Below are 56,837 nucleotides of genomic sequence, written 5' to 3'. Positions count from 1 at the left end.
GAGTGCAACGACCGGATCGCCGGCGTGATGATGTTGTTGTCTGTGTGTAATGAGGCCGTTGCACACACCTAACATAGGTATCCGAACGAAGTATATACCCGTAGTTTGTAGGATCATAACAACAGAATGGTCCTACAACATCAGTCGACGGATTTCGAGGCGATACGTGGATGAGCATCCCGAATCGTCTCTCGGATGTCGTGACCACGCATTCTCGAGTCGTGATCGTTGCCCTGCTGTTGACGACGGCACTCGTGGGTGCGGGAATGCCGATGGTCGACGACGACTCCTCGCTCGCGCAGTTCGAAGGCGACTCGCCGGAGGCCGAAGCGCTCGAGGATATCGACGATCGATTCGACGCCGAAGGTGACGAAAATACGACTGCAGTACAGCTGATCGCGAGAGGCGATGACGTCCTGACACAGGAGTCACTGCTCGAGTCACTCGAGTTCCAACAGGAGATTCACGCCAACGAGTCGATCAATGCGACGCTCGTCGAGAACGACTCGATCACCGGCGTCGAGAACCTCGTCGCGATTACGGCGATCACCAACGAACAGATTGCCGACCTCGAGGAGCGAGGGGCCGAACTCGAACAGCGGGGTGAAGACCTCGAACAGCGAGGTGCAGAGCTCGAACAGCGTGAGGCCGCCCTCGAGGCCAGAAGCGAGACGCTCGAGGACGGGCTCAACGAGACGGTCGCACTCGAACGCCAGCGCCAGGCCCAGCTGGCAAACGGTGAGACCGAGGCCGCCGCGGGAACTGCGGCCGAAATCAACGGCACGATCGCCCAGACAGCACAGGCAGCCGACCTCGACGACGAGCAGACCGCCGAGTACGAATCGCAAGCGACCCAGGCTCGAGAGATCGAGGCCGATCGTTGGGCGCTCGAGCAACAGTATGACGATCCGGCCAGCGATCCCGAAGTCGCCGACGACTATCAGGAGCTGACCGAGGCGCTCGAGGACGTGTACGCCGGCGCGACGGTCGGCGTCCTCGAAGACGAGTACGCGCAACTCGAGGAGGACGCAGACCGGCTCGAAGCGGACCAGCAGGCGCTCGAAGAAGACTCAGCTCAGCTCGAGGACGATCAGCGAGCACTCGAGGAGAGCGGCGACGAGCGACCGTCGCTTGAGGCACAGATCGAGGCGCTCGAGGACCTCAATGAGGAAGAGTTCGAGGAGGTACTCGTCCAGACGCTGTCCGACGACGGCGACAACGGCGGGGCTGGGTTGGCGTTCATGCCGACGTCCTACGAGCCCGGCACGACCGATGCCGACGCTCGCATGACGCTGGTCTCCCAGCAGATGGCTGGCGATCAGATGGGGATGGGTGGCGGTGGCTCCAGTCCGTCGCTCGACGCCCAACTCGATCTTCGTGACCTCGCCAACCAGAACGAACAGGAGTATCTCGTCTTCGGGTTCGGGATCATCAACGACGAGATCGAACGGTCGATGGGCGACAGTCTCGCGATCGTCGGCCCGCTCGCGCTGTTGTTCGTCGTGATCGCACTGTCGGTCGCCTACCGCGATCCACTCGACATCGCGCTGGGCGTCGTTGGCATCCTCGCCGTGCTCGTCTGGACGTTCGGCTTCATGGGCTGGGCCGGAATCGCCTTCAACCAGATGATGATCGCGGTGCCGGTGTTACTGATCGGGCTCTCGATCGACTACGCGATTCACGTCTTTATGCGCCATCGAGAGCAACGCGAGACCCAACGGGTCTTGGATGAGCGAGCGGGAAGCGACGCGACCCGCGAGCAACGCGAACTGGACGGGATATCGGGTACCGTCCGCGGATCGATGACCATCGCGCTGGCAGGCGTCGGCGTCGCGCTCATCTGGGTGACGGCCACCACTGCAATTGGCTTCCTCGCAAATCTCGTCAGCCCGATCGGTCCCATTCGGGAGTTCGGGATCGTCAGCTCCATCGGGATCATTGCGGCCCTGATCATCTTCGGCGCGCTGATCCCCGCCCTCAAAGTCGAGATCGACTCGGCACTCGAGGCACGCGGCTGGAGCCGACAGAAGCGCGCGTTCGGAACCGGTGGGGGGCGTTTCGCCAGTGCCCTCACGCTCGGGTCGACCGCGGCACGAAAGGCACCGCTCGTTATTCTGGTTGTGGCGCTGTTGCTCACTGCCGGCGGTGTTTACGGCGCGAGCGAGGTCGATACCAGTTTCAACGAGGAGGACTTCCTCGCTGAGAGCCCGCCCGCCTGGACCGAGAACCTCCCGGCTGGGATGGCTCCTGGCGAGTATCAGGCGAAAAATGATCTTGATTTCGTCAACGAAAACTTCCAGCGGGATGACACGCAAGCGCAGATACTCATCGAAGGGGATATTTCCGACGACGACAGCTTACAGCAGATCGCCGACGCACAGGACGAAGCAGCTGCAACCGATTCCGTCTACACGCTCGCGAACGGCGAGGCGGACGTTCGAGGACCGCTGTCGGTAATGGAAGAGACGGCGGCTCAAAACGAGTCGTTCAACGAGTCGTTCCACGCTGCCGATACGGACGGCGACGACGTCCCTGACCAGAACGTCGAAGCGCTGTACGACGACCTGTTCGAGGTCAACGAAGCCGGCGCAAGCACCGTCCTCTACCGGACTGATGACGGTGAGTACGAGTCGGCGCGGTTGATTATCGCTACCCGTGGCGATGTTGGCTTCGACCAGACGACCGACGACATGCGCGCCATTGCGGGCCAACTCGACGCCAGCGGCACCGGCGATCAGCGCAACATCGACGCCGGACCTGGTGAACTGAACGCGATCGCGACTGGCGACCCCATCGTGAGCTACATCGTCGAGCAGGACCTGCTCGAGACGGTGCTTCAGAGCCTGCTGATCACGCTCGTGGCCGTCTTCGTGTTCCTCACAGTCGCCTACCGGCTGACCGGAAACAGCGCGACGCTCGGGGCCGTGACGCTGTTGCCGGTCGCGTTTTCGGTGAGCTGGATCCTTGGAACGATGTATCTCATCGGCATGCCGTTTAACGTGTTGACGGGGATGATCACCAGCCTCACGGTCGGGCTCGGCGTCGCCTACAGCATCCACGTCAGCGCCCGGTATACGCTCGAACTCGAGCGACAGGGCAACGTCTGGTCGGCGATGCAGACGACCGTGACGGGAACCGGGGGTGCGCTGCTCGGCAGTGCCGCGACGACCGTCGGTGGCTTTGGTACCCTCGCCTTTGCCATCCTGCCCGTGCTCCGGCAGTTCGGGATCATCACCGGCCTGACGATCACGTACGCGTTCCTCGCGAGCGTTATCGTCCTCCCGGCGATGTTGGTGTTCTGGACGCGATACTTCGGCCCGGACGTCTCCTTTGCGATGTCGGGGGCGACTACCCAAGCGCCGACGGCGAGCGACGGCGGTATCGAACCGGACACAGCCGACGAGCCACGAGGTGACGACCAGTGACTGCCGACGAAAGCGAGGCCGTCGACGCGTTCGAGCGACTCGGGCTCACTAGCTACGAAGCCAAGGTCTTCATCGCCCTCCACCGACTGGGCTCCGGGACGGCACGCGACGTCGCCAGCGTCACCGACGTTCCCCGCTCGCAGGTCTACAGCGTCGCCGAGAGCCTAGAGGACCGTGGCCTGCTCGAGATCCAGCAGTCGAACCCGATCCGCTATCGGCCGGTGAGCATCGAGGAAGCACAGACCACGCTCGAGGAACGGTTCGAACGCGAACGCGAGCGGGCCTTCGAGTACGTCGACGCGGTCAAACAGGAGTCGGCGACCGAGGAGACTCAGGAGGATATCTGGACCGTTCGCAGTCGCGACCGCGTCGACGACCGCGTCGTCGATCTGCTCTCGCAAGCCGAGGAGACGATCGTCTTCGGGACGCGGCTGCCATCGCTCGTCACGGATTCGATCGAACGGACACTCGAGGAGCAGGCCGCCGCCGGCGTGTCGGTGCTCGTACTCAGCCGCACGGACACAGTCCAAGAGCGACTAGGAGCGCTCGAAGGTGTCGAGACTGCGATCCCACCGACCCACCGTGACGACGACCAGCGGTCGGGCCGGATCGTCATCGTCGACAACAAGAGCCTCCTGTTGAGCGTCGTCGACGGCGACCTCAGCGAGACGGCGATCTGGAGCGCCGACTCGCTGTTTGCGTCCGTGCTGATCCAGTTGATCGAAGCAAGCGACGAGGTACAGCCCGACGCCGACTGACCGAGTCTCCCCCTCGAAACCGCGTCGCCGGCAATCGACTCGCCTTCACTCGAGTCGATATCGAAGCAGTGCCGCAATCCCGCCGAGATTGGCGAGTTGCTGACCGGGTGGGAACTCGCTCGAGAAGACTGTGACCTCGCCGCCTTTCTGTTCGGCCGTCCGAACGATGTCGTCGACGTTGATGGCCCACTCGCCGTCGGGGCCACGTTCTTTCCGGAGTCGGTCGTCAAGGACGAGTAGCCGTTCGATCGCGCCGAACTCGGCGGCCTGCTTGACCTCCTCGGGACCGTAGGCTGCTTTCGCGCCCTCCGCAATCCGTTTCGTGAGTTCGTCGATGTATTCGGCCTCGCTCTCGATGCGAGTCTCCTGTTGGACGTCGGCGACGGCACCGCGTTTGAGCACTTCGTGGACGCCGCGGTCGCCGACTGCTGCGGTGTCGACCATCGTGATCTGCTCGGTGATTTCGGGCTCGTTCTGCTCGAAATACTTGTAGGCGTCCTGTTTCGTAAAGCCCGGCCCGGCGAGGATGATCGCGTCCGCATCCTGCCGTTTGAGGACCGTGCCGAGTTCGGCGAACAGCTCCGAGCGCCCGCGGGAGTACTCGCCTTTGCCGGTCGTCCCGGTGATCGTCGCCCGCTCTTCGGTGCCGTACTGGGCGACTGTGTGGACGTGGGCCTGCCCCTCCTCGACGGTCGCGATCGCGACGTCGGGGTTTTCGGTCGCCTCCTCGGCTTCCTCGAGGCGGGCCTCCTGGTCCGGTTTGAACCGTTTCTCGATGGATAGCTCGTCGCGCTCCTCGACGTTCAGGGTGTGATGAAATCCGAGTTGGTCTTCCCGCGAGCAGGCGACGATCTCGCCGCCGACCCGGAGCCGATTCGCGAACTTGTGGAACTCGATGTCGTCGACGGCGATGGCGACCCACATATGTTCGCGCTCGCCGCCCGTATCACGCATCTGGTCGTCGTTGCGCTGAATCCGCCGGGTCGTATCACCTGCGACGCGGTCGCCGGGCTCTAAGACGTACTGCAAGTGCCAGAGGTCGTCGACGCTTTCGGGAACGACGGTCACCCGTTCGCGCCCGCCCTCGACGTGCTCCCGGTCTTTGATCTGCATGGCCGTGGGTTTGCGTGGTATCGGTAAGTGGGCTGCGATCCCTCGAGCGGCACTCGACTCGAGTCGCCCCAGGCGACGGGGCGTCTCGGTTTCGACCGGGGTTCGTATCGACTCGCACCACAGTCACGTTTGGTATAGTGTAGCATAGTAAGGGGCGCAAGGTATGCACGCTCGAAGCCACTAGAGAGTATGAAACTCGCACACGTCCAACTTCTCGAAGACTTTGGGGCGCGGTCACTCACAGTCCACGCGATCATGGTGGTCACGTTCGCCAACGCGATTCTGGCAGGGCTGTTCGTCGGAGGACAGATCGGGCTCGTCTCCTTCGTCGCCTTGCTCAACTTCACCGCTGGGCTGTGGGTCTCCCATTCGATCCACTCGCTCGGCAACGTCTCCCGTGACGACGAGTACAACGGTATCATCAACGAACTGCTGGACACTGGCACTGACACCGACGAAACCAGTGAGGGACTCGACACCGGGCGCTTCGGTCGCCTACTCGCGTTGATTGCAGCCGTGACGGCGGTGTCACTGTTGACCTCGGCACAGGTTCTGCCCGGGGAACTCCTGTCGGTCGCCATCGTCGCCGTCGGAGCCATCGCGGTCGTGACCGCGATCATCGGCTTCCTGATCGCCCTTGGGGCTTCCTACGACGAATCTCAGCAGCGGTGGGTCGACAAGCAGGAGGCGAACGCGGACTCGACCGACTGAACCGTCTCAGGAGAGAAACAGCGGTTGTGTACAGCTCACCGAACCACCCGGACCGGAAGCTTCAGCGCGAACGTACGTGCTCGACACGTCGCTCAGCGAGAGGGTGGTTCCGGTGTCGATCGGTTCGCCGTCACCGATCCACCGAACCGACGTCGCCGCCGGCGACGCGACGCGGGCGCGATCGTCGTCGACGCTGATCGAGTCGATTGCTGGGGCAATACTGTCTCCGTTGTACTGAACGTAACTTCGGCCGGCCCGCAACGCGTCGATGACGCCTGCTGGCGATTGCTCGTCGAGCAATAGCACGGTTCGAGAGCGATCGAAGCGCTCGGTTTCTGGCGACCGTGGTCTGGCGTGATAATCGTCGTTTGCGAACGCCCAGATCGGTCGTCGAGATCCGAACTCGACGAGCAACTCGTCCCAGATGTCTCGACAGCTGGGATATCGATCCCGCGCGTTGAACGCCTCGACGCCGAGCACGGTGTCGACCCGCTCGAATAACTCCCGGTAGGCTTCGAGGCCTTCGGGCTGGGGATATCGGCCGGGGTGTGGAAGAAACGAGACGCCCCCACGCTCGTCGATTTCGGTGGCAACTTGCAGGAGGGATTGTCCGCGACCGTGTCCCAGATCGGTTCCGAGACTCACGATGTCGTGGCGCTCGTCGATCCCCGCAACGGTTCCGCGCAACTCGGCACCCTGTATCGGAATCATGTCGCCTGCTTCGCCGTGGCGCTCCCACTGTGACCACGGCCAGCTGGTCACGTCGAGATCCTCGAAGAAGGGCTCGCCTTTGTGCTTGGTTCCGTCGACGTAGTACTCGTGTTCGGTCACGGCGAGGGCACTGTAGCCGGCGAACTGGTACTTGTCGATGAGATCGCCGGGCGAGGATCGCTCTCGGTCCCCGCCGTCGGCTATCTCGCCGGGTGGGTCGTGAGTGGCCGACTCCGGATCGATCCAGTTTCGCGGCTCGTGGAGGTGAAACTGGGAGAGACACTGGTCGGTAGTCTCCCAGTCGACGTCAGCGTAGGGATTCATTGCGACGGGCGGTCGGCTAGCTCGTGAGCGGGTATTCCTCATTTTTGTGTGGGTTGTGGGGGTTCGATGAAGGCATCGATGCCGGCCGCGGATCGACACGGCAGTTGCAGTATGGGTCGTCAGTGCGCACGGATGACTCTCGGCGTTCGATCGTTCATGCTTTTTATAACGGTGTAACATCTGTCGCCAGCGTTGACGGCCCGATCCGGCTGGCTGCGCTCATCTCTCTCAGTTCGGACGTCTCTCGAGTGTTGTACGCTGCTACAATCGGCGACTGTTCGTTCCACCGATCAACCACGGCTTTCGCCACATGTTTCACGAACCATCGAGAGTAAATAACGCTGTATATGAGCCACGGGGAGGAGTATATAGACCTCCACTGTGCTCCAGTAGCACCCATGAATGCAATGGTGACTGGTAACATGACTGTCGCGAGGAACGACAGCTGAGTGCTGTACGTCACGACCGGAGCGACCGCGACCCATGTTGAGGTTGTTGATCTGTTACGCCAGCCCGTCTCCCTCCAGTATTTTTGATCGAACGCGATCGTAGGTCGATCGGTCGACCCCTGCTCGTCCGAGTCGGTCGTCGTGGGCGTCACTCCCACCTGTCGGCACCAGGTCGTGGTCATCGATCACCGCCTCAACGGGCGCAACGTCGACGGCCCGGTCGTAGGGATAGGCGAGTTCGACGGCGTCGAGATCCGCGGTCAGCGCCAGTGCATGCTCGGGTTCGGCGTACCGAAGCGGGTGTGCGAGTCCGACCAGCCCACAGGCTTCCGAGAGCACGCGCCGTCCGCGATCGAATTCGGGAACCGTCCGCGGGACGTGGCACGGACAGCCGTCTCCGATGAGTTCGTCTCTGGCCCGTCGGTAATCGTACGGCGCGTCGCTGCGGTCGATCGCGCGGGCAATGTGCGTTCGGTGGATTCCGGGTTCGACGTCGACGGCTAGTTCGACGCCGAGTTCATCCTCGACGCAGGCCACGATCTGTCGCGCGCGCTCGACCCGATTCGCCTGTACCGTCTCGAGCAGTTCCTGCAGGCGTTCCGTTCGCCGGACGCCGTAGCCGAGCAGGTCGACGCGCAGCGCTCCGGTCGTCACGCCCAGTTCGATGCCGTGAACGATCTCGAACCCCTCGAGTGTCGTCAGCGGCCGATCCAGATCGGGGTGAACTCGATCGTGATCGGTGACTGCAACAGCCTCGACGCCGGCCCGTTCAGCGGCTTCGGGGAGCGTCGCCAGCGTCAGCGATCCATCCGAGTTCGTCGTGTGGACGTGGAGGTCTGCGACTACCATCTTTCTCGGTATTTGCTAGACCGTTCGACCGTGCGTGCATCGTCTGTGAGTGACGTGTATTCGGGTACATCGCCCGCCATCGTTTTTCCGGTCGCCGGCGGCGAGAGTCCGAACCCACCCCGTCGCAGTTCGTCGCTGCCCAGTCGGTGACTGCAGGGCCGAACCAACCGCCACGACTGGATTCGACGCTCCATGTCAGGCCTGAGACGCCACCATCGGCCCCAGTTCGGTCGTCACGTCGTCCATGATCTCCTCGATCGTCTGTTCCATATTTTCGTTGGCGATAATCGTCGCTCCGTTCCGTTTTCCCTCCTCGACGATGTATTCCTGAAGCGTCCGAATGTCTTCGATGTTCTCGAGGTACCGTTCGGCGTTCCGGTTGCTCGTGTTCGCTCTGCTCTGAAACCGTCTGGCGTGTTCCGTTTTGTCCGGCACCTCGAGAACGTACTGAAACGTATGACAGTCGTCCCGATCCGCCATCCCCAGATATCCCGGCACAACGTGGACGCCGTCGACAATCGAGTTCACGCCCTCTTCGACGCCTCTGTCGATGACCGGCTTGACCCCTGTGCTCACGACGTTGACCTGCTGGTTGAACCCGTAGATGAGGGGGTCGTCCACCAGGTCGGCTTTCACCGTTTCGTCGGTATTGAAACTGGACCGGTACAGAGAGGGGACCAGTTCCGTCGACACCATATTTCGCATGATCTCGCGGACAGTGTCGGTTTCGATGATCCTGTTGATGTCGAGTCGGTGAGCGAGTTCGACGGCGAGCGTCGACTTGCCGATCCCTGCGGTGCCACCCAGCAGAATAAACAGCGGTTTCTCCAGCCCAGACAGCTGTCTGGTTACCCTGTAAAATTTCTCTGCTCTCTGCAACCCTCTCTCTTGGAGTTTCCGTTGTACCTGCTGTTGGATCTCCCTCGAGTGGACGACCTCGACCCGATCGAGTTCGCGATCGATCTCCCTGACGATCTCGTATCGTTTCTCGAGGGGCAATCCGGTAATCGCCAGCGAGGTGGCGAGAATGCCCTTCGAGAACGGATGTCTGTTCCCGTCTTTGCGTACGTCCGTCATTCCTCCGGTTGACGGTCGGCGAGCGTTCGTTCACACAGCGAGAGCACCCCCGCGTCCAGGCTGTCGACGCTCCCACGGATCGGCGTCGCCTCGTTGTGCATGAACACGATCTCCAGTCCGTTCTCCTTCGCGTATCGCCCGGCGACGTCGATCGAGGCGGCTTTGATCTCGGTGAGCAACACGTCGGCCTCACCCATTCCCTCGTCCAGGTCAGCTCGGAGTTTGGGCCGGTTCGAGAGGTTGGTGCTGAGGCCAACGACGTCGCAGCCGTGTTCCTCCTCGAGAGCTGTTTCGATCGTGGGTGCGACCGACTCCGGCGCGGTCGTGGCGACGAAGACCGATCGCCCGGAGACGTCTTCGCCAGGCTCCGGTCTGAACGTCGTCAACAGATACTCGAGATCCGGGGCGATGCTGGTGATCCCCTCTTCGATTTGTCGGACCTTCTCGTCGCTTGCAAGCGGTTCCTCGCACATCGTCACCACCGCTAGATCCGACGTTTGCACGCGGTACTGGCCGAAATACTGTAAAATGTGTTCGAGCGGCTGGGCCGCCCCGATGAGGACGATCCTCGCATCCGTCTCGACCGGGGGCATCGTCGCACCCGATCCTTCCATGATAACGAAGCCGTCGGCGAGGTCGACCGTCTGCTCGGCACCGGAAACGACGTTCGAGGCGACGGGATTGCCAGCCATGCCGCCACCACACCGCCTGCAGCCGACGGTGGGCACGCCGGCGAGCAGCGCGTCTTCCAGGTAGTCCGACGCGGCGTGTTCCCCGCGTTCCGCCAGTTCGATGAGTGCATCCGCGTCGATCGTCCGTTCGCTCGTGTCGATGACAACCGGGTCGGGCGGCCCACCACGACCCATACAGACCATCGTCGGATCGTATCCCTCCTCGTCCATCGTTCGGGCGATCGAGACGCCCACGGCGGTCTTGCCGATCCGTTTTCCCGTCCCGATAATCGAGAGACTCGGCTGTTCGAGCACGTCGTTCGCCTCGGGACTCTCGAAGACGAAATCCGCGCCGACGTAGTCGACGCCGTGGGTCAGGATCGTCGATGCGATCTCGAATCGGTCCTCGTAGGTCACGACCGGTTCGTCCGACAGGTCGACGACGAACGACGGGTCCTGTTCGAGAATCGCCCGTTCGATCGCCTCGAGAACGTCCCCGTCCGCGGCCTTCCCAGTGTAGATCTGGGCGGCGTCTGTGGTTCCGGTCGTTGCTAACTCCGCCGTCGGATTCTCGATCTTTTCGGTCCCACCCAGAAAGACGAGTCCGGAGACGATCGCGCCGTTCGATTCGAGTGCGTCGAGCGTTGCCGTCGTCACCGGCGGATAATGCTCCCCGTCGACCAGGCAGACGACGTCGTCCCCATCGAATCGATCGAGGGTAGCGTCGGACAGATGAAGAGGAATTCCCGTGTCAGTTGATGTCTCACTCATTGGCTTCAGTACTGTTCTTGCCATCGCTCGTCGACAAAAAACACTAGCCATAGTATAACCCCGTCTAGAGGTGTCTCGGTGGCGTTCCCGGAACAAAAATCGCTTCCTCGAGGACGGTTCGATAACTGCTTCCACGCCGAGTTGCTGGCCCGCTCCGACCAGTCACTCCTCGGCGATCCGGCTGCCGCCCGGCGGCATGAAGTGTTGAATTCGATCGGGACTGGCGATCTTGCGAACGAACGACTCGTCTTCGAACTCCTCACGGAAGCGCCGATAGAGTCGCTTTGCCGTGTCCGCCTGGGCGTAGCGTCCCGGCTCGAGTTCGATCATCGACTCCGCGGTTCCTTCGATTGCCGATGGCGGGCCGCCGATGACGCGGGTGTAGGGCTCACACTGGATGCCGACCGCGACGCCGACCGGCGTATCGCGGTGGTAGGTGCGGTCGCCCCGGATCGCGAAGCCACCTTTCTCGAGGTACTCGCCGCTTTCGGGCGTTTTCGTCACCTGATCGGAGTCGACGGCGTAGACGTCACCCGCATAGCGGCCGTCCTTCCAGACCGACGAGTAGGAGACGGCAAACTGGGCAGCCTCCTCGATACTCGAGTCGGGCAACTCGATGTCCGAGGACGAGGCTTCGCTCGGGTCCGTCGCCTTCAATACGGTGACGGGGCCGCCGTGGGCCTGCGTGTGCAGGACCGTATCGCCGGGCTCGAGATACTTCTTGACGAGGTCCTCGTTCTGGTCGGCGTTGCGACCCCCGATCACGAGATAGCCGTCGCTGGTGTGGAACCAGCGGAAGCGATCGAACCACGGCTCGTTCTCCCGAATGGGGATCGACGGCACCTCGAGCCAGTTTTTCTCCTCGGCTTCCTCATCGTCGGCTTGCTCGTCGTCCTCGTCGTCGGCCTCCCACTCGTCGCGGCGACGCTTTGCGTCCTCGAGATCCTCTCGGGTGTCCTCGATGGCGGCCAGCGCGCCCTTCTTTTTCTCCCCGATGCGCTTTGCCTCGGTGTAGAGCCGGTCGGCGTTTTGCTCGACGCCATCGTGGGCGACGAGGTCGATCCGCTCGCCGTCGATGTCGACCGTCACGATCCCCTCACTGCTGTCAATGTTGGCGACCGCCTCGGCGGCCTCGATGCCGCGCTCGGCCCCCTCCTCGAAGCGCGATTCGATCTCGTCCCAGGGACGGTCCTGTGCGCGGGCCTCCTGAATCGTCGAGAGGATGTCGTCGACGAGACCGTACTCGGCGTACAGCAACTCAGCTTGCTCCCGAAGGTCGTCGGCCTGCTGTTCGAACCCCTCGATCGCGCCCTGCTGTTGGTCAATGATCCGCTCGTATTTGGCGATCTCCTCGCCGAAATCGGGCTTCTGGGTCGTTGGGTCCGGCTCCTCCTCGTCGTCGAGTTCCAGCCGGAAGAAGTAGTCGTCCAGCGCAGTCAAAAACGAGTCGTAGGGCTCGGCCGCCAGTTCAGCGTGTTCCTCGAGTGGGAACGGCGTCGCGTCGACGACGCGGGCGTTCTCGTCGTCGTTCTCGTCGTCATCGTCGCCGTCTTCCCCGTCCTCGAGGTAGAGTCGCGGGTCGAAGTTTCCGTTTCGCAAGTCGAGCGCGAGCCGTTCGACGGCCTCGTAGAGCCGATCGTAGTCGTCCTCGTCGGCGTCATCGATATCCATCCCTTTCTCGACGCCGGCGCGGGTACAGAGCTCCTCGGCGTAGAGCCCGCCGAAGTTGAGTTGGGTCGCGAGCGTTCGGACGACGTCCGTATCCGAATCCTCCATCTCGTGGTCGAACACCTCTCGGGAGACTGTCAGCGGGTTGAGTCGGCTGTCGGGGAACTCATACCGCGAGCCCGGCACGACGGTTCGGGACTTGAGTCGCACCGTCTCGAGACAGTCGATCACTTCGTACTCGCCGTCGGTGACGGCGACGTTTCCCTGCCCGAACAGTTCGACGATGATCCGAGTCGTGCCGTCCTCGCGCTCGAAGACGAACTCGAGGATGCGGTCGAACTCGTACTGCTCGACGCCGGCGAAGTCAGCCCCGGAGAGTCGGTTCCGGAGCATCATCGCGAACTGCGGCGGTCGCCCGGGGGCATCGGGTACCCGCTCGGGGGCGACCGTGTGGGCGCGTTTGACCTCGCCGACCTCGAGGATGAGTTCGATGCGGCCGCGGTCGAAATCTCGCATCTTGAGTCGGACGAGATCGTCGCCGTAGAGATACGCCTTGTCGAGCTTTGCGCCCTCGTAGGCCCCGAGTTCCCCGACGAGGGCAGCGAGGTCGACGCTCGTCAGCTCGCGCTTTGGATCCATACGTACACCTGCCCGGCGCGGTCAAAAAGACGTGTCGCTCCGACGTGGCGTCGGCGGCGACGGCGCTATCTGGTCGAGACCGCGGTCGGAAAGGCTAATCCGCACCCGGTACCTCCATAACGGTATGTACGACGCTGTCGACATCGCTTGCCACCGCGGCCAGCCAACATACGGAGGGGAGTGCCGATGAGTTCGCGTGAGGAGCGCCCGTGGACCGACGTCTCCCGCTTTCAGACGTTCGTCGACCACCTCGAGGACGAGGGGGCGTTCTCCGTTCGCTCCATCGTCGACCAACTCGAGGCCGACATCGACGTCGACGGGATCGTCTACCACGACCGCGGCATCCGCGCCCCCGGCTACGACGCCACGTTCGTCCACGAACCGGCCGGCGCGCGCGGCCGACCCGCCTTTAGCGTCGAAGTCGACACGATCGGCCCCCGAAACACCTGGGCGGTGTTCGACGCCCAACTCGGCTGGGACCTGTACCTGCTCCAGACCGACGATGTGGCGGCGCTCGCGTGGGTCAGCGACGAGGAGTACAAGAGCGAAGAGGGTGACCTCTTCGAGTCGAAACACGACGCCCTCGCCGCCGGCCGGTTTTCCTTCGGCGTCTTCCTCTACTCGGGCAGCGACTGGGACGAGCGACTCGAGCGAATCCAGAGTACGGACGCTCCCGCCTATCTCAAACGCGACGACGGCACGCCGGTGATCCCACAGAGCCAGTCCGAACTCTACGACTACATCGGCTCGACGCCGACGGAGTTCCGGACGACCGGCGGCGGCGCACCCGACTACCTCGGCGTGCTCGAACTCGAGGTCACGATCGACTAAGCAGGCTATCTATCAGGTCGACAGAGCCATTGTTTATATTTATTCGTGATGTATAGTCGCCGGCGGTAGTGATGCAAGTAACAGAGACACAGGACGTTGCGTGTCCGAAATGTGGGACGCACAGTAGTATCCCAGTCCCTGACCGGGACGTGGAACTGAAAGTCAGCCCGTACGTCGCTGCCTTCGGTGAATACACGAAAGTCGAATGCTCAGATGAGCACGTCTTCTGGGTCTACTACTGCTAACGGTCTCCTTTTTGAGCAGTCAGTTCGCATCCCTCTCGGAGGGCGATTTCGGTGGGTGTGTCGCGACCGAACCCGGCCATTATGATCCACCCAGTTCCCACCCCTCGAGCGTGTAGGCCATCTCCCAGAACCGGTACTCGAGTTTTGCGCTCGTGAGAAACGCCTCGCGCATGGCGTCGTGGTCGCCCGGATACTGCTCGCCGCAGTCGTCGACGAACTCCCGACACCACGCGGTGGCCTCGCGGAACTCGTCGCTGGTGTACATTTCAATAAAGGGCGTGTACCGATGCTCTTGCTCGGCGAGGGCAGCCATGTGTTCGGCCACGTCGAGATACCCCTGCATGCAGGGGAACAGCGCGGCCGCGATTTCGGCGATCGTGCCCTCGTAGGCCGTCCGCACGAGGAAGTTCGTGTAGGCGACGCAGGTCGGCGCTTTCTCGACTGACTCGAGTTCGGCGCGCGAAATACCGTAGTCGGCGGCGAACTCCCGGTGGAGGTCCATCTCGTGGTCGAGGACTTCATGAGCGACGCCCAGCAGATGAGTCATCGTCGCCTCGTCGCGGGCCTTCGAGCCTCCGATCGAAAACAGCCGCGCGTAATCGAGCAGATACCGATAATCCTGTGTCACCCAGTGGCGAAACGCAGCCTCGTCGAGCGTTCCCGCCGCGAGTTCGCGAACGAACGGGTGCTCTCGCTGTGCGTCCCAGATATGAGCCCCGTCTTCGAGCAGTCGATCGCTGAACGCCATCTCGTCTCGAGAGTACCGTGAGTGTGGTATTATATCTGTCTACTACAACCAAGTGGTGGCTGGAGCCAATGCGAACCCGTCTCTTTGCGGGGACGATACAAAAGACACACCGTGGGGAACTCGTTCGGTGGGGGACGAACGAGTTGGGGAGTTTACGGTGTGTGTTGAGAGGCAACTCAGTTCCGTTGTCGGGTGGGGAGTGATGACAACGGTGCCGACGATTGTCGGCACATGAAACGTTATCTCTGCCACAGTATAAATTTTCTGCCGTGGAAGATTGTATTAGGGCCCCGCAACCGGAAATTGTTACCCGTTCTCGAGCGCACGCACTCGAGGTGATGGGGACCAGTGCGTGCCAGTTCGGCCGCCGGTGCTACCGGAGTCGTTTGCTGACGTAGGGACCGTCCTGGTGGTAGCCGAGTTTCTCCCGGTAGTACTCCCGCGCGCCGATACCGGAGATGACGCTGACTTTGTCGTAGCCAGCGTCGGCGGCGAGTTCCTCGGCACGATTCATCAGTTGCTTGCCGTAGCCCTGATGCTGGTGTTGGTCGAGTTCGCTGTCGGTTCCAACGGCGACTTCCGATCCGTAGACGTGGAGTTCCCGGACGAGCGCCGCGTTCTCGAGTTCCGGCCGGACCGGGTCGTTCGGGAACCGGAGCCGACAGAAGCCGATCAGGAGGTCCTGGTCGAAGTCCTCGATCGAGATGAAGTGTTCCGTCCCGCCACAGGCGTCGTAGGTCATCACGTCAAGGTCGATCTCCTCGGGTTCGGCGTCGTTCATGCCGGCCTCGCGACAGCGGATACACTCACACTCCCAGCCATGTTCGTCCATCCGTTTGCGAGCGAGCTGTCTGAGATTGGACTTCCAGACGCCGGCGTCGATGAAGTCGGCCGGAATGTCGCGCTGGACCCGCTGGAGTCGGGTGTAGCGCGGGATCATGTCCTTGATCTCGGCGACGAGGTCGGCGGCCTCGTCGTTGTCGAGCGGGTCGTACTCGCCGTTGTGCCACCAGTCGTAGGTCGCCGTCCCGCGGACGATCAGCGTCGGGTAGATCTTCAGATAATCCGGTTTCCACTGCGCTTGCTCGAAGATCCGCCGGAAATCCTCGAGACACATCTCCTTTGACATTCCGGGCTGGCCGGGCATCATGTGGAAGCCGACTTTGAACGCCGAGTCGCGCAGGCGCTGGTTGGCCTCGATGGATTCGGCGACGCCGTGGCCCCGGTGCATCTCCCGGTTGATCCGCTCGTAAGTGGTCTGGACGCCGACCTCGACTTTCGTCCCGCCGAGTTCGAGCATCCGGTCGATCTGTTCGGGGTCACACCAGTCGGGTTTGGTCTCGAAGGTCGTCCCGATGTTCCGAATATCGGCCGTCTCGTTTTCCTCGATGACGTCCTCGACGTACTGCCATTCGTACTCCGATGAGTCCTGTGCGAAGCTTTCGCCTTCGGCCGGTTCGGGCTCTTTTTCGACGTCGTAGTCGTTCATCGCCTCGAGCGCTCGCTTGACGAACCACTCCTGGTAGTCGTGGCTGCGAGCCGTCATCGTCCCGCCCATCAGGATGAGTTCGACCTTGTCGACGGGGTGGCCGATCTCGCGCAGTTGCTCGAGTCGCAGCGTCACCTGCCCGTAGGGATCGTAGTCGTTCTGGACGCCGCGGGCCGCGGCGGGTTCCTCGCCGGTGTAGCTTTGGGAGGAGGAAAACTCCGAGTCGGGGCCGCCGGGACAGTAGAGACACTTCCCGTGGGGACAGCGCTCGGGCGAGGTCATGATCGCAACCGGCGAGACGCCTGAGGCGGTGCGGACGGGTTTGCGCTGGAGGACCGTCTGCAGTTCCTCGCGGTGCTCGTTGGGCGCGTAATCGAGTAGTTCGGAGTTCTTCGGCACCTTCGGCGCCGAGTGCTCCGAACAGGCCTCGAGTTTGGCCGTCTCGACGTCGTCGCGCTCGATCTCGCCCGCGAGAATTCGCTCGACGATCGTCTCACAGACCTGCTCGAACGCGTCGGTTTCGGTGGGATCGGGCGTCTCGGTGCTCACTACACGTGTTTCGTCGCGCGTCGCGAATAAGCGTGTCGGACTCATAACCGCTCGAGACGACGCCGGTCCGGTCGCGTTCAGACTGTGGTGTACTCGGAGAACTCGCCCGACGTCTCGAACGCGTAGATCGTCAACGGCTCGTCACCGCGCGGTCCCATGCCCGGCGAGTATTGGGGCATTCCCGGTGCAGAAATGCCGTCGACGGCCGGCTCGTCCGCGAGCAGTTCCTCGATCGCCTCGAGCGGGACGTGACCCTCTACCAGGTAGTCGCCGACCTCGATGGTGTGACAGCTCATCGCCGCCTCCGGGACGCCGAACTCGCGTTTGACGGCCTCGAGGTTGTCCGTCGATTCCACCTGGACGTCGATTTCGTGGCGCTCGAGGTAGTCGACGTATTCGTGACAGCAGCCACAGGACGGGTCGTGATGCTGGACGACGGATTCGACTGGGAGTGCTCCCGACCACGTCCACTCGTCACCGTTTGACCCACCGGTCTCCGTCTCATCCCCACCGAGACAGCCGCTTGCACCGACGAGCGCGAGTGCTGCACCGACCGAACACAGTCGTCGCCGTGTCATCGTCATGGCCGAACGTACCGTCAGGACGGAAATAGGTGTCCCGGTTGTCACCGATTCCATAGGCTGGACACGTCACGGTCCGCTGTCAGTGTCGGTTTCGACGACTCGGCTGACTCCGTTGGGATGCTCCCGAACGACCTCGACCGGGGGACGGTCGTCTCACATCGCGAATGCCTGCCAAACCGTTAAGCCACCCCTGCTGGTACCCCCATCGGACTGAATGGATCCGGAGCTGCCGATCGTGCTTCTGGCAGTGGGACTTCCGTTTGCAGTTGCGGGTGTGACGCCGCTGCTCTTCCGCGCGCTCGGCGAACGGACGGGCTACGCCGGCTCGGCGGTCGCGCTCATCTGCTTCGGACTGCTCGGCTCCCAGTACGGCAGCGAGGGGACCGTCGAACTCGAGTGGATTCCATCGCTGGCCGTCGCCCTTCGTTTTCACGTCGACGGCTGGGCGCTGCTGTTTGCGTTGCTCGCAAGCGGTATCGGGACGCTCATTTTTCTGTACTCGCCCGCGTACATGCACGACGAGTCGGGGCTCGCCAGATTCTATGCCGCACTGCTCGCCTTCATGGGCTCGATCATCGGCGTCGCGCTGGCGGCCGATCTGATCGCGATCTTCCTCTTTTGGGAACTCACCAGCCTCTGTTCGTTCGTCCTGATCGGCCACTACACGGAAGAAGACGAGTCGCAGTACGCCGCCCGGATGGCCATGCTCGTCACCGTCGGCGGCGGACTCTTCTTGCTCGTCGGCTTCCTGTTGCTCTCGCTGGTCGCCGGCAACGTCGTCGGGCCGGCGTCGGCGTTCGACCTCGCGGCGATGCTCGAGCAACCCGACCAGATGCAGACGGCGCTGCGGGAACGCGGGCTGTTCGTCCCCGTGCTCGGATTGGTCGCCGTCGGCGCGGGTGCGAAATCCGCACAGGTCCCGCTGCACTTCTGGTTGCCAAACGCGATGGCAGCTCCGACGCCCGTTTCGGCGTTTCTCCACTCCGCGACGATGGTGAAAGTCGGCGTCTACTTCGTCGGCCGGATGCGGCCGATGCTCGTCAGCCTCGAGTGGCTCGTCCTGTTTGCCACGATCGGACTCGTGACGATGACCGTCTGTGCACTGCTCGCGGTCGCGGCGACGGATATCAAGGAACTGCTCGCCTACTCGACGGCGAGTCACCTCGGACTCATGATCGCCGGCTTCGGCTTCACGACCGTGCTCGGCGCGGAAACCGGTGTGTTCCACCTGCTGAACCACGCTTTGTTCAAGGCGGCGCTGTTTCTCGTCGCCGGGATCGTCGCCCACGAGACGGGCACGAGACGGATCGCGGACCTCGGCGGGCTTCGACACGACCTGCCGATCACGGCGGTGATCACCGCCGTCGTCGCGCTCAGTATGGCCGGTATTCCGCCGTTTAGCGGCTTCTACTCGAAGGAACTGTTGTTCGAGGCCGCGCTCGAGGCGAGCCACGTCTACGACATCGGCGTGCTGGGCTGGCTCTACCCCGCTGTCGCCGTCTTCGCGAGCGTCTTTACCGTGGTATACTCACTGCGCTTTCTCGCGCTGTTCGTGGGTGACCGTCCCGCCGGATACAGTCACGTCCATCGGCCCTCGCTTACGTTACTCGTTCCGCCGGCACTGCTAGCGCTGCTCACGGCCGTCATCAGCGTTAACCCGGAACTCGCGGTTCGGGCGATCGTGCAGTCAGGCGTCGATGCGACGGCCGTCGACACCCACGAGCTGCACGTCGGCATTCCCACGTCGTACTCCCCCGCGGTGGGCATGAGCGCCGTCGCGATCGCCGGCGGTGTCCTCGCGTACCCAGTCTACGGGACGCTCCACGACGGGATCCGCGCGATTCCGCGGCTGGCTCCGCCCGTCAGCGCGAACTGGTGGTACGACGCCGTCGTCGGCACTCTCACGGGAAGCGGGCGCTGGCTCGCCACGCGCGTTCACAACGGCCTGCTCCGGACGTACGCGACGTGGACGCTCGCGACCACCTGCGCGCTCACGCTCGCTGGCTTCGCCGCGACGAGCACCGTCGTTCCGACCGAGCTCATCGGCCTCGACGCCGACGCCGCGATCGCACTGGTGTTAGCGGTCGCGGTCGTCGCCGGACTCGCCGTGGTCCTCGCGTCGACGCACGTCGCCGGCGTCCTCACGCTCTCGATTCTTGGGTTCATGATCGCGATCTTTTACATCCTTGCGAGCGCGCCCGATCTCGCACTGACCCAGCTCGTCGTCGAGACGCTCGTGTTGGTGATCTTCCTGCTCGTCATCGAGGAAATCCCCGAGTACTACGAGGTCGGCCTCGGGAAGGTCGCTCGAGACGGCGTCCTCTCGCTTGCCGTCGGCGCGACCGCGTTCGTCACGGTCCTCGTCACGACCGACGCCCGCCCCGAGGGAACGACCGAAATCGCTCGTTACTACACCGAGCGCGCGGTTCCCGAGGGCGGCGGCACGAACGTCGTCAACGTAATTCTCGTGGACTTTCGCGGCTTCGACACGCTCGGCGAACTCGTCGTCGTCGCGCTGGCCGCAATTTCGATCCTGACGCTCATTATCATGCGCAGCGGCGGGGCTGGAGGTGACGAGGAATGACACGACTCGAGCCTCGAGGTGAACGCCGATGACCACCGTCATCATGCGCACGACCGCTCGAGCGGTCGTCCCAATCATCTTCGTCGTCGCGGCCTCGCTGTTCGTCGAGGGCCACAACCTCCCCGGCGGCGGGTTCATCGCTGGCGTGCTCACGACCACCGCCTTCGCGATCATCTACCTCACGTTCGGGCTGGATTTCCTGGAACGGGCCGTCCTCGGGCGCGACGTTGACCCCGGCAAGGAGCCGGCCCGGGACCGCATCGTCGTCGCCTACCATCGCCTGTTCGCGTTCGGGCTGACGGTCGCCGTCGGCAGCGGGCTCGTCCCGCTGCTGTTCGGTCGGCCCTTCCTGACGCAGACGTTCGTCGAGTTCGAGGGCGTGCCGATCTACCACCACCTCGAGGTGGCGAGCGCGCTCGCGTTCGATCTCGGCGTCTACTGCGTGGTCGTCGGTGGACTCCTGACGATCCTCTCGGTGGTTGGTGCCGAATGACAGCGCTCGTTCTCGCGCTTATCGTCGGCGCACTGTTCGCGCTCGGGACATTTCTGTTGCTCCGACGCGACCTGATCCGGGTCGTCTGGGGACTGGCCATCATCAGCCAGGCGGCGAACGTCTACCTGCTGGCGATGGGTGGCATCGCTGCGGGGACGTTCGATTCGGTCCCCGTATTGGCCGGACACGATGCAGGTGCGCCGGAGACGGCCGATCCAGTGGTGCAGGCACTCGTCCTGACCGCAATCGTCATCGGCTTCGGGATGACTGCGTTCGCGCTCGTGCTCTCCTATCGGGTGTACGAAGAACACGACACGCTCGACGTCTCCGAACTGGGTGATCACGAGGGATGAGCTCGAGAACGACGACGAATCGGCGGCGAGGTGAGCATCGATGATACCGATGGCTGCGGTGCCCATCGGGACGGACGCCCAACTCGTGATCGCGCCGATGCTGATCGTCCTCGCGACAGCCGTCGCGACCCTGCTTCTGGGCCAGCGACCGCGGGCTCGAGCCGCCGTGAGCGTTGCAGGTGCCGTCGCCTACGCTATCGCCGTCGCGGCGATCGACTGGTACATCGTCCTCGCGCCCGATGCGCCGGGGATCGCGACCTACCAGGTCGGCGACTGGCCGGCACCGTTCGGCATCACGCTCGTCGCCGACGGGCTGTCGGCGTTTCTGTTGACCATGGTGGCGACGATCGGGATCGCGTCGTTCGTCTTCTCGATGCGTGTGTTGCCCGAACTCGACCGGCGCAGCTACTACTTCCCGCTGTTTCACTTCCTCATGCTCGGCGTGACCGGCGCGTTTCTCACTGGCGACCTGTTCAACCTGTTCGTCTGGTTCGAGGTGATGTTGATGGCGAGTTACATCTTCGTCGCCTACGACGGCGGCCCCCAGCACACTCGCGCCGCCTTCTGGTACGTCGCGCTCAACCTGCTCGCGAGTGCCGTCTTCCTGCTCGGCGTCGGCGGCATCTACGCGACGACAGGCACGCTCAACATGGCCGACCTCGCCCAGCGCCTCGCCGAGCCGGCGGCGTACGGGATCGACCCCGGACCGGTTGTCGGCCTCCTCGCCTTGCTGCTCTCGGTGTTTGCGATCAAAGCCGGCCTCGTCCCCTTCCAGTTCTGGATTCCGACAGCCTACCGGGCGGCACCGCCACAGGTCACCGCCCTGCTCGCCGGCGCAACCAAGAAAGTCGGCATCTACGCGATCATCCGCCTCTCGTTTACTGTCTTCGCCGGCGCGCAACTCGGCGTCGCTCTCGAAATCCCCGGCGTCGGCGTCGTGGTCTCGGGCGACTCCCCGCTCGCGTTCATGGGCGCGGCGCTGTTCGTCATGGCGGCCGCCAGCATCCTCGTCGGCGGACTCGGTGCCGTCGGACGCGACTCGCTGGAAGGCGTCTTCGCGTACTCGAGTATCGGACAGGTCGGCTTCATCGCGATCCCGGTCGCCATCGCGGCGACGACGGCGAGCCCCGACCTGCGACACCTCGGAATCCTCGCCGCGTTGATCTACGCGCTGAACCACACCCTCGCGAAGGGGTTGCTCTTCCTCTCGGTCGGCGCGGTCCGAACGGCGACCGGGACGAGTCGACTCGCCGATCTTGGCGGGCTGGCGAGGCGGTCGCCGCCGCTCGCGATCGCGTTTTTCGTTGCCGCGCTCTCGCTCGTCGGTATCCCGCCGCTATCGGGCTTTTTCGGCAAGTTCCTCGTGTTCGACGCCGCGGCTCGAGCCGAGACGGTTCCGGTACTCGTGCTCTTGCTCGTCGGCTCGCTGTTGACGATCGCGTACGCGACGCGGACGTGGAACCGGAGCTTCTGGGGGGTGCAGTCGCCCGCCGTCGAGGACGCGACCCCCGACTCGGTGCAGGTCGCCGTGCTCCTCGGACTTGCGGCAGCGATCCTCGCGGTCGGCGTCGGGTTCGAGCCGGTCTACCGGTTCGCCGACGCTGCGGCGACGGCCGCGCTTGATTCCGAGGCCTACGTCGACGCCGTTTCGCCGACGGATATCGAGTCACTCGACTCGAGTGGAGGTGGCCATTCATGACTGTGCGAACGTGGCCGCTGACCGGCGTCGGCTTCGCCGTCCTGTGGCTCTTCGTCCGCGGCGTTTCCCTCACGCCATCGGCGCTGGCCGGCCAGTTCCTGTTCGGTCTCGCCGTCGGCCTCCCCGTCGCGTTCGTCTTCCGGCGGCTGTACGTCAAGCGAACCGACGTCGGACGGTGGCTGCACGCGGCCCCCTATGCCGGCCTGTATCTCACCACATTCGTCGCGGAACTCCTCCGTGCGAACATCGACGTCGCCTATCGGGTCCTCTCGCCGGGGATGCCGATCGAACCGGAGGTCGTTCTGGTCCCGCTTCGCGTCGAAACCGACGTCGGGATCACCGTCATCGCCAACAGCATCACGATCACGCCGGGCACGGTCGCCCTCGACTACGAGGCGGAGGCGAACGCGCTGTACGTCCACGCCGTCAACGGGCGCGATCCGCAGGCGATCGTCGACCCGATCAGAAACTGGGAGGACTACGCCCTCGAGATGTTCAACGAACCCGCCTCACCAGACGACCCGGTCCCGAGGGTCGTCGTCTCCGGCGGCACGCGAGACACAGAGAACGGAGGTGACGACGATGGCAGTGAGTGAAGATCCCGCGATTCTCGAGTGGACGGTTCGCGCCGCGTTGATTCTCGTCAGCGGCCTCTGCGTGCTCTGTAGCTACCGCGTGATCCGCGGCCCGACGGATCCGGATCGGGTCGTTGCGCTGGATGCGATCGCCACGAACGTCGTCGCGATCGCCGTCCTCTTTGCCCTCCAGACTGGTCGCGGCCTCTTTATTACCGTAAGCCTCGTGCTCGCGATTATCGGCTTCGTCGCGACGGTCGCCGTCGCGAAGTTCGTCATCGAGGGGGAGGTGATCTAATGATCCGGACCGCACTCGTCATCGCACTGATCGTCGTCGGCGTCTTCTTCCTGACCGTCGGGACGATCGGGCTGCTCCGCCTGCCCAACGTCTACAACCGGATGCACGCAACGAGCAAGCCCACGACCCTCGGCACGGCGGCGATCTTCCTCGCCGGCTTCGCCTACTTCGGGCCAGGCAACGAAGGCCTGACCTCGCTCATCGGCATCGCCTTCCTCTTCCTGACCGTGCCGACCGGCGCGCACATGATCGCCCGTTCGGCCGAACGGATCGGCATCCCGTTCCTCGAGGGCGTCACCTGGCCCGACGCGTCGGCGGTGATCGACGAACGGTCCGAATCGGGCGATGATCGGTCGGACAACGACTAAGGAGTGACTGCACGCTCCCGAGAGCCGGGGAGCGCCTTCGGTTCGCACTGACGCCGAACCCGCGGTCGTCGGGACCTGCCGAAAACCGTCTCACGGCGACCGAACGGACCACTCTTCCGTGTGGTGCTCACGACTCGTACGCTGGTTCCGGATCTCGTCCGTCTCGCTCCCGATTTCGTTCGTCACGCCCCTCGCGTCGCCACTGTTCGGCGTCCTCGAGCGTCTCCGTCTCGAGCAATCGCTCGAGTTTGTGTTCGAACTGCTCGTCAGTCAACTCGCCCGCGGCGTATCGGTCGCGAAGCGTCTCGAGGGCGTCTCGCGCGTCGGTAGAGTCATCGCCGGCCGCGCCCTCGTCCTCGGCGTCCGACTCCGTCCTCGAGTCGGTCGCCCAGTCGTCCCACCACTCCCGCCGGTCGGCCTCGTCGCCGAACAGCAGGGCGACCAGCGGGACGACGGCGATGTAGCCGACGAGCAATGCCGCAAGCCACCACGACTGGCCGGTAAACATCGCCCCGAGCCAGAACGCCGTCACGAGCAGTGACGCGATGCCGGTCGCGTTCTCGCGCACCCGTGTCCACGGTCCGTCGCTCTCGCGCTGGCGTCCGTTCGACTCGAGTGATCTCATACGTATTCTGTTCGGCCCAAACCAAATATAGGTTGAGCTGTCCGTGATTCGACAGGCCACAGCGATCGCTCGTGACCGGTGTAGACAGCGGAAAAGAGCGCGTGTTACGCGAGCGTCTCGCCGAGTGCCTCGAGTGCGGCCGCACGAACGGCGTCGCGTTCGCCGGGCAGGAACTCGATGTGCCCGTCCTGACCGCCAACGACGCCGACACCGGCGTTCGGTGCTGCGTCAGCGATCGTGTTACCCAGTTCGCGGACGTCGATGGACTCCGTCGCGCGGACGTGGAGTTCGTCGTCGCCGAGACCGAGGGTCACGAACGGCCCCTCATCGCGCTGGCTTCGGTGCAGTGCGTCTAGCAACAGCGGCGTCGTCGGGAAGTTGTACCGGTGGACGAACGCGTCGGTGTCCAGGACGGCGACGGTTACACCGTCGGCGTCTTCGGTCTCCAAGTTCTCGCGTGCCGTCTCGAGTTCGGTCTCGAGTTTCGCGCGGAACTGCTCGGAGACGTGGGCTGCGAGGCCGCCGTCTCGGGACGTCACTGCCTCGCTCCCGTCGAACAACAGGTCGATGATGAGTTCGCGTTTGTCCTTGTACGACTGGTAGTAGGCCTCGAGGGCGACGGCTTCGCGGCGCTCGGAGACGGCCGTCTCGTCGTAGCCCGCTTCGGTCGCGAGGTCCGTGTAGTTCTCGGGGGTGTCCTCCCAGTAGCTGACTGCGGGGAGGTGCTCGAGGTCGGCGCGGACATCGTCGTTGACGTGGGCGGCGACGTTCGCCGCGAGTGCCGTCGAAGTCAGATCCGAGACGTCGACGCCGCCGAGCGACGGGGCGACGGCGACCGAGACTGCGTCGGCAACCTCGTCGTCGGCGCGGCTGTCGTCGATGACGACCGTCTCGGCGTCGTACAGCGAGAGCAGGTCGTAGCTGTCGACGGACTCGTCGGTCGAACCGGCGTCGACGAGAACGATCAGCGGGAGCTGCTCGCCGTGGCGGTCACGTGCTTCGAGCATCGAGGTGACGTCGTTGGTGGCATCGTCCATATCGTAGACGCGGCCGTCCAGGGGACGCCGTTCGAAGTAGTGGTACTCCGCATCCTCGCGGGTGTGTTTCTCGCGGATCAGCGGAAGCACGGCGCGTTCGATAGCCGCACCAGCGACGTAGCCGTCGGCAGTCGCGCTGTGGCGGACAACAACGGGTCGTGCCTCCATGACGGCACGACGGATCGCGGTCGCCGCGTCGCCGATCCCGTCTTCGACAGCCGCCACGGCGTCGTGATCGGCCAGCAGGTCGACGTCGGCCGGTCGGGCCTCGCTCTCGATCGCGCTCTCGAGTCGATCCTGGACGGTTTCGCGGGCCTCGTTGTCGAGGATCTCGAGCGTCTCGGTTTCGACCTGCAACTCGCCGTGGTGGCGTTCGACCTCGCCCTCGAGACGGACGACGTCCTCGATATCGACGTCGGGGTAGGCACGAACGCCGGCCTCCTCGAACGCCGCGCATTCGACGGCGGCAGTCTCGTCGCGAAGTTCGAAAACGGTTGGGCCGCTGGTCTGGCGAACGCCCGTGATCTCGCCCTCGAGACGGACGACGCTGCCGACCTGCGTGTCGATCGTGTCGATCGTCGTTCGGTTCAGTGCCGGTTCGGACTCGGGTTCGGCGTCGGTCGCCGGCGTCGACGCAGCGGCGCTTTCGGTTGCGACGGAGCCGCTTCCGGAAGCGACGGTTTCCGACGCACTCGGTGCGCTTGCGCCGTCGTCGGCTGTGGACTCGTCGGCGGTTGTCTGTAGGTCGCCGGCGGCGACGTCGTCCTGAGCGTCGTCGTCAGTCGTCTCGTCAGCAGCCTCGTCGGCTGTGTCGTCGTCGCCGAACTCCTCGGGGCGTTTTTCGGTGTCGCCCGTATCGATTAGTTTCCCGCGGAACTCGCGTTCGCGCTGGCGGATCGACCAGCCGAGGTCGACGTTGTCATTATCTCGGACGTCGAGAACCTGGACGAAGACATCGTCCCCGGGCTCCCAGTCGAGACTCTCGAGTCGTTGGTCGAGTTCGCTTCGATGCAACAGGCCGGTGACGTGGTCGCCGATGTCGACGAAAACGCCGAAGTCGGCGTAGCCGTCGACGGTGCCCCGGTAGTAGCGACCGGGGGTGAGCTGCGAGGGAGCGTTGCCGTGAAACTCGAATACGGCATCCTCTTCGTGACTCTCGCAGATCTCGCCGTCAACGGGTGTGCCACAGATGATACAGTTACCCATCTACTCGAACCAAGCAGTTTCGCCCTAAAACTGTTGTCGAAATGCGTCCGCCGGACAAACAGTCTACGAAAGCGGTCAGACTTATTCGAAAACCGGAGAGTCGTCCTCGAGCGCATCGATCTCGCTGGCGATCTTCCGGACGTCCTCGGGAAACAGCGACACCTGAATTTCGTTGCCGTCTTCGTCCTCGAAGACGAGTTTAACGCGCTTGTCGCCGAACTCGCGGGCCTCGGCGGATTCGACGTCGAACATTTTGACCGTCGCCGACTTGTTTGTCGGCCCGACGTTCTTGATCGATCCCTCGGTTAACTCTACCATGAACTCCTCGAGCGTCAGTGTGAGCATACCTGCAGTACGCCCCCCGGATAAAAAACGGCGTGCATCGGCACCGACTGCTAGGCGTCCGTCTCAGTCGTGGAACTCAACGATCCTCGAACGATCCCAGACGTTTACCCTGTCGAACCCGCGCTCGGATCGAGTCTGATGATGCGGTCGTCATCCGCACCCGGGAACGCACCGCGTGCACGCCCGTCCCGGTTCGACGTGAGCAGGTACAGCGAGCCATCGGGACCGGGCTCGACGTGGCGAAGCCGGCCGTACTCGCCCTCGAGCAGGGTGTGAACCGTTGTGCTGAATCGATCGTCGAGCCACGGAGCCTCGTCGCGAACGGCGGTCTCGTCGTCCGGCTCCGCCCCGTCCTCGAGTCCTTCGCCAGCGGGGAGAAGCGTCAGAACGTACAGCGCGTTCGATCGGAGCCCGCAGACGAGCACGCGATTCGCCCACGGCGCGATCGAGTCATCGGTATAAAAGGCGACCCCAGAGGGGGCCCATGTCGTCTCGGGACCGGTGTTGACGATCGGCGGGGTGGCATCGTCGTACTCGTCGTAGCTGCCGTACTCCGGGTCGTCCGGGCCACCGCGGACGAGATCCCAGCCGTAGTTGCCACCCGGCCGGAGGATCGACACCTCGTCTCGAGACGTCGGCCCGTGTTCAGCTAGTACCGGCGTTCCCTGCGGGGTGAAGGCGATGCCTTGCGGGTTGCGGTGACCCAGCGTGTAGATTCGCCCATCGCTGTCGCTCCCCCAGTCGGGGTTGTCGGGTGCTGGCTCGCCGTCGGGTGTGAGCCGAAGGACGGCACCACCACGAGCGCCGGGGTCCTGCGTGAGCGCGGGGTCCTCGGCGTCGCCCGTCAGTACCCAGAGATACCCCTCGGGGCCGAACGTGATCCGGCCGCCGTTGTGTGTCGTCGCCCCCGGAATCCCCTCGAGGAGGGGCTCGAGTGTCCCCGACTCAAGGTCGTAGCTGACGACCCGGTTCCCGACCGCGCCATCATCGGTCGTGTAGTAGACGAACAGTTCGGCCCGGTCCGGGTACTCCGGATGGGCCGCGATTCCCAAGGTGCCGCCCTCGCCGGGTGCCGACCGATCCGGCAAGGTGTCGGCCTCAAGGATCACCTCGCCGTCGTCGGGAGACAGGTCGGATTCCGTCGCCAGTGCGGTCGCGTCGAACCGCCGGACACCGCCATCGCGTTCGGTGAGGAAAGCGTTGTCCGCGGCGAAGACGAGATCCCACGGAATCTCGAGGCCGGTGACTGCTGTCGTCGGGGTCACGTCGTCCTCGGAGGGGACGCCCTCGGCCGGTCGCCACTCGGGTTCGGACCAGTCGTCGTCGGGTGTTGTTTCGGGAACGGTGAGCTCGTCGACCGCTGAGTTCGAGCCCAGCAGACAGCCAGCCAGTGCCACTGAGTAGCCGGTCGCCGCGAGGACACGCCGCCGTGTTAGTGCGCCCATAGCCCATCGAACGGGACCACGACGGGAGTGTCCACCGGTGGTCGCGCTCTCGAGTCCGTTCGGACGACGGTCAACAAAAAACGAAGCGGCGGGTCAGTCTGCCGTCGTCGTCGACGAGCGCTGCTCGGCTCGTGTCGACCGCCAGAAGCCCTGAATATATGCGCCAACGAACATCCCGAGGATTCCCCAGAGAATGGCGTAGTTGCCGATGCCGAGGCTGGCGTAGGCCGCGCCGGGACAGATCCCCGACAGGCCCCAGCCGACGCCGAAGATGCCGCCGCCGATGACGACGTTCTTATCGAGCGTTTTCAGCCGTCGAACGTAGGTGTCCCCCGTCAGTGGAGCCGTCGTGCGGATCTGTTTGATACCGAAAAAGGTGATGCCGGTCACGATCGCTGCCCCGAACATCACGAACAGCAGCCCGAAATCTTCGAACTGCAGGAAGCTCAGGACGACCTCCGGCTGGGCCATCTGGCTAAAGCCGAGTCCGAACCCGAAGAGCAGCCCGCCGACGAAGATCAGGGGCATGAACAATGGATGTTGCTCGTGGTCGGCGGCCATACTACGGGCTCACCCCCAGTGCCTGTACCAGCTGTGCCACACCGATCGCGACGAACAGGAACGTCGCGACGCCGACGAACGACGTCCCCGAGACGGAACCGACACCACAGACGCCGTGGCCCGACGTACAGCCCTTGCCGACGCGGGTCCCGATTCCGACGAGGACGCCGCCGATCAGGAGTCGCCACCACTGCACGTCCGTCGTCCAGATCCCGTCCTGAAAGGCCAGCGCGTAGACGGCTGCACCGGCGACGATCCCCAGCGTGAACACGACACGCCAGTCACGCGAGGGCCGATACTGCTGGAACCGCGAGAGACTCGAGCCATACGAGAGCGTCGACTCGAGGAAGGTGCTCGCGCCGGCGGCGATACCGGTCCCGAGGTAGATCACGGCGGCCCCGAGACCGACAAATAGGCCGCCGATGGCGTAGTGGCTGATCCCGTTGGGGAACAGCTCTGCCAGCATGGCGACAAGAAGCGTTGCAATCATACGCAGCCGAAGGAGACGGGAGCGTATCAACGCTCCCCACGCGGGGAAACTTGTGTCTATCTACGACGGCAGCTCATCGGCTCCGCTCCGACTGCCAGCGTCAGACGGTCCGCTGTCAGTCAGTTCTGGGCGACCGCGAATCCGCGTGCGGTCACTCGGGAACCAGCAACAGCAACCCGTCTCAGTCCGCGGCCGGCGGCGTCGTCAAGATATCGAGTTTGTCGGCGGCGTAGCCAAAGACGTCACGGTACCCGTTCGGGGACATGAGAACCGGATAGAACGGCTCGTCGGCGACCTGCATGTTGCCGTCGGCAGCGGCGAACGGGTCACCGGCGTCGACCTCAGTGAAGTTATCGACAAAGACCTCGTAGGTGTTGGCCTGTGCTTTGCTGATGACGTCGGTGAGCTGGTAGACCGGCAGGTCGCGAGCCACGGTATCGCCGGGCAACGCACCGACGGCCGTCAGGAACGATCGTGTCAATCGGTCCGCGTTCTGGGCGGCTGTCTCCGACCCCTGCAGTCCACACTCGACTTCGATCGTGTCGATCTCCGAGAAGAGTCGTCCCTCCGCAAAGTTGCTCGTTTCGACCATCGCCGCCACCGGCAGCTGTGGCACCAGCTTCCGTGCGGTCTCGCTGACACCGTTGACGATCGCGAACGGATCGGCATGGCTCTGGGTCGAGTGCATCGAGAACGTGAGACAGTCCTCGAGTTCCTCGACGAGTCGGTGAGCGAGTTGCGCTTCGTGGGTTGTTGCGTCCGGGTGACCGGGGAACGTTCGATTCAGATCCTCGTCGACGAACCGCACGCGTCGCTCGAGGGCCGCCTCGTTGGCGACGATCAGCTTGACGGGCCGTTCGACGGTCGGGCGTTCGTCGAGCAACCGCTCGACGGCCCGGACGCCACAGGGTTCGTCTCCGTGGATCCCTGCAACGACTGCGAGTTCCGGCGTTCCCGACCCGAGCTGTGCAACTCTCATTATCACATGGTTGGGCTCTGAGACCAAAGGCGATTCGGTCTCTCACGAGTGCCGATAGGCGGGTACGGTATGCTGTGGGATTCGTGGGTGTGCGGGGAGCTGAGAGCACTGGGGAACCTGTAACCGGTTCGAACGGTCACTCCTCGAGTGATTCTGCGTACTCGAAATCGACCGCTCGAGCGGTCGGCCGCTCGCCGTCGAGCGACAGGGTCCAGTCGTCGAGCCGACTCGGATCCTCGATGGCGTTTGTCAGCGTGGTCCGGACCTCGAGGACGTCGACACCGTAGTAATCTCGGGGGATGCCCCTGAGATACTGCAGTGCCGTTTTGAAGAGGCTTCGCATCCCATCGTCGTTCTCGAAATCGTGGTGTTTGTAAGCACCAGCGGCAACCTGAACCATTCCGTGCGCGAAGGCGCTCTCGGTCGTGCCCCGGCCGTAGTTGTACCATTCTGCCTCGAAACAGTCGTGGGACTCGTGGAACGCACCGGCGTTGTAGAGACGGACGCCGTGGACCACTGCCCGCCGAAGGGTCCCGTGTTCCCAGCGGTCGTCGTCGGCGAGCCAGCCCGTCGGCGTCGCGGATCCGGCCGGTGGTGAGACGGTCGGATCACGCGTGTGCTCGTCCATGCTCGGCGTTGGACGAGCCGACGGGTAAGCACACCGCCACTGCGAGGCCAACGCGACCTGCTGGTGCGAGCCAAACCGTGTAGGACAAGCCGTCCGAACGAGACCACATGGAGACACGATGGGCGACTATCGACGGTGTGCACCTCGAGTTGCCCACCGACTGTACCGTCGACGAGCTTCGAATGGCCTTCCGCAAGCCATGCGATGCAGTGTTGATCGCGGTCACGGGAGATCTCGTCTCGGTCGTCCACGATGAGGAACGCCCGCTTGCGGAGCTGGTCGCCGGCTGTGCGGACACGTACTATTTCAGCCGGCCCGACGAACCCGCTCGAAACGAGGTTCTGGCCACGCCGGAACTCGAGTCGGCACTCGAGGAACCGACGACCGACGAGACCACCTTCCAGCGACCTGGGATCGATCACTGAGACAGCCTGCTGTCACGGTGTCCCGACGAACCCGCAGAGCGGGTCGCGGCTGCGCCGGCACTGACTGACAGAAGTACGTCTGCACCCCGTGGTCAACAGGAGAACTGAGACGTGCCGACAGTAACAGAAGACAGGACTCGTGTACAGAACACATCCGTGCTCGAGTCGCTCTCGCCGGCGGAGCAGTTCACCGTCGACGACGTTCGAGAGGATGTAGCCGATTCCGATTACAGCGTTCGCCTCGCTGATCCGTAAACAGGTAGGCGTGCGTACGAAGACCGCTCGTTCGGTCGAATTACGTAACTAACTCTGGTTACAGGCACACCCAAAATTATATCTCTTTCGCACCGAACGTGGTATCTATGACGATACAACGACGAACGTTCATCGCTGCGATCGGCAGTAGTGCCGCAGTTGGACTCGCTGGGTGTGCAGTTCTCAGTAGTGACGATGACAACGACGATAATGGAGCGGGGATTCGCGGCGACACGCTGACACTCACCACGACGACGAGTACCTACGATACGGGGCTGCTTGACGAACTCAACGCGCCGTTCGAAGACCGGTACGGCGTGACCGTCGACGCCGTTGCACAGGGAACCGGCGCTGCACTCGAGACCGCACGGAACGGCGACTCGGATGTGGTGATGGTCCACGCCAGATCACTCGAGGACGAGTTCATGGAGAACGGCTACGGTGTCAACCGACGTGATCTCATGTTTAACGATTTCGTCGTCGTCGGCGGATCGGACGACCCTGCGTCGATCGACGGGAGCGACCAGGTCACGGCTGCAGTGACCGCCATTGCCGATTCGGAGTCGATGTTCGTCTCTCGCGGTGATAGCTCGGGAACGCATACGAAAGAACTCGAGATCTGGGAGGAAGCGGGACTCGATCCCACCGATTTCGGGGAGTGGTATATGGAAGCGGGACAGGGAATGGGCGAGGTACTGGCCCAGGCCGACCAGCAGGGCGCGTACACGCTCGCCGACCGTGGGACGTTCCTATCCATGCAAAGCGACCTCGACCTCGAGATTCACGTCGAGGGGCCGATCGAAGATGGACCGGAACGACTCATGAATCCGTACGGCATCATCGCCGTCAACCCCGCAGTCCACGAACACGTCAACTACGACCTCGCGATGGCATACATCGGTTATGTTACGGGAGCCGATGGCCAGAAGCGGATCGAGGAGTACACCGCTGACGGCGAACAACTGTTCTTCCCGGAAGCACTCTCGGAAGAGCCGAACTTCGAGCAGTACGTCCCCCAATCGTAACAACTGATCGGGATTCTCGTCGCCAGCCGGGTGTCGCTATCCAGCTCTGTGCAGGTTCCGTGGCTCGGTCTCCGTGCCCCACATCGATGCATAGCGACGAGAATCCCGATGAGACGGACTGCTGTCAGTCGTCCGCCGGTGTCGTCGACGCCCTGCTCGCCGTCGGATTCGGCCGTTGGGAGCCGACTCGAGGTCGGCGAGCGTCTCGAGTCCACCACCCGGCTGCCGATCGCGATCGACGTCCCGAGGTCACTCTCGAGTGCGCTCGAGCGCGGTCGATCCAGCAAGCTATTTCAGCATTCGAGGGTGGGTTCTCCATATGGATCCGGCGCTTGGCCCGCCCGACGCGATGGCCGAGAAACGCGACGAGCTGACGCCGATGATGGCGCAGTATCACGATCTCTGTGCGCGCTACGACGACGCAATCGTGCTCTTTCAGGTGGGGGACTTCTACGAGACGTTCTGTGGAGCCGCCGAACGGACCGCACGGCTGCTCGAGATCGCCCTGACCAGCCGCGAGGACTCCACCGGCGAGTACCCGATGGCCGGGATTCCGATCGACAACGCCGAGTCGTACATCGAAACGCTGCTCGAGGCGGGGTATCGGGTCGCCGTGGCGGATCAGGTCGAAGAGCCCGGCGAGTCACCGGGGGTCGTCGAACGGGCCGTTACGCGCGTCATCACGCCCGGGACGCTCACCGAGGACGAACTGCTCGCCAGCGACGACAACACGTTCGTCGCGGCGCTGGCTCGTGGGCGCGACACTGACGAACTCGCACTCGCCTTGCTCGACGTCTCGACAGGCGACTTTCTCGCGACGAGTTCGGACTCGAGCGAGGCCATCGCAGACGAAATCAGCCGATTCGACCCCGCGGAGGCCGTCGTCGGTCCCGACGCACCCGATGCCGTTTTCGACCAGCACTGTATGGTGACGCCGTTCGAGGCGGCCGCGTTCGACCGCGAGCGCGCTGGGGACACCGTCTTACGATACTTCCGCAACCCCGACGCCTTGCTCGCGAGCGACGCCGAGGTTCGGGCCTGTGGGGCCGTGCTCTCGTATGCGGAGTACGTCCGCGGTGGCGACCATGAGGGCGAACGCGACACGACGCTCGACGACGAGACCGTCGAGTCCGACGGCGAGACGGCCGCCGACGACGCGGACCGCCGCCTCGAGTACATTACCCATCTCACTCGCTACGATCCCCGCGAGTACCTCCTGCTCGATGCCGTCGCCCTGCGCAGCCTCGAGTTGTTCGAACCGCGCGCCGTCGGCGGCACCGAGGACGCGACGCTCGTCGGCGTCATAGACGAAACGGCGTGTGCGCTGGGCGGGCGCACACTCAGAGACTGGGTTCGCCGACCCCTGCTCGAGCCCCGCCGAATCGAGGCGCGACTGGACGCCGTCGAGGAGTTGACCGCGGCGGTCCAGCGCCGGGAGACACTCCACGACCTGTTGCGGAACGTCTACGATGTAGAGCGACTGATCGGCCGGATCTCCCGCGAGCGGGCGAACGCAAGAGACCTGCGCTCGCTGCGGGAGACGCTGGCCGTCGTGCCCGACATCCGGGACCAACTCGCCGACGCCGACTGCGACCGACTCCAGGAACTGCACGCGGATCTCGATCCGCTCGTCGATGTGCGTGAGCTGATCGACGACGCCATCGTTACCGAGCCGCCGATCGAGATCACAGAGGGCGACATCATCGCCGAGGGGTACGACGACGACTTAGACGAGTTGCGCGGGATCGCCCGCGAGGGCAAACAGTGGATCGACGACTTAGAAGACGGCGAGCGCGAGCGCACCGGCATCGACTCGCTGAAAGTCGGCTACAACTCAGTCCACGGCTACTATATCGAGGTGACGAACCCGAACCTCGACGCCGTCCCCGAGAACTACGAGCGCCGCCAGACGCTGAAAAACTCCGAACGGTTCGTCACCCCGGCGCTCAAAGACCGCGAGGATCGGATCGTCGGGGCCGAAGAACGAGCCGACGAGCGGGAGTACGAGCTCTTCTGTGCAGTTCGCCGAACGATCGCCGAAGAGGTCGAACGAGTTCAGGCACTCGCCGACGCGCTCGCGACGCTCGACGCGCTGGTCTCGCTTGCGACCGTCGCCGCACAGTACGACTACTGTCGCCCTGAGATCCTCGCAAACGATGACCAGCACGGCCTCGAGATAGATATCGAGGGTGGTCGCCACCCCGTCGTCGAGCGGACCCAGGAGTCGTTCGTCCCCAACGACGCACACCTGACCGACGACCAGCGGCTGGCGGTGATCACAGGGCCGAATATGTCCGGTAAATCGACGTACATGCGCCAGGTAGCCCAGATCCTCTTGCTGGCACAGGTCGGCAGCTTCGTCCCCGCGAAAGCTGCGAGACTGACGCCCGTCGACCGAATCTTCACCCGCGTCGGCGCGAGCGACGACATCGCCGGCGGTCGGTCGACGTTCATGGTCGAGATGGACGAACTCGCGACGATCCTGCGCGAAGCCGACGAGCACTCGCTGGTTCTGTTAGACGAAGTGGGCCGCGGCACGTCGACCGCGGACGGCCTCGCCATCGCGCAGGCGATCACCGAGCACATCCACGACGCGGTCGGCGCGACGACGCTGTTTGCGACCCACCACCACCCGCTGACCGAACTCACGGCCGATCTCGAGGCCGCGTTCACGCTCCACTTCGAAGTCGAGCAAGCCGATGGCGAGGTCGTCTTTCACCACGAGATCGCGCCCGGCGCGGCGACGGGCTCCTACGGCGTCGAGGTCGCAACCGCTGCGGGCGTGCCCGAAGCCGTCGTCGAACGGTCGCGTGAACTCGTCTCAGCGGCCGCAGAGCCAACGGACGATACCGGTGAACCGACAGTCACGGACACCGACTCGAGTGCACCGACGCAGGCGACGGCCGATGGCGGCGCGGTTCCGCCCGCTGTCGCCGCCGAACTCAGCGAGCTCGAGCTCGCCCATCTCACACCAGTCGAGGCGCTGACGGAACTCGATCGGCTGCAACGGTTGCTCGAGGAGTGAGGCGGCCGGACAGATGAGGCCAGTTCCGGGACCGATCTGACTGGAAGTTTCTTTTCCGTTCGCGTGGGACGACCGACCACACCGGCGTCGACGCCGGTCACGAGTCGACGCTGGGGGGGAGTCGAACCATGTCAGACCTGACGCTCACGAGCACGGCGTTCGACGACGGTGAACGGATTCCCGACCAGTACGGCTACACCGAAGCAAACGTCAACCCGCCGCTATCGATCGACGGCGTTCCCGACGGCACCGAGTCATTGGCGCTCGTCGTCGAGGATCCCGACGCGATCGAGCCGGCGGGGAAGGTGTGGGATCACTGGGTCGTCTGGAACATCCCGCCGGATCAGCGGATTCCCGAAGACTGGCACCCCGACGACGCCGACGAAGGAACCAATGACTACGGCAGTCCCGGCTACGGCGGCCCGAACCCGCCGGATCGCGACCACACCTACGAGTTCACGCTCTACGCGCTGGACACGACGCTCGAGCTCGGGGCTGAGACGGACGCCGATGCCCTCGAGTCGGCCATCGAGGGCCACGTCCTCGCGGAGACACAGCTCACGGGGACGTACCCAGCCTGATACGGCCTGCTGTAACGATGTACCGGTGCGACCGCAGGGCAGTCGCGGTTGCACCGGAAATGACTGACAGGAATCCGTATGAGACTGCGGTCGTCTCACCGCAGCCAGCGCCGCCCTACTCGCTCGTTGGCTCGAGGGAAACGAACTCGAGGCCGTGATCGACCAGCAAGCGGTCGGCGCGGTCGGTCACGGACGGGGCGACCAGAATTCCGCGGACCTCGGCGTCGGCGTGCAGGTCGCGCTCTAAGGCGTCGACGTACCGCCGGAGTTGGCCGACTGCATCCGGGCCGACGCGGCGGCGCTTGAGTTCGACGACGACGGTTCGGCCGGCCGCGTCCTCGCCGTAGATGTCGACGGCACCGGCGGCCGTCTCGCGTTCGGTCGCAAGCGGCGTGAAGCCGGTCTCGAGCAGCGCTGGCTCCTCGAGGATTCGCTGGCGGAGGTCCTCCTCTGTTCCCGACAGCGCGATGTCGTTCTCATCGGTTCCCGAAAACGCCGAGACCTGCACCACGTTCTGGAAGCGAACGCACAGTCGCTCGTCGGGCGTCGATCGAACGCTCTCGATGACGAGCACGCTCTCGCCCTCTGCCCCGTCTTCGTCGCCGGCGGGATCACAACTGACGGCGTGTGTACAGCCCGGTGGCTGCCAGTTGACCGGCTGTTGGCCCTCGTCGGTGTGGACCAGCGCCGCCCCGTCGGGTTTGAGCATGACGTGGCGATCGCCCGCCTCGAGCGTGCTCGAGGCACGGCCCTCGTAGTCGACGGTACAGCGGCCGAAGACGGTCACGAGTGCCTCGCGGTCGATCCCGTCGGCGATCGCCTCGCGGGCGGCGTCGACGGCGGGTTGCTCGAGGGTGACGACCCGGGCGGACGACGGTGTCGGTGTGCCGGAACTCACTGTCACAGCGTAGCTGTCGGGCGAACAAAAACAGTCCGGACCGCTGTTCTCGTGCTCGAATCAGCACCTGCCCAACCCATGGGCTGTCGTCTGCAGTTGTAGACGGACGTGCCCTTCTCAGGAGCTCTCGTCGCCGACGAGACGCGAGGGAACGGCCCGCCAGACCAGATCGCGGTCGTAGCGGTCGGTCCGGAACAGGCCGAGACAGAACAGCCCGGAAACGCCAGCAGCCAGCCAGTTGCCGTACAGGACGTTTATCACGCCCCACAGCAGGACGAAGCTTACCAGATCGTCGAGGATGAACTCGCAGGTTCGGACGCGCTCGAGCAGCGACTCGCGGTCGAAGGCGAGGTCGACGAGGACGACGGCGACGGTGCCCGAGATGAGCCAGCCGACGTAGTTCGACACCGGAACGCCGTAGTAGCCGCCAGCGGGGACGAACTCCCAGAATCCGATCGCGACGGCGGCCGGATCGAGGACGAGATCGATCGCGACGACGGCGGTGATCGCACTGAGGAGTCTGATAACGTGGTTGTCGCTCCACTCGTCGAGGACCAACAGCGTGAGCAGGTAGGCGTTGAGCACCAGCGGAATGAAAAACAACGGCAAGGCCAGTGGGACCTCGCCGAACAGCATCGGCCCCAGTTGGATCGTGTACTCGAAGGCACCGTAGGGCCAATTCGTCCGCACCCCGACGACCTCGATCGCGTAGGTGTATGCCGTCAAGAGGCCCAGACAGCCGAGTGCCCACCAGCCAATTCGGGGAAGCAAGCCAACGACCAACGGCGAGCGCATCACCATCGTGCCAAAGAGGATCAATAGCGGGTTGTACGCAAGCGGCGATGGCAGGAGTCCTTCGGCGCTTGCAACCAGTGTCACCGCGCCGATGAACGGAAAGACGACGGCGATCGTAAAGCGATTCTCGAGAATGAGCGCCTCGAGGCGTCGCTGGACGGTCGTCCGCGTCGTGTCGGCCGCTACCGCGCTGTGGTTATCCATGCAGGACCCTCCAGAGGCCGCCCATCGTCAACGCCGCACCGACGACCGTGTTGATCGCCGGGAACCACCAGTAGGCTCGATCGACGGCGACGCTCGAGGCGACGATCACCCCGACGAGGGCGGGGTAGACGAGCATGAGCGCGCCGAGACGGGGATCGAGCGCACCGAACGCGAGCGCGCTGGCGAGCCAGACGAGGCCACAGTAGACGTAGGTCCGCCGTTCGCCGAGGACGGTCGCAGTCGTTTCGATCCCCGTTTCGCGGTCTGGTTCGATGTCGGGGATCGCCGAAAAGGTGTGCATCCCCATCGCCCATAGCCAGCCGCCGAGGACAGCCAGTAGGGGGGGCTGGCTTCCCGCGACGGCGGCGTACGCTGCGGCCCCCGGCATGATGTAGAGCCCGTTCGAGACCGAATCGAGCACCGGCGTGGTCTTGAACCGGACCGGTGGGGCGCTGTAGGCCGCCCCGAGGACGAGAAAGCCCGCGAGCCAGGGCCATGCCGACGTCGGGACGAACGGAAACAGCCCCAGCGGTAGCAGCGCACAGAGCGCTACGGCAATGGGAACGACCCGCTGCCCGCGATAGCGGGCCTCCTTCGTCTCCTTTTTTGGGTTCGCGGCGTCGATCTGGCGGTCGTAGATGTCGTTGATCCCGTAGAGGAAGACGTTCCCCGGGACGAGGAAGTAGGCGAACAGGACAATCACGGCTGGTGCGAACAGCTCGCTGGTGGTGTCGGCAGCGTACACGGTCCCCACGAGTACCGGCCCCGCCAAATAAAGCCAGAATCGGGGCCGCGACAGCGTCAGCAGGTACGACAGCTGTCTGGTGAGCCCGCCGTCGCTCGAGGCTGTCGATCCCGTACTCATAACAGCTTCCCGATCACTGTCCTGCTGGCTGGCCGTAATCTTCGAGGACGGTTTCGGCAGTCAACTCGCCACTGATCAGACACATCGGCATGCCGATGCCGGGTGTCGTGTCGCCACCGACGAAGTAGAGGCCATCGACCTCTTTGGAGCGGTGTGGCGGCCGGAACAGCGCCGTCTGCCGAAGCGTGTGGGCCAGTCCGAGCGCCGTGCCGTCGTAGCTGTTGTACCGGCTGGCGAAGTCCTCGATACAGAACTGTTCTTCGAAGACGATTCGGTCGCGGAGGTCGGTCCCGGTGTTGGTGGCGATATCCACGAGAATCTGATCGCGGTACTCCTGGCGGATCTCGGGGGTGTCCTCGAGGCCCGGAGCGATCGGCACGAGGACGAACAGGGCGCTGTGGCCGTCGGGGGCGACGGTGTCGTCGGTCTCGGAGGGGACACAGCAGTAGTAGGCGGGCTCGTCGGGCCAGGCGGGATCGTCGAAGATCTGCTCGAAGTGGTCCTCCCAGTTGGTCGGGAGGACGAGCGTGTGGTGGGCCAACTCGTCGACGTCGCCTTCGACGCCGAGATAGAGCAAGAACGCGGACGGCGCGTACGTGCGCGACTCCCAGTAGTCGGCGTCGTGACCCCGCGATTCGGGCGGCAGAAGCTCCTGTTCGGTGTGGGCGTAGTCGCCGTTGCTGACGACCAGATCCGGCCGCAGCGGGCCCTGTGGCGTGTCGACGAGAAACGCGCCTTCGCGGCCTTTGATCGCCGTCGCCGGCCGGTTGGTGTCGTACGTGACACCCAGCTCGCGTCCGAGGTCGACGAGCGCATCGATGACTGCCCCGATCCCACCCTCGGGGTACCAGACGCCGAGGTTGAAATCGACGTGGCTCATCAGATTGTACAGCGCCGGCGTGTTCGTCGGCGAGCCGCCGAGAAACACCAGCGTGTACTGCATGATCTGCTGGAGCTTCGGGTGCTCGAAGTAGTTCTCGACGTGACCCTGCATCGACCCCAGCAAGGACAGACCACGGGCCTGTCTGGCTACGTCCAGCGTGAGGTAATCACGCAACTGCGTGCGGTCCTCGTAGACGAAGTGTTTCATACCGACCTCGTAGTTCTCGCGGGATTTGTCGAGGTAGCGCTCTAAGGCCTCACCCGCGCCGTCTTCGTAGTTTTCGAAGACGCGTTTGGTTCGCTCGAGGTCGGGCGTAATATCGACTGCATCATCATCCTTGAAGAAGATCCGGTAATGTGGGTCGAGATGGGTCAGTTCGTAGTAGTCCGACGGCGTTCGGTCGAAGTCGGCGAAAAACCGCTCGAAGACGTCGGGCATCAGATACCACGACGGTCCCATATCGAACCGGAAGCCGTCTTCCTCGAGGCGGCTCGCTCGGCCGCCGAGCTGTTCGTTTTTTTCGATGACGTGTACGTCGGCACCTGCATCGGCGAGATAGCAGGCCGTCGAGAGGCCGCCAACACCAGCCCCGATCACGACGACGGACTCATCAGCCAGCGATTGCATATTTGTACATGAATGGTGGCTCGCTCATAAACGTGGCTCATACCCACGTAGGGTTCCGCCATCGTACGGCACTCGTCGGATTGGAAACCGGTAACATGGTCGATCCCAACGGCCCGTTTCCTCGCGCTCAAAGCCAAATGCTTAGTTCGTCTATTGGCTCGATAAACGCATGAGTGACTCTGATACTTCCGAACGTGGTGACGGAAGGGTTTCGTCTCACGGTCCGACGGACCCACCGGACCACTCCGAGACAGAGACGGCAACGGGGACGTCGACGGAGACGGCAACGGGGACGTCGACGGAGACGGTCCGTGATGCGGTCGAACGATCCAGACACGGTGCGCCCGCAGTCGGATCGGTCGTTCGTGATCGATTCTCGTCCGACGAGGTCTTCCAGCGAATCATCGCAGATGCCGACGAAGAGATCACGTCGGGCAACCGTGAGCTCTTTTTCAGCGGGCTCGCCGCCGGCTTCGCGATCACGATCACGTTTTTGTTGTACGCCTCGATGTACGCCTCGACGGACGGCCATCCGATACTAAGTTCGCTGCTGTATCCGCTCGGGTTCATCTACATCATCATCGGCGGCTACCAACTGTACACCGAGAACACGCTCCCGCCAGTAGCGCTCACCCTCGAGCGCCTCGCCAGCCTGCCGGCACTGCTTCGCCACTGGTTGATCGTCCTCACCGGCAACTTCGCCGGCGGTGCGCTGGGCGCAGTTGCGCTCACGTGGGGTGGCGTATTCTCACCAGAGGCGGCCATCGCGGCGACGAACATCGCACATCACGGCGTCGAGACGGCGTGGTGGGACCTGTTCTTCAAGGCCGTCTTCGCCGGACTGATTGTCGCCGGCGTCGTCTGGGTCACGTTCGCCTCACGTGATACGATCTCCCGGCTCGCCGTCGTCTATCTCGCCTTCCTGGCGATCCCGCTCGGGAATCTCTTTCACGTGGTTGTCTCCTTCACCGAACTGCTCTACCTGGTCTTTGCCGGCGAATACGGCTTCGTCGCCGGGATGGGCGGGTTCGTGTTGCCGGTGTTGCTCGGGAACACGCTCGGTGGCATCTTGCTCGTCACCGTCGTCAACTACTACCAGACGAGCGAACAACGACTCGAGTCCGCCCGGTTTGAAGGCATCGAGCGTCGCCTCTCCGTTCGAGAGTGGACCTTCGGGAGTCTCGTCGGGCGATCTTACGTGCCGTTGATCGATACCGCCGAAACCGCGGTCTCCGCCGGTCCCGCCGCGGACGACGAGACGTACCAGATCGTGGTTCCGATCGCGAACCCGCGCACCGAATCGCGACTCGTCGACCTCGCCACGACGCTTGCGAGCATGCACGAGTCCGCAACCGTCCACGTCGTCCACATCGTCCAGACGCCCGATCGACCGGGCGCGGCTGGAAGCGATAAACAGCGTGCCCGAATCGTCGCCGAATCGGAGGAACTGCTCGAGGACATCGACGCCTCCGTCGCCTACGACAACGTCGAATACGAGACATCGACGATCGTTACCCACCGCTCGTTCGAGGAGATATTCGATACTGCACAACGCCAGCACGCCGACCTCGTAATGATGGGCTGGGGCGGTAACAAGCTCTGGGATGCCGCACGCGCCGAACGTCCGCTCAGCGAGTTGACCAGCCAGCTTCCCTGTGATTTCCTCGTGTTCAAAGACCGTGGACTGGACACCTCGCGGATCCTCCTGCCGACGGCCGGCGGCCCGGATTCGGATCTGAGCGCGGAGGTTGCGAAGACGCTCAGCACGACCGTCGGTGCCGAGGTCTCCCTGTTGCATATCGTCGACGGCCCGGACGCACGCGAGGAGGGCGAACAGTTCCTTGCGGAGTGGGCCGCCGACCACAACCTCCACGATGCCGAGCTCATCGTCGACGACTCCGGCGACGTCGAGGGCGCGATCTGTCGCGAAGCCGCCGAGAACACGATGATGCTGATCGGCGCGACGGAACGGGGGCTCCTCTCGCGGCTCGTGACCGGTTCGTTGCACTTAGACGTCGTCAACGACGTTGACTGTTCGGTGTTGCTCGCCGAGCGCCCGACCGAGCGCAGCATCTTCAAGCGGTTGTTCGGCCGCTAGTGACAGTTTCATCCGGCTGACCAACCTGAGTGCCCCCATGAGGGGGATAGTTTTCTGTGGGACGCACACGTACCGCTTCTATGGACGTATCGACAGTCATTGTCACCGGTGGCACTCGTGGAATCGGACGCGCCGTTGCCGACGCCTTCGCTGAAACCGGCGCGACAGTCGTCGTTGGCGCTCGAGACGGCGATGCAGTTACGGCGACCGCCGAGTCACTCGAGGCTGCGGGGGGCGTTGCAGCCGGCGTTCGGGCCGACGTCCGCGACGAACTGGATCTCGAGCGACTGGTCGAAACCGCGTCTCGAGCCGGCGAGACTGGTGGTATCGACGTCGTCATCCCCGCGGCAGGTGTGTATCACGGTGAGCCGGGGACGACACCGACTGACGGTGACTCCTATGCGGCATTTGATGATCACTGGCAGATCAACGGACGCGGCGTGTTCGCGACGATTCGCGAGGCACTCCCGCATCTGAACGACGGCGCTCGCGTGCTCGTGCCGACGGGATCGATCGCCCGCGAAACGAAACCGGGCTATGGCTCGTATGCGATCTCGAAGGCGACTGCAGAGGCTGTCGCTCGAGGGTTCGCGGCCGATACCAACTACACCGTCGGCTGTCTGGATCCGGGACAGATTGCCACGGAGCTATCTGGTGGGGTGGGTCGCGATCCCGAGTCGATCGCGGAGATGTTCGTCTGGGCGGCGACGGAAGCCGACCCCGAGACGATCGACGGAGCAGTCGTTGGGTTACGGGAATGGAAACAAGCAACACGCTGAGAAGCCGTGCACTCGGCTGCTGGCCGGAGTATCGAAAGCGCCGTCGCTCGTCTGTCGGCGGTCGTCTGCAGTAAAATCTCGTTTAGTAGCCGTTGCCGAGGTTCAATCGATGTGGCCTTCACGACGCAGTTGATCTGCGTCCTGGCTGGTGTAGCGCCACTCGATCGTGGCCTTCTCGTCTTGCCAGTCCCAGGGCTCGGCGACGACGATGTCGTCTTGCTCGATCCAGGTGCGGTATTTCATACGACCTGGGATGCGGCCGAGCCGTTCCTCGCCGTCCTCACAGCGGAGTTGCACGTGGTTCCCACCAAGGTGTTCGGTTACGACGGCGAATACTTCATCGCTGTTGGGCATACGGAGGTTCCGACGCCCGGATTCTTCTGTCACAGTCTCACTACGCGGGGCAGACGTTTAAAACATTGGAGAGCAGTGGTAACAACTAACTCAGTACTGAACGTCTACGACCGTGATTGGTCAGTCGAGAATCACTGTCGTCGATCGAGCGCCTACAGTTCGCGATCCGAATCCGGGTTCTCGAGGTCCCACAACACCTCTGGCAGGAACGCCTCGAGGTTGTCGATAACGCTCCGCTCGCTGACGTTCAGCCCCTCGCAGTGGTCGTGGGCCGAGTCCCGAATGTCGACGTGGAGGTCGCCGTCCTCGAGCCAGACGCCGAGTGGAAAGACCGAGCATCTAGTGGGTTTCCAATCCTCCTCGAGATGTAACGAACAGAGGCCGTCCTCGCGCAGAAACGCACAGGCACAGCCGTCCTCGGCGACGTGGTCCTCGCGGTCTTTTTCCTCGCGGGTGACGAACTTCTCGCCGCGAAACTCGGTCGTCGTCTCGGCGAGGTTCGCCCGCTGGGCGAGCTCGAGGAGATCCTGATCGTACAGCAACACGCCGTGCTGGCAACACCAGGTGCAGTCGTCGACACACTCGAAGGTAAGCTCGGGGTCGAACTCGACGACGACCTCGCGGTCGGGATAGACTTCGACGCGCGGGGGAGCCTCGGTACTCACGTCAGCCAGGAAGGGGCGCGGGCAGAAGTGCTTTTCTTCCTGCGATGGCGAGGGACTGATCTCGGTGCGTTCGCACGGAAGGGCTACGTCGTCGAGCGTCCCGAAGCGCAACCATCGTACCGAGCGTTCGATATGTCGGGCAGCGGAGATAGGTCGTGTGCCGATCCTTCCGAAAGTGTCGACGGGCTCGCCGATGTGAGCATCAGTGAGCACGTCAACTGTCGATGTACAACCCGTCTGTGAAGTACCGCGGGGGCAAGTGGTTCGAGACGCTCTGCGTCTCGCCATCTCGAGAGACGAAGTCTCTCGAACGATCCCAGGGTACTCTCGCTATATTTCTGTAGGGGACGCCGACGTGAGACTTCCTATCGAATTCCACGTTCGACTGGTGCTTTCGGACGAACCTGCACCAACGCTACCGGCTATCCAGATGGGGCAAAACTGGGGGCTCGACGGTCATGTGTGCCGTAGCCGACCGAAATGTATGCCCAGGACTCGGTGCCGCGGAAAAACCGCCGATCTCCCAGACGTTCAGCAAAGTCATAATATCCCTAATAACTTAATAATACTTATGTTTGTATGATCTTATTTACCGTACATGGTGAACGAAGTAGCTGATCCCGACGGTCACGGTGGTCACTCGAGTAGCGCGTTGTTCGACGTTCTCTCCAACCCGCAGCGACGGACTGTACTGTTTCACCTTCGCCAGCAAAGGGCCGCAACGCTCGAGGAACTCGTCGACGTCATCGCAGAACTCGACGACTCCGACGGACTCGATCCCGAACACGTACGGACGGCGTTGCTGCACGCCCACGTTCCCAAACTGGTCGACAACTGTCTCGTTACGTACGATCCAGAAGCGAAGATCGTCGAATCGGACGGTATTCACAACGACATCGGCGAGTGGCTCGACCTCGCAGTTCGTCACCAGATCCGATTCGACCGCGCGCTCGAAGGCCGTGAAGAGGCCGACCGACACCCGGACGTTCGAGTGTTACTCGTCGACGACGAGCCCGGACTCGCCGAAACCGTCGGGACCTATGTCGAACGTGAGAACGACGACGTGACGGTCACCACTGCGACGAGCACCGCCGAGGCAGTAACCACACTCGAGGGAGAGTCGTTCGACTGCATCGTAAGCGACTACGAGATGCCGGGTATCAGCGGCCTCGACTTCCTGAAAGTCGTCCGCGAGGAAGACGCGTCTATTCCGTTTATCGTCTTCACCGCCAGAGGGAGCGAGACGATCGCTAGCCGGGCCATCGCGACCGGCGTGACCGACTACGTCCAGAAAGGACCGGATACGGACCAGTTCGACGAGTTGGTCGGTCGGATCCGTACGGCTGTCGACCGAGACTGAACGCGTTGGACACGTCATCCACATCCGTCGCCGAAAACGTCTCGTCGAACGACGCCGACCCAATCAGTGCGAACGTCGAACGAGGCCACCGTTCGAGCCGTTTCACGAACCGAACGAGACGAGAATTCGAGCTCCGTGGGTGCACGGAATCTGACCGAATCAGCCCGAATGGCTCACGAAACCAGAGTTGCTGTGCAGTTCACACGGCCGACGTTTGCAGCATCCAACCGATGACTGATACACGACCGAACTACGAACGATTGATCGAACGTATCTCGGACCCACACTGCGCGGTAGACGCCGAGTGGCAGATCACGTACTGGAACGAGCGGATGGCAGCCTGGACCGAAACGCCAGCAGCGAAAGCCGAAGGCGACCTGCTCTGGGACGTTCTGCCTGCGTTTCGCGGATCAGCACTCGAGTCACACTGCCATGACGCCGTGGCAACCCAGGAGTCACGCTCGATCGAAACCCTGCTCCGTGAACCGTTCGAGTCCCGGGTCGACGTCCATCTCTATCCCGGCGAGGACGGCCTCTCGATTATCGTCCGTGAAGGTGACGAGCATACGGGTCAGCAGTCCGACGTCGAACTCGCGGAAACCGTATTCGAGAACACCCAAGACGCGCTCTTTCTTGTCGACGTCGACGAAGCAGCCGACGAGTTTCGACTCGAGCGAGTCAATCCGGTGTACGAAACCCACACGGGGCTGACGAACGACGAACTCCGTGGCCGTCGACTTCAGGAGGTTTTCACTCCTGAAGAGGGTAAACGCATTCTCGAGAACTACCGGCAGTGCGTCGCCAGGAACGAGCCACTCGAGTACGAGGAGGTGCTTTCGGTTCCCGACGAACGATCCTACTGGGAGACGCGAATCAGTCCCGTCGTCGTCGACGGGGCTATCGTCAAACTCGTCGGTGCGACGCGCAACATCACCGAGCAAAAAGAGCGCGAACGCCAGTACGACGCGATTTTCAACCAGACCTACCAGTTTACCGGGCTGCTAGATCCAGACGGGACGTTGCTGAAGGCGAACGACACCGCGCTGGAGTTCGGTGGGTTCGGCCGCGAGGACGTGATCGGGCGTCCAGTCTGGGAATCCGAGTGGTGGCAGATCGACGCCGAAACCCAGGACCGCCTGCAAGACGCGATCGAAGTGGCGGCCACCGGTGAGTTCGTCCGCTACGACGAAACGGTACAGGGAGCCGACGAGACGGTCGTCATCGACTTCTCGCTTCGACCGATCACCGACGAGCGTGGGGAAGTAGTCCTGATCGTTGCGGAAGGGAGAGATATCACGGCTCTCAAGCGACGAACGCGGGAACTCGAGCAGAAACGAGAGTTTCTCCGACACATCCAGTCGGTTGCGGACATCGGCGGCTGGGAAGTCGACTTCCGGACGGAGACGATGCGATGGACCGACGAGGTCTATTGCATTCACGAACTGCCCCCGGAGTACGAGCCGACCATCGAGGACGGAATCGACTTCTATCACCCTCGAGACAGAGCGACGATCACGGCTGCCTTCGAGCGGCTGTGGACCACGGGCGACGACTACGATCTGGAGTTGCGGATCGTCACGCACACAGACGAGACGCGCTGGGTTCGAACGGTGGGAACGCCGTGGTACGACGACGATGGCAACCTGACCGGTGCTCGCGGCGCGTTCCAGGACATCACCGAACGGAAAGAGCGAGAACGGGAACTCCAGCGGACCAACGCGCGCCTCGAGGAGTTTACCTCCATCGTCAGTCACGACCTCCGGAATCCGTTGACGGTCGCACAGGCCGCGCTCGAACTCGGGCGCGAGAGTTGTTCGTCGGCGGACTTCGATCGGATCGAGGCCGCCCACGAGCGAATGAACGCGCTCGTCACCGACCTGCTGACGCTCGCACGCGAGGGCCGGCAAGTCGACGAGACACGCCCGGTCGCGCTCGGGCCGCTGGTCGAGTCTGTCTGCGAAACGGTACCAGCGGACTGGGAGACGCTGGCGGTCGACCTCGAGACCTACCGCGTCGAGGCCGACGAGTCGCGTCTGCGCCAGTTGATCGAGAACCTCCTCTCGAACGCCGTAACCCACGGCGGCGAGGGCGTGACGATTCGGATCGGTCCCCTCGAGGACGACGACGGGTTCTATCTGGAAGACGACGGCCCGGGTATCCCACCGACGCAGCGCCAGGAAATATTCGATCGAGGGTACTCGACGACGGGCGAGGGGACCGGCTTCGGCCTCGCCATCGTCAGGAGCATTGCCGATGCTCACGGCTGGACCGTCGAGGCGACCGAAAGCGCCGACGGGGGTGCACGGTTCGAGATAAATACCGAACCGCCCACGCCGCTGTGAGTGGCTGTAGATCGTCTCGTACGGGCCGCTGTAAGCCATCGAGGATGCAACCGTCCCGAAGCGGTTGCGCCGGGACATCGTTACAGCAACCCGTCTCAGTCGCTCGAGCCGACCACCGTGTTCCGGAGTGTGCCGACGCCCTCGTAGGTGATTTCGACGGTGTCACCGGGTTCGACCAATCCGGGGTTGGCGGGACTGCCGAAGGCGATCACGTCGCCGGGGCGGAACGTGAATCGCCGGGAGAGGTAGGCGATAATCTCCTCAGGGCCGAACAGCATGAGTTCCGTGTTCGCTTCCTGGCGGCGCTCGCCGGCGACGTCGGTGTGCATGTCGATCCCCGACGGGTCGACGGCGGTCTCGATCCACGGCCCGAGCGGCCCGGAGCCGTCGAACGCCTTGCGCGCGGTGCGACCCTGCTGGTCGAGCGCGTCGACGTCGTTCATGATGGTGTAGCCCCGGACGACGTCCGACACCTCGTCTTCGGTGAGGTTGTTGCAGGGTTCGTCGATGACGGCCGCGAGTTCGCCCGCGTAGGTGAGTTCCTCGGTGAACTCGGGGTAGGGGATCGGCTCCCGGTGGCCGAGCAGCGACGCCGGCGGTTTGATGAAGAAGTCGGGTTCCTCGGGGCGTTCGTACTCCATCTGATCGAGCGTCGCCGCGTAGTTGCGCCCGACGCAGTACAGCGCCGAGGGCTCACAGGGTGGCAACAGCGTGCCATCGACGCCGACCTCATAGACGCCGTCGTCGCCGTGAACGATGCCGTCCTCGTACCGTCCTGCAACCGGCCCATCGTCCGTCTCGATTCGCGCGAGTTTCATCATCGGCGGTCTCGGTTCCGACGGATTAGGCGTACCGGTTTGCTTGCGAACCGGTTCGGGTCGAATCGACGTGTTACCGTTTTGACGCTGCTCGTGGGAGCCACTCGCGCATGTCCGAATACGACACCGACGTACTGGTTTCGGCGGACTGGGTCGAAGACCACCTAGACGAGTTTCAGGCGGACGATCCCGACTATCGGCTCGTGGAAGTCAACAGCCCCGAATCGCCAGATGAAGGCGACTTCCCGTCGCGCTACGAGGAAGGTCACGCGCCGGGTGCAATCGGCCTCCAGTGGGATGAGGACCTCTCCGATCAGGACCAGCGGGACGTTCTGAAAAAGGACGACTTCGAGACGGTCGTCGGCGAGCACGGCATCAGCGAGGACTCGACGGTCGTCTTCTACGGCGACGGCTGGATTCCCAACTGGTTCGCGCTGTTTGCCTACTGGGAGTTCACGTACTACGGCCACGAGGACGCGAGAGTTCTCGACGGCGGCAAGGACTACTGGGTCAACGAGGAGTACCCGCTGACCGAGGACGAACCCGACTTCCCGGAACAGGAGTACACTGCGAAGGGCCCGTTCGAGAGCATCCGCGCCTACAAAGACGACGTCGACATGGCCCGCGAGGCCGGCATCCCGATGGTCGACGTCCGCTCCCCCGAGGAGTTTACCGGCGAGATCATCGCCCCCGAAGGCATGCAGGAAACCGCCCAACGCGGGGGCCACATCCCCGGCGCATCGAACGTCCCGGTCAAGACCAACCTGCGCGACGACGGCCGGTTCAAAGGACCCGACGAACTCGAGGCCCTCTACGCCGACGTCGGCATCGACGGCGACGAGTCGGTCGTCACCTACTGTCGCGTCGGCGAGCGGTCGGCGATCGCGTGGTTCGCCCTCCACGAACTGCTCGAGTACGAGGACGTCCACAACTACGACGGCTCCTGGACCGAGTGGGGGAATCTTATCCGCGCTCCGCTCCAAAAAGGCGACGGCGAGTAACAACGAGCCGTCGAAACGCGATCGGTGACCGCCGAGAGCGACGAGCGTGACGGACGACAGCGACACTGCTGACCGATCGTGGCCCCTCGGCGTGTCTCACTGGAGGAGGCGTTCGATGGTCCGGTATCGAATGTCTGCCCATGCGTCCGCGGAGAGGTCGAACCGGTCGAACAGCGTGACCTGTGGCGTCTCCTGTCCCGAATGGAGGTAGTCCGTCCCGAAGAGGAGCTGTTCGTGGTGGGCCTCGAGAAAGCCCTGTGCGTACGCCTCGTCACGCGTGAGGGCGTTCCAGCCCGAAAGACCAGAAATGTCGCCGTAGATATTGTCGTATGCGTCGAGCAGTTCGGGGACCCGTCCACCGGGCTCGATCGACCTTGACGGATACTCGCCACGGTCGTCCCAGCTGACATCTGCGGAGATGTGAGCCCACCACGCGTGGGCGTGAGCGATGAAATTGACTGCCGGATAGGAGGCCAGTACATCTTCGAGTCGCGGGAGTCCGACCTCGTCCAGCATTGCTTTCTCGTCAGTGTGAAAGAGAACCGGCAGCCCGTGGTCGGCACACAGTTCGTACAGCGTCTCGAGTCGTGAATCGTCGATCGGCAGGCCGGCTTTCAGTTCACCGAAGCCACGGGCGCCCCGCTCGACGTAGCGCTCGAGCAGGTCCGTGACGGCTCCGAAGTCGTCCTCGTAGACCAGCGTCCGTGGATCGACCGTACAGAAAGGAATCAGTCGGTCCGGATACGCCGCAACCTGCTCTAAGACCCACCAGCTCGGTGCCTGAACGGGGTAGCTCTCGGGTGAGTCGAGCGCCAGAACGACGGCGCGGTCGATACCGTGCGTGTCCATCCACGACACCAGATCGTCGACGTCCAGTGGGTCCCTGTCGAGCGTCTCGTCAGGGATCAGATGCGTGTGGACGTCAATCAGCGGCTGGTCGGCGACCGCGTCCTGTACCGATTCGGCTTGAGGGCGCGGCTCCGTCTCACGAGTAGTCCCGACTCCCGCAGCCGTCCCCGTCCCGACGAGGCCGACGGAGCCGGTGAGACCGATCCCGACGCGCTCGAGCACTCGTCGTCGCGTCGTCTCCGGGTGCCGTCGACGAATCGCTCGCGTTCGCGACATGCCGTGTGCTCCCACGAGTCCGATGATAACGGTACGGGGGACCGGTCACGATCGTGATCGGTTCGCCTGTGTTCGAGTGCCGAAGACGGCCCGATTCGAGGTACCGTCGCTACTGAGAGCCACCGCGTTCGAACCTCCCCTCACTCCTCTATGATGAGATACGTCCGTCCACTGCGGTGCTCGAGTGAGACGACATCGGTATCGACGTTCGACTGGACGAACTCGTCGATGCCAGCCGTGTGGACCTCGGTGACGTCGATTCGGCGTCGTCGGGGCTCGGCCTCGAGTGTGGCTGGTCGCTCGTCTCCGTCCGTCAGTTCGCTGCGGTCGTCAGTACGGTCGACGATCAGTGCCATACTGTTCAGTGAGTGGGACAGTACGTGAATGCGATCCAGCCGGAGTGAAAGTGAAAGTACAGGACTGCGTTGCCGTCCCGCGCGCTGGCCGGTGTCCAAGCGACTGCCTCGAGGAGCCGACTCACCCGATCTGTTTGAGTTCGACCAGATGCGGCCCGTCGTCGGTGTCGATCGTGGTCGCCTCGAGGATTGCCTCGCGCGCACGAGTCTGCCACTCCTCGACGGCGTCGGCGTGGCGTTTGCGAATCTCCTCGCTCTCCGCTGGTGTGGCGTCCTCGAGTGCCGCCTCGAGGCGGGGGTAGTCATCGAGTACGTCGCCCTCGATAACGGACTCCGGCGGGACGTGGACGGCCCCGGTCAGTTCGGTATCGTCGCGCTGATAGACGTGGAGTCGGGCGCGCATCCGGCCGTGAAACGGTGGCGTCACCCGGAGGACGGCCTCACCCGGATTCTCCTGTGTGTAGGCGTAGGCGCTGGCGGCGTCGCCCGGCGAGAGCGCGAGCGAGCGGATCGTCGTCGGGTCGTCGTCCTCAGCCATTGCTCGACCGTTGGACTCGAGATGGGTTAACGTTTCGAGGCAAGGTTGGCGATCTGTCGTCGCGGTCACAGGGTGGGTCCCACTCAGTCCTCGAGTGCAGGCCGAAAGACGTCCGCCCGGACGTCGGTCGAGACGCCGTAAGGGGCGTCGGAAACGGTGTCGGGGAGCGTCGAATCGCAGCCCTCGTAGTGTGCCTGGAGGGTCGCACGCAGCGCCTCGCGAACACAGGCTCGAGTCGCCGCGCCGATGTCGGTGCCACTGCCCGAAAAGGCAATCTGCTCGCCCGTCGGGTCGTGGCCGGCGATGATCGCGTCCGTCGTCGTGCCCGGATAGCCGGTTTCGGCGAGCAGCGTCGCGGCTTTCGCCTCCGCGGCGACGGCGACGAGGTTCGCCAGCGCACCGGGGGCGAGCGCGCGTGTCGTACCGACGATGAGGTTGACCGTCCCGTGGCCCGGTCGCCGGTCGTCGCTATCCGCTTCGGACCGGCTGGCGTCTTTAGATGGCTCCATCGGCAACGCGGCCGGGTTCGAGATCCCGGCCGTCGCGTAGGCCGTCACGGAGCCACACCGAGCGCCGCGAGCGTCGCGCTGTTTGGCCCCGGTGAGCAGCGCCGGGCCACCGTCGACTCGAGTCTGGTCGTGACCGTCTCGGTCGGAGCCAGCGGCGAAGCCGGCCCGTTCGAGCCGTTCTGCAATGTACGCGTCGAGATCCGTCCGCTCCCAGCCGTCCGGAACCGTGACGTTGTAAGCCGCGTCTGCCATCCGTCGCCCGCCGTTCCACCCCGTCGAAAGCCACTCGGTTCCGGATCGGGAGACGCGGAGAACCCCCGCCCGTCGAACCGCGTCGTAGGCTGGCTCGAGTCCGGTCATTCGCTGGCTTCGTCCCCGTCCAGTCCGGTTTGCTCGTCGCCCTCGAGCACGCCGAGTGCCGCGAGCAGTCGATCGTTCGCCTCGCGGTCCTTGACGGCGACGCGGATGTGTGACTCGAGGCCGCGAAACGTCGTCGCGTCGCGGATGGCGACGCCGTCCGCGCGGGCCGAGGCGATCACGTCGTCGACGGCGCGGTCGCCGACGTCACAGAGCAGGTAGGGAGCTGCGGAGGGACCGACGTCGAAGCGTCGCTCGAGTGCCTCGCGCATCCGAGTACGTTCACGGGCGACCCCCTCGCGCGTCTCACGGACGAACGCGTCCTGACGCAGGCAGTGGGCACCGACGCTGGCAGCGGGCGTGCCCAGCGACCACGCGCGCCGGGCCGTCTCGAGGGCGTCGAGCCGGTCGCCGCTCGCGACGGCAAAGCCGGCCCGCAGCCCCGGCAGCCCGAACAGCTTGGTGAGCGAGCGGGCGACGATCACGTGCTCGGCCTCGAGGCCGGCCGCCGACGGACGGTCGGTGAAGCCGAGAAACGCCTCGTCGACCAGCAGCGTCGTCCCGTGCTCGCCACAGCGGGCCGCAAACGCCGCCAGTTCGTCCGGGTCGGCCACGTCGCCGGTCGGGTTGTTCGGCGTACAGACGATCGCCAGCGCAGCTGACTCGAGGACGTCGCCCTCGGTCTCGAGGATCTCGTCGTGGGGGACGAACTGCGGCGACGCACCCTGTAGCTGGACCTCGCGGGCGTACTCGCCGAAACTGGGGTACGGAACTAGCGCGTCGTCGCCGGGCTCGAGCGTGATTGCCATCGCCAGCCGAATCGCGGCCAACCCGCCGGGCGTCGGGATCACTCGCTCTGGCGTACAGCCGACGAACTCGGCCGCAGCGGCCCGGAAATCGGAGTAGCTGTCGTCGGGGTAGCGACGCGACCCCTCGAGCGCGCGGTCGTACACCGCCGCGACGCCGTCGGGCGTGTATGGGTTGGTGTTCGCCGAAAAATCGAGGATGTCGGGGTCGGTGTCGCCACCATGGGGGACGCGCTCGCCCGCGCGGATCGACTCAGGGTTCATGCTCGGCCTCTGGCTCCGAGTCGGCCGTGTCGTCCCCGCCGTCGTCCGCCGTGCCGTCGATTCCGAGACGGGCACACACCGTCTCGAAGCGATCCAGAACCGCGTCGAATCGGTCGTCGGGGACGAGTGCGAGCGCACCGCCCATCGCGACGCCTTCCTTCGCTTCGCCGGCACAGTAGCGGTTCATCGAGACGTGATCGCGAGCGTCGAAGCCGGGATCGGTGACGGTCAGCTCACAGTCCAGTCGCGAACAGGTCTCGCCGAGTCGGTCGCCCTGTTCGTCCGCGACGAAGGACGTGGTCGCGATCGACAGCGGCGCGTCGACGTCGGCGTGGCGAAGGAGCGCCGCGACGGCGACCATCTGGGTCCCGCCGGCGAGCGTGACGTTGATTCCTGCCTCGAGCGCACCGGAGGCGATTCCCGTGACGGTCGCCTGCACCGGGTCGCCGACGGCCCGGATCGCCTCGACCGGCTCGCCCTCGAAGCTGCCGGGCGCAGCATCGCTCGCCTCGAGTGCCGCGTCGACGACCTCACGTTTGCGCTCGATTGGGTTCTCCGGCAGTGACGAGGAGACGCCGGCCGGCTCGCCGAGGGCGGTGAGCACGCCGAGTGCAGTCGTCGTCCCGCCGGGGACCGTCTCACCGATCATGAGTTCGTCGTCGGGCAGACTCGAGCCGTACGTGTGTGCGCGGTCGAAGATCGCTGCGGCGTCGGGGACGGCCGTCGACTCGCGGATGTCGTCGCCGGGTTCGACGCCGAGATCGACAGTGGGCGCGGCCGTCGGCTGGGCGAGACCGGCGTCGACGACTGAGAGGTCGAAGTCGACCACTTCTCGGACGGCTCGCGTCACCGCGGCCGGCGTCGGACAGCCGTTCGGGCTGACCGGCGTCACCGGGGCGACCGTCGGCTCGCCGTATGCGAGGATCTCGACGTCTGCGGAGGGCGTGTGTTCCATCAGATCTGGGGCGGCTCCGGCGGCGCTGATGCCGTCGATCAGCCCCGTCTCGGTCGTGCCGGCAGGGAGGATCACGCGCATCGTTAGCGTCCCTCCGAAGTCAGTCGGCCGGTTGCAATACGGGCGTCTTCGCGTCGGTTCACGTTGATTGCGAGTCGTGGATCGTAGCTTACGTGTGTCATGGATTCAGGTTCGTTCGCATTGCCGACAATGTTGACCCCGGTCGGCGCGAGGTGATCATCCGACTCGAGCGTCGAGTCGATACTGACGCCGAGCCGGCGCTTCAGTGCCACGGGCACGCAGACGGTCCGTGAGGCGTCGCTCTCGCCGTGGGCCGCGAGCACCCGGTCGATCGTGGCTCCCGACAGCAGCGGGAGATCGGCCGCGACGGTCAGAATCGGCGGCTCGATTTCGGGGCGCTCGAGCAACGCCATGAGGTCTGCCACGTAGCCGTCGCCGTTGGTTTCGACCGTCCTCACGCCGTCGGCGCGCTCGAGATGGGCCTGTGTTGCCGGCGCGTTCGGCGAGACGGCGGCGTAACGGGTGTCGACGCGACTTTCTTCGAGAGCCGAGAGCACGCGATCGACCATCGCAACGCCGTCGATCGGATGCAACGGCTTCTCGTGGGGGCTCTCGAGGCGGCTGCCTTCGCCGCCACACATCACAATAGCGTCCATGCGATCACCCCCGCGTGGACGCCGGCGATGCGGCCGATCTCGTTCGCCGCGCCGAAGATGTCGCCGTTGAGCCCGCCGAGGTGTCGGCTCGCCCAGTACCAGGGGAGGCCGATGCCGGCGACGGCCCCGGCGAGTGCGACCGCGCTGGCCGGGTGTGGCCACGTCAACGCGACCGCGGGAAGGGCGACGACGGCCGGAACGACGAACTCGGCGGGCCTCGAGGCGGTGGTGAACTGCTGGCCCATTCCCTCGTAACTCGCATGGCCGAAACAGCACAGTGCGGCCAGGCCGAGTTTCGTTCCGACTTCGGCGGCGACGGCGATTGCGACCGCCACGAGCACGGGCAGGCCGGCCAGTGCGAGGCCGGCCAGCGCGAGCGAGACGACGACGACCGAGACGGCAAGCAGCGCGCCGACGCCGGTCGTCGTGTCCTTGAGAACCTCGCGGCGGCGTTCGACGTCGCCGTGGACGACGAGCGCGTCGCCCAGATCCGCCACGCCGTCGAGATGGTGAATCCCGACGACGGCGTAGGTCGCGAGCAGGTAGCCGACGGCGACGGTCGCCGCCGGGAGCACGTCGGCTGCGAGCAGCGGCACCGCAGCCAGCGCCCCGGCGACGTAGCCGACGACTGGAAACACCGCCGGCCGCGAGCGAAACGCGTCCCAGTCGCCGTCCCGGTAGCCGACGGGAAGCCGGGTGAAAAAACCGAGCGCGCCACGCACCGCGGCGAGGTGGCGTCGGATCACAGCGCCATCACCTCGAGCGAGCCCGCGAGCGCGACGGCGAGAAGCGCCGCGACGACGGCGGCCCGTCCGACGACGACAACGGCGCGTTCCCCGTCGGCAACCGTCGGCAGGTCGGCACTGGTGTTGAGGTCGTAGACGCCCGGCTTCGTGAGCCGAACTGAGAGCACGCAGGCGAGCGTCGCCATGGGCCACCCCGAGTTGGGCGA

The 56,837-nt window shown here is 64.2% G+C and carries 55 protein-coding genes (1 of these 55 only partly in view); 22 read left to right on the top strand and 33 right to left on the bottom strand.

What is annotated here, in order from left to right:
* Positions 1–170 precede the first annotated feature (170 nt).
* Both BW940_RS12510 and BW940_RS12505 read left to right on the top strand, forming a co-directional pair.
* On the top strand, positions 171–3,425 hold the full coding sequence (locus tag BW940_RS12510; protein ID WP_076609548.1) for an MMPL family transporter: 3,255 nt from the start codon (positions 171–173) through the stop codon (positions 3,423–3,425).
* Positions 3,422–4,183 carry a TrmB family transcriptional regulator gene (locus tag BW940_RS12505; protein ID WP_076609547.1) on the top strand — a complete coding sequence of 254 codons (762 nt, stop codon included), beginning with the start codon at positions 3,422–3,424 and terminating at the stop codon, positions 4,181–4,183. The genes BW940_RS12510 and BW940_RS12505 overlap by 4 nt, the downstream gene beginning before the upstream one ends.
* Positions 4,184–4,228: 45 nt before the next feature.
* On the opposite strand, the gene BW940_RS12500 is transcribed toward BW940_RS12505, so the two are convergent.
* Positions 4,229–5,296 carry an mRNA surveillance protein pelota gene (locus BW940_RS12500; RefSeq protein WP_076609546.1) on the bottom strand — a complete coding sequence of 356 codons (1,068 nt, stop codon included), beginning with the start codon at positions 5,294–5,296 and terminating at the stop codon, positions 4,229–4,231.
* 189 nt (positions 5,297–5,485) lie between these two features.
* Between BW940_RS12500 and BW940_RS12495 the strand changes: the two genes are divergently transcribed.
* Positions 5,486–6,007 (top strand): hypothetical protein, encoded by a 522-nt coding sequence (locus tag BW940_RS12495; RefSeq protein WP_076609545.1) that lies wholly within the window; start codon positions 5,486–5,488, stop codon positions 6,005–6,007.
* A 6-nt stretch (positions 6,008–6,013) separates the two neighbouring features.
* On the opposite strand, the gene BW940_RS12490 is transcribed toward BW940_RS12495, so the two are convergent.
* The 5 genes from BW940_RS12490 to rqcH form a co-directional block, all read right to left on the bottom strand.
* The gene (locus BW940_RS12490; RefSeq protein WP_076609544.1) at positions 6,014–7,042 is read right to left on the bottom strand and encodes a CehA/McbA family metallohydrolase domain-containing protein; all 1,029 of its coding nucleotides are present in this window, start codon (positions 7,040–7,042) and stop codon (positions 6,014–6,016) included.
* Positions 7,043–7,545: 503 nt separating this feature from the next.
* Entirely contained in the window at positions 7,546–8,340 is a 795-nt protein-coding gene (locus tag BW940_RS12485) for a PHP domain-containing protein (RefSeq protein WP_076609543.1), read from the bottom strand.
* A 195-nt stretch (positions 8,341–8,535) separates the two neighbouring features.
* Positions 8,536–9,417: an AAA family ATPase gene (locus BW940_RS12480; protein ID WP_076609542.1), complete on the bottom strand. Its 882-nt coding sequence runs from the start codon at positions 9,415–9,417 to the stop codon at positions 8,536–8,538.
* Positions 9,414–10,859 (bottom strand): cyclic 2,3-diphosphoglycerate synthetase, encoded by a 1,446-nt coding sequence (locus BW940_RS12475; RefSeq protein ID WP_235847802.1) that lies wholly within the window; start codon positions 10,857–10,859, stop codon positions 9,414–9,416. Before BW940_RS12475 ends, BW940_RS12480 begins: the two co-directional genes overlap by 4 nt.
* Positions 10,860–11,021: 162 nt before the next feature.
* Entirely contained in the window at positions 11,022–13,166 is a 2,145-nt protein-coding gene (gene rqcH, locus BW940_RS12470; protein ID WP_076609541.1) for a ribosome rescue protein RqcH, read from the bottom strand.
* Between the two features lie 186 nt (positions 13,167–13,352).
* Here rqcH and BW940_RS12465 point away from each other — a divergent pair, with 186 nt between their 5' ends.
* Positions 13,353–13,997, top strand: coding sequence for a hypothetical protein (locus BW940_RS12465; protein ID WP_076609540.1), 645 nt, complete (start codon positions 13,353–13,355; stop codon positions 13,995–13,997).
* Positions 13,998–14,068: 71 nt separating this feature from the next.
* Positions 14,069–14,242 (top strand): hypothetical protein, encoded by a 174-nt coding sequence (locus tag BW940_RS21825; protein ID WP_173834888.1) that lies wholly within the window; start codon positions 14,069–14,071, stop codon positions 14,240–14,242.
* Positions 14,243–14,321: 79 nt separating this feature from the next.
* Here the strand turns inward: BW940_RS21825 and tenA are convergent, their stop codons facing one another.
* The 3 genes from tenA to BW940_RS12450 all read right to left on the bottom strand — a co-directional run bounded on the left by tenA (position 14,322) and on the right by BW940_RS12450 (position 17,612).
* Positions 14,322–14,990: a thiaminase II gene (gene tenA, locus BW940_RS12460; protein WP_076609539.1), complete on the bottom strand. Its 669-nt coding sequence runs from the start codon at positions 14,988–14,990 to the stop codon at positions 14,322–14,324.
* Positions 14,991–15,363: 373 nt separating this feature from the next.
* On the bottom strand, positions 15,364–17,028 hold the full coding sequence (locus tag BW940_RS12455; RefSeq protein ID WP_076609574.1) for a tRNA uridine(34) 5-carboxymethylaminomethyl modification radical SAM/GNAT enzyme Elp3: 1,665 nt from the start codon (positions 17,026–17,028) through the stop codon (positions 15,364–15,366).
* Between the two features lie 77 nt (positions 17,029–17,105).
* The gene (locus BW940_RS12450; RefSeq protein WP_076609538.1) at positions 17,106–17,612 is read right to left on the bottom strand and encodes a DUF411 domain-containing protein; all 507 of its coding nucleotides are present in this window, start codon (positions 17,610–17,612) and stop codon (positions 17,106–17,108) included.
* A 214-nt stretch (positions 17,613–17,826) separates the two neighbouring features.
* Between BW940_RS12450 and mbhE the strand changes: the two genes are divergently transcribed.
* Genes mbhE through mnhG form a run of 7 tightly spaced genes read left to right on the top strand, consistent with a single transcriptional unit; the run spans position 17,827 to position 23,982 of the window.
* Positions 17,827–20,196, top strand: a complete 2,370-nt coding sequence (gene mbhE, locus BW940_RS12445; protein ID WP_076609537.1) for a hydrogen gas-evolving membrane-bound hydrogenase subunit E — start codon at positions 17,827–17,829, stop codon at positions 20,194–20,196.
* A gap of 28 nt (positions 20,197–20,224) precedes the next feature.
* A complete protein-coding gene (locus tag BW940_RS12440; protein ID WP_076609536.1) occupies positions 20,225–20,689 on the top strand; it encodes an MnhB domain-containing protein in 465 nt (154 codons plus the stop codon).
* Complete coding sequence (locus BW940_RS12435; protein WP_076609535.1) at positions 20,686–21,042, top strand: sodium:proton antiporter; 357 nt, start codon at positions 20,686–20,688, stop codon at positions 21,040–21,042. Before BW940_RS12440 ends, BW940_RS12435 begins: the two co-directional genes overlap by 4 nt.
* A 49-nt stretch (positions 21,043–21,091) precedes the next feature.
* Positions 21,092–22,741 carry a complex I subunit 5 family protein gene (locus BW940_RS12430; RefSeq protein WP_076609534.1) on the top strand — a complete coding sequence of 550 codons (1,650 nt, stop codon included), beginning with the start codon at positions 21,092–21,094 and terminating at the stop codon, positions 22,739–22,741.
* A complete protein-coding gene (locus BW940_RS12425; RefSeq protein WP_076609533.1) occupies positions 22,738–23,337 on the top strand; it encodes a Na+/H+ antiporter subunit E in 600 nt (199 codons plus the stop codon). Before BW940_RS12430 ends, BW940_RS12425 begins: the two co-directional genes overlap by 4 nt.
* The gene (locus BW940_RS12420) at positions 23,324–23,614 is read left to right on the top strand and encodes a monovalent cation/H+ antiporter complex subunit F (protein WP_076609532.1); all 291 of its coding nucleotides are present in this window, start codon (positions 23,324–23,326) and stop codon (positions 23,612–23,614) included. Before BW940_RS12425 ends, BW940_RS12420 begins: the two co-directional genes overlap by 14 nt.
* Entirely contained in the window at positions 23,614–23,982 is a 369-nt protein-coding gene (mnhG, locus tag BW940_RS12415) for a monovalent cation/H(+) antiporter subunit G (RefSeq protein ID WP_076609531.1), read from the top strand. The genes BW940_RS12420 and mnhG overlap by 1 nt, the downstream gene beginning before the upstream one ends.
* 127 nt (positions 23,983–24,109) lie before the next feature.
* On the opposite strand, the gene BW940_RS12410 is transcribed toward mnhG, so the two are convergent.
* The 8 genes from BW940_RS12410 to BW940_RS12375 all read right to left on the bottom strand — a co-directional run bounded on the left by BW940_RS12410 (position 24,110) and on the right by BW940_RS12375 (position 31,298).
* Positions 24,110–24,607 (bottom strand): SHOCT domain-containing protein, encoded by a 498-nt coding sequence (locus BW940_RS12410; protein WP_076609530.1) that lies wholly within the window; start codon positions 24,605–24,607, stop codon positions 24,110–24,112.
* Positions 24,608–24,711: 104 nt separating this feature from the next.
* Positions 24,712–26,850, bottom strand: a complete 2,139-nt coding sequence (locus tag BW940_RS12405) for a DHH family phosphoesterase (RefSeq protein WP_076609529.1) — start codon at positions 26,848–26,850, stop codon at positions 24,712–24,714.
* An 81-nt stretch (positions 26,851–26,931) separates the two neighbouring features.
* Positions 26,932–27,195: a hypothetical protein gene (locus BW940_RS12400; RefSeq protein ID WP_076609528.1), complete on the bottom strand. Its 264-nt coding sequence runs from the start codon at positions 27,193–27,195 to the stop codon at positions 26,932–26,934.
* 104 nt (positions 27,196–27,299) lie between these two features.
* The gene (locus BW940_RS12395; RefSeq protein ID WP_076609527.1) at positions 27,300–28,640 is read right to left on the bottom strand and encodes a PQQ-dependent sugar dehydrogenase; all 1,341 of its coding nucleotides are present in this window, start codon (positions 28,638–28,640) and stop codon (positions 27,300–27,302) included.
* A 93-nt stretch (positions 28,641–28,733) separates the two neighbouring features.
* Entirely contained in the window at positions 28,734–29,201 is a 468-nt protein-coding gene (locus BW940_RS12390; protein WP_076609526.1) for a DUF6691 family protein, read from the bottom strand.
* A gap of 1 nt (position 29,202) precedes the next feature.
* Positions 29,203–29,691 (bottom strand): YeeE/YedE family protein, encoded by a 489-nt coding sequence (locus tag BW940_RS12385; protein ID WP_076609525.1) that lies wholly within the window; start codon positions 29,689–29,691, stop codon positions 29,203–29,205.
* Positions 29,692–29,872: 181 nt separating this feature from the next.
* Positions 29,873–30,670 (bottom strand): M14 family metallopeptidase, encoded by a 798-nt coding sequence (locus BW940_RS12380; protein ID WP_076609524.1) that lies wholly within the window; start codon positions 30,668–30,670, stop codon positions 29,873–29,875.
* Between the two features lie 136 nt (positions 30,671–30,806).
* A complete protein-coding gene (locus BW940_RS12375; RefSeq protein ID WP_076609523.1) occupies positions 30,807–31,298 on the bottom strand; it encodes a DUF309 domain-containing protein in 492 nt (163 codons plus the stop codon).
* Between the two features lie 107 nt (positions 31,299–31,405).
* Between BW940_RS12375 and BW940_RS12370 the strand changes: the two genes are divergently transcribed.
* The 5 genes from BW940_RS12370 to BW940_RS12355 all read left to right on the top strand — a co-directional run bounded on the left by BW940_RS12370 (position 31,406) and on the right by BW940_RS12355 (position 36,609).
* Positions 31,406–31,723 (top strand): hypothetical protein, encoded by a 318-nt coding sequence (locus tag BW940_RS12370; protein ID WP_076609522.1) that lies wholly within the window; start codon positions 31,406–31,408, stop codon positions 31,721–31,723.
* Positions 31,724–31,834: 111 nt separating this feature from the next.
* Complete coding sequence (locus BW940_RS21500; RefSeq protein ID WP_159440167.1) at positions 31,835–31,978, top strand: hypothetical protein; 144 nt, start codon at positions 31,835–31,837, stop codon at positions 31,976–31,978.
* Positions 31,979–32,085: 107 nt separating this feature from the next.
* Complete coding sequence (locus BW940_RS12365; RefSeq protein ID WP_076609521.1) at positions 32,086–33,003, top strand: ABC transporter substrate-binding protein; 918 nt, start codon at positions 32,086–32,088, stop codon at positions 33,001–33,003.
* Between the two features lie 319 nt (positions 33,004–33,322).
* Positions 33,323–36,028, top strand: coding sequence for a DNA mismatch repair protein MutS (gene mutS, locus BW940_RS12360; protein WP_076609520.1), 2,706 nt, complete (start codon positions 33,323–33,325; stop codon positions 36,026–36,028).
* Between the two features lie 128 nt (positions 36,029–36,156).
* Positions 36,157–36,609 carry a YbhB/YbcL family Raf kinase inhibitor-like protein gene (locus tag BW940_RS12355; protein ID WP_076609519.1) on the top strand — a complete coding sequence of 151 codons (453 nt, stop codon included), beginning with the start codon at positions 36,157–36,159 and terminating at the stop codon, positions 36,607–36,609.
* 115 nt (positions 36,610–36,724) lie between these two features.
* On the opposite strand, the gene nucS is transcribed toward BW940_RS12355, so the two are convergent.
* The 4 genes from nucS to BW940_RS12335 all read right to left on the bottom strand — a co-directional run bounded on the left by nucS (position 36,725) and on the right by BW940_RS12335 (position 40,881).
* Positions 36,725–37,507, bottom strand: coding sequence for an endonuclease NucS (gene nucS / locus BW940_RS12350; RefSeq protein ID WP_076609518.1), 783 nt, complete (start codon positions 37,505–37,507; stop codon positions 36,725–36,727).
* 117 nt (positions 37,508–37,624) lie between these two features.
* On the bottom strand, positions 37,625–38,506 hold the full coding sequence (gene cruF, locus BW940_RS12345) for a bisanhydrobacterioruberin hydratase (RefSeq protein WP_076609517.1): 882 nt from the start codon (positions 38,504–38,506) through the stop codon (positions 37,625–37,627).
* Entirely contained in the window at positions 38,499–39,371 is an 873-nt protein-coding gene (locus BW940_RS12340) for a prenyltransferase (protein ID WP_076609516.1), read from the bottom strand. Before BW940_RS12340 ends, cruF begins: the two co-directional genes overlap by 8 nt.
* Before the next feature lie 13 nt (positions 39,372–39,384).
* Positions 39,385–40,881, bottom strand: coding sequence for a phytoene desaturase family protein (locus BW940_RS12335; RefSeq protein ID WP_076609515.1), 1,497 nt, complete (start codon positions 40,879–40,881; stop codon positions 39,385–39,387).
* Positions 40,882–41,050: 169 nt separating this feature from the next.
* Between BW940_RS12335 and BW940_RS12330 the strand changes: the two genes are divergently transcribed.
* Together BW940_RS12330 and BW940_RS12325 are read left to right on the top strand one after the other, a co-directional pair.
* A complete protein-coding gene (locus BW940_RS12330) occupies positions 41,051–42,979 on the top strand; it encodes a formate/nitrite transporter family protein (protein ID WP_076609514.1) in 1,929 nt (642 codons plus the stop codon).
* 80 nt (positions 42,980–43,059) lie between these two features.
* Positions 43,060–43,758: an SDR family NAD(P)-dependent oxidoreductase gene (locus tag BW940_RS12325; RefSeq protein WP_076609513.1), complete on the top strand. Its 699-nt coding sequence runs from the start codon at positions 43,060–43,062 to the stop codon at positions 43,756–43,758.
* 102 nt (positions 43,759–43,860) lie between these two features.
* On the opposite strand, the gene BW940_RS12320 is transcribed toward BW940_RS12325, so the two are convergent.
* Positions 43,861–44,145 carry a translation initiation factor eIF-1A gene (locus BW940_RS12320; protein ID WP_076609512.1) on the bottom strand — a complete coding sequence of 95 codons (285 nt, stop codon included), beginning with the start codon at positions 44,143–44,145 and terminating at the stop codon, positions 43,861–43,863.
* 119 nt (positions 44,146–44,264) lie between these two features.
* A complete protein-coding gene (locus BW940_RS12315; protein WP_076609573.1) occupies positions 44,265–44,777 on the bottom strand; it encodes a YkgJ family cysteine cluster protein in 513 nt (170 codons plus the stop codon).
* Between the two features lie 598 nt (positions 44,778–45,375).
* On the opposite strand from BW940_RS12315, the gene BW940_RS12310 reads away from it, so the two are divergent.
* Positions 45,376–46,137 carry a response regulator gene (locus tag BW940_RS12310; protein WP_076609511.1) on the top strand — a complete coding sequence of 254 codons (762 nt, stop codon included), beginning with the start codon at positions 45,376–45,378 and terminating at the stop codon, positions 46,135–46,137.
* Positions 46,138–46,367: 230 nt separating this feature from the next.
* Positions 46,368–48,479, top strand: a complete 2,112-nt coding sequence (locus tag BW940_RS12305; protein ID WP_076609572.1) for a PAS domain-containing sensor histidine kinase — start codon at positions 46,368–46,370, stop codon at positions 48,477–48,479.
* Positions 48,480–48,574: 95 nt separating this feature from the next.
* Here BW940_RS12305 and BW940_RS12300 read toward each other — a convergent pair whose 3' ends face one another.
* Positions 48,575–49,297, bottom strand: coding sequence for a fumarylacetoacetate hydrolase family protein (locus BW940_RS12300; protein WP_076609571.1), 723 nt, complete (start codon positions 49,295–49,297; stop codon positions 48,575–48,577).
* A 110-nt stretch (positions 49,298–49,407) separates the two neighbouring features.
* Here BW940_RS12300 and BW940_RS12295 point away from each other — a divergent pair, with 110 nt between their 5' ends.
* On the top strand, positions 49,408–50,298 hold the full coding sequence (locus BW940_RS12295) for a sulfurtransferase (protein ID WP_076609510.1): 891 nt from the start codon (positions 49,408–49,410) through the stop codon (positions 50,296–50,298).
* Between the two features lie 96 nt (positions 50,299–50,394).
* Here the strand turns inward: BW940_RS12295 and BW940_RS12290 are convergent, their stop codons facing one another.
* From BW940_RS12290 to cbiB, 9 genes are all read right to left on the bottom strand, one after another.
* Positions 50,395–51,423, bottom strand: coding sequence for an amidohydrolase family protein (locus tag BW940_RS12290; protein WP_076609509.1), 1,029 nt, complete (start codon positions 51,421–51,423; stop codon positions 50,395–50,397).
* Positions 51,424–51,563: 140 nt separating this feature from the next.
* Positions 51,564–51,779: a hypothetical protein gene (locus BW940_RS12285; RefSeq protein WP_076609508.1), complete on the bottom strand. Its 216-nt coding sequence runs from the start codon at positions 51,777–51,779 to the stop codon at positions 51,564–51,566.
* A 121-nt stretch (positions 51,780–51,900) separates the two neighbouring features.
* Positions 51,901–52,317, bottom strand: a complete 417-nt coding sequence (locus BW940_RS12280; RefSeq protein WP_076609507.1) for a hypothetical protein — start codon at positions 52,315–52,317, stop codon at positions 51,901–51,903.
* An 83-nt stretch (positions 52,318–52,400) separates the two neighbouring features.
* The gene (locus BW940_RS12275) at positions 52,401–53,186 is read right to left on the bottom strand and encodes an adenosylcobinamide amidohydrolase (RefSeq protein WP_076609506.1); all 786 of its coding nucleotides are present in this window, start codon (positions 53,184–53,186) and stop codon (positions 52,401–52,403) included.
* Positions 53,183–54,253: a threonine-phosphate decarboxylase CobD gene (gene cobD, locus BW940_RS12270; protein WP_076609505.1), complete on the bottom strand. Its 1,071-nt coding sequence runs from the start codon at positions 54,251–54,253 to the stop codon at positions 53,183–53,185. The genes BW940_RS12275 and cobD overlap by 4 nt, the downstream gene beginning before the upstream one ends.
* Positions 54,243–55,289 (bottom strand): nicotinate mononucleotide-dependent phosphoribosyltransferase CobT, encoded by a 1,047-nt coding sequence (cobT, locus tag BW940_RS12265; protein WP_076609504.1) that lies wholly within the window; start codon positions 55,287–55,289, stop codon positions 54,243–54,245. Before cobT ends, cobD begins: the two co-directional genes overlap by 11 nt.
* Before the next feature lie 2 nt (positions 55,290–55,291).
* Positions 55,292–55,870, bottom strand: coding sequence for an NTP transferase domain-containing protein (locus BW940_RS12260; RefSeq protein ID WP_076609503.1), 579 nt, complete (start codon positions 55,868–55,870; stop codon positions 55,292–55,294).
* Positions 55,870–56,631, bottom strand: coding sequence for an adenosylcobinamide-GDP ribazoletransferase (gene cobS, locus BW940_RS12255; RefSeq protein WP_076609502.1), 762 nt, complete (start codon positions 56,629–56,631; stop codon positions 55,870–55,872). The genes BW940_RS12260 and cobS overlap by 1 nt, the downstream gene beginning before the upstream one ends.
* Positions 56,628–56,837: the end of an adenosylcobinamide-phosphate synthase CbiB gene (cbiB, locus tag BW940_RS12250; protein ID WP_076609501.1), read on the bottom strand. The gene runs 726 nt beyond the window's last position; the window shows 210 of its 936 coding nt (coding positions 727–936); its start codon lies beyond the right edge, outside the window; the stop codon is at positions 56,628–56,630. Before cbiB ends, cobS begins: the two co-directional genes overlap by 4 nt.

This window comes from Natronorubrum thiooxidans, from assembly GCF_900156475.1.
Lineage (GTDB): Archaea > Halobacteriota > Halobacteria > Halobacteriales > Natrialbaceae > Natronorubrum > Natronorubrum thiooxidans.
Note: the sequence above shows the minus strand (reverse complement) of the source record. Positions and strands in the feature narration are given on the sequence as shown.

Coding starts and splice junctions, on each gene's coding strand:
- BW940_RS12510 (WP_076609548.1), top strand. CDS start 171: ATGAGCATCCCGAATCGTCTCTCGGATGTCGTGACCACGCATTCTCGA.
- BW940_RS12500 (WP_076609546.1), bottom strand. CDS start 5,296: ATGCAGATCAAAGACCGGGAGCACGTCGAGGGCGGGCGCGAACGGGTG.
- BW940_RS12495 (WP_076609545.1), top strand. CDS start 5,486: ATGAAACTCGCACACGTCCAACTTCTCGAAGACTTTGGGGCGCGGTCA.
- BW940_RS12490 (WP_076609544.1), bottom strand. CDS start 7,042: ATGAATCCCTACGCTGACGTCGACTGGGAGACTACCGACCAGTGTCTC.
- BW940_RS12485 (WP_076609543.1), bottom strand. CDS start 8,340: ATGGTAGTCGCAGACCTCCACGTCCACACGACGAACTCGGATGGATCG.
- BW940_RS12480 (WP_076609542.1), bottom strand. CDS start 9,417: ATGACGGACGTACGCAAAGACGGGAACAGACATCCGTTCTCGAAGGGC.
- BW940_RS12475 (WP_235847802.1), bottom strand. CDS start 10,859: ATGAGTGAGACATCAACTGACACGGGAATTCCTCTTCATCTGTCCGAC.
- rqcH (WP_076609541.1), bottom strand. CDS start 13,166: ATGGATCCAAAGCGCGAGCTGACGAGCGTCGACCTCGCTGCCCTCGTC.
- BW940_RS12465 (WP_076609540.1), top strand. CDS start 13,353: ATGAGTTCGCGTGAGGAGCGCCCGTGGACCGACGTCTCCCGCTTTCAG.
- BW940_RS21825 (WP_173834888.1), top strand. CDS start 14,069: ATGCAAGTAACAGAGACACAGGACGTTGCGTGTCCGAAATGTGGGACG.
- tenA (WP_076609539.1), bottom strand. CDS start 14,990: ATGGCGTTCAGCGATCGACTGCTCGAAGACGGGGCTCATATCTGGGAC.
- BW940_RS12450 (WP_076609538.1), bottom strand. CDS start 17,612: ATGACGATGACACGGCGACGACTGTGTTCGGTCGGTGCAGCACTCGCG.
- mbhE (WP_076609537.1), top strand. CDS start 17,827: ATGGATCCGGAGCTGCCGATCGTGCTTCTGGCAGTGGGACTTCCGTTT.
- BW940_RS12440 (WP_076609536.1), top strand. CDS start 20,225: ATGACCACCGTCATCATGCGCACGACCGCTCGAGCGGTCGTCCCAATC.
- BW940_RS12435 (WP_076609535.1), top strand. CDS start 20,686: ATGACAGCGCTCGTTCTCGCGCTTATCGTCGGCGCACTGTTCGCGCTC.
- BW940_RS12430 (WP_076609534.1), top strand. CDS start 21,092: ATGGCTGCGGTGCCCATCGGGACGGACGCCCAACTCGTGATCGCGCCG.
- BW940_RS12425 (WP_076609533.1), top strand. CDS start 22,738: ATGACTGTGCGAACGTGGCCGCTGACCGGCGTCGGCTTCGCCGTCCTG.
- BW940_RS12420 (WP_076609532.1), top strand. CDS start 23,324: ATGGCAGTGAGTGAAGATCCCGCGATTCTCGAGTGGACGGTTCGCGCC.
- mnhG (WP_076609531.1), top strand. CDS start 23,614: ATGATCCGGACCGCACTCGTCATCGCACTGATCGTCGTCGGCGTCTTC.
- BW940_RS12410 (WP_076609530.1), bottom strand. CDS start 24,607: ATGAGATCACTCGAGTCGAACGGACGCCAGCGCGAGAGCGACGGACCG.
- BW940_RS12405 (WP_076609529.1), bottom strand. CDS start 26,850: ATGGGTAACTGTATCATCTGTGGCACACCCGTTGACGGCGAGATCTGC.
- BW940_RS12400 (WP_076609528.1), bottom strand. CDS start 27,195: ATGCTCACACTGACGCTCGAGGAGTTCATGGTAGAGTTAACCGAGGGA.
- BW940_RS12395 (WP_076609527.1), bottom strand. CDS start 28,640: ATGGGCGCACTAACACGGCGGCGTGTCCTCGCGGCGACCGGCTACTCA.
- BW940_RS12390 (WP_076609526.1), bottom strand. CDS start 29,201: ATGGCCGCCGACCACGAGCAACATCCATTGTTCATGCCCCTGATCTTC.
- BW940_RS12385 (WP_076609525.1), bottom strand. CDS start 29,691: ATGATTGCAACGCTTCTTGTCGCCATGCTGGCAGAGCTGTTCCCCAAC.
- BW940_RS12380 (WP_076609524.1), bottom strand. CDS start 30,670: ATGAGAGTTGCACAGCTCGGGTCGGGAACGCCGGAACTCGCAGTCGTT.
- BW940_RS12375 (WP_076609523.1), bottom strand. CDS start 31,298: ATGGACGAGCACACGCGTGATCCGACCGTCTCACCACCGGCCGGATCC.
- BW940_RS12370 (WP_076609522.1), top strand. CDS start 31,406: ATGGAGACACGATGGGCGACTATCGACGGTGTGCACCTCGAGTTGCCC.
- BW940_RS12365 (WP_076609521.1), top strand. CDS start 32,086: ATGACGATACAACGACGAACGTTCATCGCTGCGATCGGCAGTAGTGCC.
- mutS (WP_076609520.1), top strand. CDS start 33,323: ATGGATCCGGCGCTTGGCCCGCCCGACGCGATGGCCGAGAAACGCGAC.
- BW940_RS12355 (WP_076609519.1), top strand. CDS start 36,157: ATGTCAGACCTGACGCTCACGAGCACGGCGTTCGACGACGGTGAACGG.
- cruF (WP_076609517.1), bottom strand. CDS start 38,506: ATGGATAACCACAGCGCGGTAGCGGCCGACACGACGCGGACGACCGTC.
- BW940_RS12340 (WP_076609516.1), bottom strand. CDS start 39,371: ATGAGTACGGGATCGACAGCCTCGAGCGACGGCGGGCTCACCAGACAG.
- BW940_RS12335 (WP_076609515.1), bottom strand. CDS start 40,881: ATGCAATCGCTGGCTGATGAGTCCGTCGTCGTGATCGGGGCTGGTGTT.
- BW940_RS12330 (WP_076609514.1), top strand. CDS start 41,051: ATGAGTGACTCTGATACTTCCGAACGTGGTGACGGAAGGGTTTCGTCT.
- BW940_RS12325 (WP_076609513.1), top strand. CDS start 43,060: ATGGACGTATCGACAGTCATTGTCACCGGTGGCACTCGTGGAATCGGA.
- BW940_RS12310 (WP_076609511.1), top strand. CDS start 45,376: ATGGTGAACGAAGTAGCTGATCCCGACGGTCACGGTGGTCACTCGAGT.
- BW940_RS12305 (WP_076609572.1), top strand. CDS start 46,368: ATGACTGATACACGACCGAACTACGAACGATTGATCGAACGTATCTCG.
- BW940_RS12300 (WP_076609571.1), bottom strand. CDS start 49,297: ATGAAACTCGCGCGAATCGAGACGGACGATGGGCCGGTTGCAGGACGG.
- BW940_RS12295 (WP_076609510.1), top strand. CDS start 49,408: ATGTCCGAATACGACACCGACGTACTGGTTTCGGCGGACTGGGTCGAA.
- BW940_RS12290 (WP_076609509.1), bottom strand. CDS start 51,423: ATGTCGCGAACGCGAGCGATTCGTCGACGGCACCCGGAGACGACGCGA.
- BW940_RS12285 (WP_076609508.1), bottom strand. CDS start 51,779: ATGGCACTGATCGTCGACCGTACTGACGACCGCAGCGAACTGACGGAC.
- BW940_RS12280 (WP_076609507.1), bottom strand. CDS start 52,317: ATGGCTGAGGACGACGACCCGACGACGATCCGCTCGCTCGCGCTCTCG.
- BW940_RS12275 (WP_076609506.1), bottom strand. CDS start 53,186: ATGACCGGACTCGAGCCAGCCTACGACGCGGTTCGACGGGCGGGGGTT.
- cobD (WP_076609505.1), bottom strand. CDS start 54,253: ATGAACCCTGAGTCGATCCGCGCGGGCGAGCGCGTCCCCCATGGTGGC.
- cobT (WP_076609504.1), bottom strand. CDS start 55,289: ATGCGCGTGATCCTCCCTGCCGGCACGACCGAGACGGGGCTGATCGAC.
- BW940_RS12260 (WP_076609503.1), bottom strand. CDS start 55,870: ATGTGTGGCGGCGAAGGCAGCCGCCTCGAGAGCCCCCACGAGAAGCCG.